Source organism: Kineosporia sp. A_224, assembly GCF_002198655.1.
Classification (GTDB): domain Bacteria; phylum Actinomycetota; class Actinomycetes; order Actinomycetales; family Kineosporiaceae; genus R-H-3.
In genome coordinates this window covers 1-53,106 of sequence record NZ_MWLN01000171.1, presented here as the reverse complement: position 1 = coordinate 53,106, position 53,106 = coordinate 1, and the positions used below count along the sequence as shown (strand labels likewise).

At 76.3% G+C, this 53,106-nt stretch carries 44 protein-coding genes and 2 pseudogenes; 27 read left to right on the top strand and 19 right to left on the bottom strand.

Annotated features, from left to right (window positions below; all coding sequences use genetic code 11):
* The 5 genes from EDJALFJO_RS34395 to EDJALFJO_RS16515 form a co-directional block, all read left to right on the top strand.
* On the top strand, positions 1–928 hold a 928-nt coding region (locus EDJALFJO_RS34395), incomplete at its 5' end, for a hypothetical protein (protein WP_158220465.1).
* Complete coding sequence (locus EDJALFJO_RS16530) at positions 925–1,890, top strand: hypothetical protein (protein ID WP_088287198.1); 966 nt, start codon at positions 925–927, stop codon at positions 1,888–1,890. The genes EDJALFJO_RS34395 and EDJALFJO_RS16530, both read left to right, overlap by 4 nt.
* A gap of 49 nt (positions 1,891–1,939) precedes the next feature.
* A complete protein-coding gene (locus tag EDJALFJO_RS16525) occupies positions 1,940–3,247 on the top strand; it encodes a hypothetical protein (protein WP_088287196.1) in 1,308 nt (435 codons plus the stop codon).
* Entirely contained in the window at positions 3,244–4,260 is a 1,017-nt protein-coding gene (locus EDJALFJO_RS16520) for a hypothetical protein (RefSeq protein ID WP_143448617.1), read from the top strand. Before EDJALFJO_RS16525 ends, EDJALFJO_RS16520 begins: the two co-directional genes overlap by 4 nt.
* A gap of 163 nt (positions 4,261–4,423) precedes the next feature.
* Positions 4,424–6,979: an EAL domain-containing protein gene (locus EDJALFJO_RS16515; RefSeq protein WP_088287192.1), complete on the top strand. Its 2,556-nt coding sequence runs from the start codon at positions 4,424–4,426 to the stop codon at positions 6,977–6,979.
* Here the strand turns inward: EDJALFJO_RS16515 and EDJALFJO_RS16510 are convergent.
* Positions 6,945–7,988 (bottom strand): isopenicillin N synthase family oxygenase, encoded by a 1,044-nt coding sequence (locus tag EDJALFJO_RS16510; protein ID WP_088287190.1) that lies wholly within the window; start codon positions 7,986–7,988, stop codon positions 6,945–6,947. The two genes, EDJALFJO_RS16515 and EDJALFJO_RS16510, sit on opposite strands and share 35 nt — an antisense overlap.
* 45 nt (positions 7,989–8,033) lie before the next feature.
* Here EDJALFJO_RS16510 and EDJALFJO_RS16505 point away from each other — a divergent pair, with 45 nt between their 5' ends.
* Positions 8,034–8,396 carry a VOC family protein gene (locus EDJALFJO_RS16505; RefSeq protein WP_088287188.1) on the top strand — a complete coding sequence of 121 codons (363 nt, stop codon included), beginning with the start codon at positions 8,034–8,036 and terminating at the stop codon, positions 8,394–8,396.
* 9 nt (positions 8,397–8,405) lie between these two features.
* On the opposite strand, the gene EDJALFJO_RS16500 is transcribed toward EDJALFJO_RS16505, so the two are convergent.
* Positions 8,406–9,278, bottom strand: a complete 873-nt coding sequence (locus EDJALFJO_RS16500) for a Fic family protein (RefSeq protein ID WP_088287186.1) — start codon at positions 9,276–9,278, stop codon at positions 8,406–8,408.
* Between the two features lie 157 nt (positions 9,279–9,435).
* Positions 9,436–10,377 carry a phosphotransferase gene (locus EDJALFJO_RS16495; RefSeq protein ID WP_088287184.1) on the bottom strand — a complete coding sequence of 314 codons (942 nt, stop codon included), beginning with the start codon at positions 10,375–10,377 and terminating at the stop codon, positions 9,436–9,438.
* A 132-nt stretch (positions 10,378–10,509) separates the two neighbouring features.
* Between EDJALFJO_RS16495 and EDJALFJO_RS16490 the strand changes: the two genes are divergently transcribed.
* The 7 genes from EDJALFJO_RS16490 (at position 10,510) to EDJALFJO_RS16460 (ending at position 18,051) form a co-directional block, all read left to right on the top strand.
* Positions 10,510–11,706, top strand: a complete 1,197-nt coding sequence (locus tag EDJALFJO_RS16490; protein ID WP_088287182.1) for a sensor histidine kinase — start codon at positions 10,510–10,512, stop codon at positions 11,704–11,706.
* A gap of 14 nt (positions 11,707–11,720) precedes the next feature.
* The gene (locus EDJALFJO_RS16485) at positions 11,721–12,746 is read left to right on the top strand and encodes a hypothetical protein (RefSeq protein ID WP_088287180.1); all 1,026 of its coding nucleotides are present in this window, start codon (positions 11,721–11,723) and stop codon (positions 12,744–12,746) included.
* A gap of 74 nt (positions 12,747–12,820) precedes the next feature.
* Positions 12,821–13,606: a LytTR family DNA-binding domain-containing protein gene (locus EDJALFJO_RS16480; protein WP_088287178.1), complete on the top strand. Its 786-nt coding sequence runs from the start codon at positions 12,821–12,823 to the stop codon at positions 13,604–13,606.
* 71 nt (positions 13,607–13,677) lie between these two features.
* Positions 13,678–14,010 (top strand): hypothetical protein, encoded by a 333-nt coding sequence (locus EDJALFJO_RS16475; RefSeq protein WP_088287176.1) that lies wholly within the window; start codon positions 13,678–13,680, stop codon positions 14,008–14,010.
* Between the two features lie 6 nt (positions 14,011–14,016).
* Entirely contained in the window at positions 14,017–15,810 is a 1,794-nt protein-coding gene (locus EDJALFJO_RS16470) for a cation acetate symporter (protein ID WP_088287174.1), read from the top strand.
* A gap of 241 nt (positions 15,811–16,051) precedes the next feature.
* A complete protein-coding gene (locus EDJALFJO_RS16465; RefSeq protein ID WP_088287172.1) occupies positions 16,052–16,393 on the top strand; it encodes a DUF485 domain-containing protein in 342 nt (113 codons plus the stop codon).
* Positions 16,390–18,051 (top strand): cation acetate symporter, encoded by a 1,662-nt coding sequence (locus tag EDJALFJO_RS16460; RefSeq protein WP_088287170.1) that lies wholly within the window; start codon positions 16,390–16,392, stop codon positions 18,049–18,051. Before EDJALFJO_RS16465 ends, EDJALFJO_RS16460 begins: the two co-directional genes overlap by 4 nt.
* Positions 18,052–18,136: 85 nt before the next feature.
* Here the strand turns inward: EDJALFJO_RS16460 and EDJALFJO_RS16455 are convergent, their stop codons facing one another.
* Positions 18,137–19,666: a hypothetical protein gene (locus tag EDJALFJO_RS16455; protein ID WP_088287168.1), complete on the bottom strand. Its 1,530-nt coding sequence runs from the start codon at positions 19,664–19,666 to the stop codon at positions 18,137–18,139.
* A 119-nt stretch (positions 19,667–19,785) separates the two neighbouring features.
* Between EDJALFJO_RS16455 and EDJALFJO_RS16450 the strand changes: the two genes are divergently transcribed.
* From EDJALFJO_RS16450 to EDJALFJO_RS16440, 3 genes are all read left to right on the top strand, one after another.
* Entirely contained in the window at positions 19,786–21,384 is a 1,599-nt protein-coding gene (locus EDJALFJO_RS16450) for an FG-GAP repeat protein (protein ID WP_088287166.1), read from the top strand.
* Positions 21,385–21,432: 48 nt separating this feature from the next.
* The gene (locus EDJALFJO_RS16445) at positions 21,433–23,016 is read left to right on the top strand and encodes an FG-GAP repeat protein (protein WP_088287164.1); all 1,584 of its coding nucleotides are present in this window, start codon (positions 21,433–21,435) and stop codon (positions 23,014–23,016) included.
* 159 nt (positions 23,017–23,175) lie between these two features.
* Entirely contained in the window at positions 23,176–24,618 is a 1,443-nt protein-coding gene (locus tag EDJALFJO_RS16440) for a nitronate monooxygenase (protein WP_198950370.1), read from the top strand.
* A 27-nt stretch (positions 24,619–24,645) separates the two neighbouring features.
* On the opposite strand, the gene EDJALFJO_RS16435 is transcribed toward EDJALFJO_RS16440, so the two are convergent.
* Both EDJALFJO_RS16435 and EDJALFJO_RS16430 read right to left on the bottom strand, forming a co-directional pair.
* Positions 24,646–26,292, bottom strand: a complete 1,647-nt coding sequence (locus EDJALFJO_RS16435) for a DUF4173 domain-containing protein (RefSeq protein ID WP_088287160.1) — start codon at positions 26,290–26,292, stop codon at positions 24,646–24,648.
* Entirely contained in the window at positions 26,285–27,376 is a 1,092-nt protein-coding gene (locus tag EDJALFJO_RS16430) for a HAMP domain-containing sensor histidine kinase (protein WP_088287158.1), read from the bottom strand. The genes EDJALFJO_RS16435 and EDJALFJO_RS16430 overlap by 8 nt, the downstream gene beginning before the upstream one ends.
* A gap of 283 nt (positions 27,377–27,659) precedes the next feature.
* On the opposite strand from EDJALFJO_RS16430, the gene EDJALFJO_RS16425 reads away from it, so the two are divergent.
* The 6 genes from EDJALFJO_RS16425 to EDJALFJO_RS16400 all read left to right on the top strand — a co-directional run bounded on the left by EDJALFJO_RS16425 (position 27,660) and on the right by EDJALFJO_RS16400 (position 35,496).
* Entirely contained in the window at positions 27,660–28,955 is a 1,296-nt protein-coding gene (locus tag EDJALFJO_RS16425; RefSeq protein WP_088287209.1) for a nucleotide disphospho-sugar-binding domain-containing protein, read from the top strand.
* Positions 28,956–28,957: 2 nt separating this feature from the next.
* Positions 28,958–30,331 carry a hypothetical protein gene (locus EDJALFJO_RS16420; RefSeq protein WP_198950369.1) on the top strand — a complete coding sequence of 458 codons (1,374 nt, stop codon included), beginning with the start codon at positions 28,958–28,960 and terminating at the stop codon, positions 30,329–30,331.
* Entirely contained in the window at positions 30,328–31,287 is a 960-nt protein-coding gene (locus EDJALFJO_RS16415; protein WP_088287156.1) for an SIS domain-containing protein, read from the top strand. Before EDJALFJO_RS16420 ends, EDJALFJO_RS16415 begins: the two co-directional genes overlap by 4 nt.
* Positions 31,288–31,335: 48 nt before the next feature.
* Positions 31,336–34,377, top strand: a complete 3,042-nt coding sequence (locus EDJALFJO_RS16410; RefSeq protein ID WP_088287154.1) for an aminotransferase class III-fold pyridoxal phosphate-dependent enzyme — start codon at positions 31,336–31,338, stop codon at positions 34,375–34,377.
* Positions 34,378–34,408: 31 nt separating this feature from the next.
* The gene (locus EDJALFJO_RS16405; RefSeq protein ID WP_088287152.1) at positions 34,409–34,990 is read left to right on the top strand and encodes an ArsR family transcriptional regulator; all 582 of its coding nucleotides are present in this window, start codon (positions 34,409–34,411) and stop codon (positions 34,988–34,990) included.
* A 65-nt stretch (positions 34,991–35,055) separates the two neighbouring features.
* Positions 35,056–35,496: a hypothetical protein gene (locus EDJALFJO_RS16400; RefSeq protein ID WP_143448615.1), complete on the top strand. Its 441-nt coding sequence runs from the start codon at positions 35,056–35,058 to the stop codon at positions 35,494–35,496.
* 20 nt (positions 35,497–35,516) lie between these two features.
* Here the strand turns inward: EDJALFJO_RS16400 and EDJALFJO_RS16395 are convergent, their stop codons facing one another.
* The 8 genes from EDJALFJO_RS16395 to EDJALFJO_RS16360 all read right to left on the bottom strand — a co-directional run bounded on the left by EDJALFJO_RS16395 (position 35,517) and on the right by EDJALFJO_RS16360 (position 41,132).
* Complete coding sequence (locus EDJALFJO_RS16395; protein WP_088287207.1) at positions 35,517–36,269, bottom strand: response regulator transcription factor; 753 nt, start codon at positions 36,267–36,269, stop codon at positions 35,517–35,519.
* Positions 36,270–36,354: 85 nt separating this feature from the next.
* Positions 36,355–38,040: a hypothetical protein gene (locus EDJALFJO_RS16390; protein WP_088287148.1), complete on the bottom strand. Its 1,686-nt coding sequence runs from the start codon at positions 38,038–38,040 to the stop codon at positions 36,355–36,357.
* Positions 38,037–38,627: a SigE family RNA polymerase sigma factor gene (locus tag EDJALFJO_RS16385; protein ID WP_088287146.1), complete on the bottom strand. Its 591-nt coding sequence runs from the start codon at positions 38,625–38,627 to the stop codon at positions 38,037–38,039. Before EDJALFJO_RS16385 ends, EDJALFJO_RS16390 begins: the two co-directional genes overlap by 4 nt.
* 106 nt (positions 38,628–38,733) lie before the next feature.
* Positions 38,734–39,354, bottom strand: coding sequence for a hypothetical protein (locus tag EDJALFJO_RS16380; protein WP_088287144.1), 621 nt, complete (start codon positions 39,352–39,354; stop codon positions 38,734–38,736).
* The gene (locus tag EDJALFJO_RS16375) at positions 39,351–39,995 is read right to left on the bottom strand and encodes a hypothetical protein (RefSeq protein ID WP_088287142.1); all 645 of its coding nucleotides are present in this window, start codon (positions 39,993–39,995) and stop codon (positions 39,351–39,353) included. Before EDJALFJO_RS16375 ends, EDJALFJO_RS16380 begins: the two co-directional genes overlap by 4 nt.
* Positions 39,992–40,429 (bottom strand): hypothetical protein, encoded by a 438-nt coding sequence (locus EDJALFJO_RS16370; RefSeq protein ID WP_088287140.1) that lies wholly within the window; start codon positions 40,427–40,429, stop codon positions 39,992–39,994. Before EDJALFJO_RS16370 ends, EDJALFJO_RS16375 begins: the two co-directional genes overlap by 4 nt.
* Positions 40,426–40,617 (bottom strand): hypothetical protein, encoded by a 192-nt coding sequence (locus tag EDJALFJO_RS16365; RefSeq protein ID WP_088287204.1) that lies wholly within the window; start codon positions 40,615–40,617, stop codon positions 40,426–40,428. Before EDJALFJO_RS16365 ends, EDJALFJO_RS16370 begins: the two co-directional genes overlap by 4 nt.
* An 8-nt stretch (positions 40,618–40,625) precedes the next feature.
* On the bottom strand, positions 40,626–41,132 hold the full coding sequence (locus tag EDJALFJO_RS16360; protein WP_088287138.1) for an Asp23/Gls24 family envelope stress response protein: 507 nt from the start codon (positions 41,130–41,132) through the stop codon (positions 40,626–40,628).
* A gap of 234 nt (positions 41,133–41,366) precedes the next feature.
* Between EDJALFJO_RS16360 and EDJALFJO_RS16355 the strand changes: the two genes are divergently transcribed.
* The 3 genes from EDJALFJO_RS16355 (at position 41,367) to acs (ending at position 44,610) form a co-directional block, all read left to right on the top strand.
* Positions 41,367–41,918: an RNA polymerase sigma factor gene (locus EDJALFJO_RS16355; RefSeq protein WP_198950368.1), complete on the top strand. Its 552-nt coding sequence runs from the start codon at positions 41,367–41,369 to the stop codon at positions 41,916–41,918.
* Entirely contained in the window at positions 41,915–42,484 is a 570-nt protein-coding gene (locus tag EDJALFJO_RS16350) for a hypothetical protein (protein ID WP_143448614.1), read from the top strand. Before EDJALFJO_RS16355 ends, EDJALFJO_RS16350 begins: the two co-directional genes overlap by 4 nt.
* 161 nt (positions 42,485–42,645) lie before the next feature.
* The gene (gene acs, locus EDJALFJO_RS16345) at positions 42,646–44,610 is read left to right on the top strand and encodes an acetate--CoA ligase (RefSeq protein ID WP_088287134.1); all 1,965 of its coding nucleotides are present in this window, start codon (positions 42,646–42,648) and stop codon (positions 44,608–44,610) included.
* A 115-nt stretch (positions 44,611–44,725) separates the two neighbouring features.
* Here the strand turns inward: acs and EDJALFJO_RS16340 are convergent, their stop codons facing one another.
* Positions 44,726–45,322, bottom strand: coding sequence for a DinB family protein (locus EDJALFJO_RS16340; RefSeq protein ID WP_088287132.1), 597 nt, complete (start codon positions 45,320–45,322; stop codon positions 44,726–44,728).
* Between the two features lie 98 nt (positions 45,323–45,420).
* Here EDJALFJO_RS16340 and EDJALFJO_RS36460 point away from each other — a divergent pair.
* Both EDJALFJO_RS36460 and EDJALFJO_RS35025 read left to right on the top strand, forming a co-directional pair.
* Positions 45,421–45,477 (top strand): annotated as a pseudogene (locus EDJALFJO_RS36460) (hypothetical protein); the annotation flags it as partial.
* 149 nt (positions 45,478–45,626) lie between these two features.
* Entirely contained in the window at positions 45,627–46,232 is a 606-nt protein-coding gene (locus EDJALFJO_RS35025; RefSeq protein WP_233149892.1) for a GyrI-like domain-containing protein, read from the top strand.
* Positions 46,233–46,301: 69 nt separating this feature from the next.
* On the opposite strand, the gene EDJALFJO_RS16330 is transcribed toward EDJALFJO_RS35025, so the two are convergent.
* The 4 genes and pseudogenes from EDJALFJO_RS16330 to EDJALFJO_RS16315 form a co-directional block, all read right to left on the bottom strand.
* Complete coding sequence (locus EDJALFJO_RS16330) at positions 46,302–49,079, bottom strand: hypothetical protein (RefSeq protein ID WP_088287130.1); 2,778 nt, start codon at positions 49,077–49,079, stop codon at positions 46,302–46,304.
* A 134-nt stretch (positions 49,080–49,213) separates the two neighbouring features.
* Positions 49,214–49,705 (bottom strand): annotated as a pseudogene (locus tag EDJALFJO_RS16325) (SigE family RNA polymerase sigma factor); the annotation flags it as partial.
* 91 nt (positions 49,706–49,796) lie between these two features.
* Positions 49,797–52,523, bottom strand: coding sequence for a hypothetical protein (locus EDJALFJO_RS34390; protein ID WP_088287126.1), 2,727 nt, complete (start codon positions 52,521–52,523; stop codon positions 49,797–49,799).
* Positions 52,520–53,083 (bottom strand): SigE family RNA polymerase sigma factor, encoded by a 564-nt coding sequence (locus EDJALFJO_RS16315; protein ID WP_088287124.1) that lies wholly within the window; start codon positions 53,081–53,083, stop codon positions 52,520–52,522. Before EDJALFJO_RS16315 ends, EDJALFJO_RS34390 begins: the two co-directional genes overlap by 4 nt.
* Positions 53,084–53,106 lie beyond the last annotated feature (23 nt).

Sequence of the window (53,106 nt, the reverse complement as noted above, 5' to 3'; positions counted from 1 at the left end):
TACGGGCGGGGCCCCCCGGCCCCGCCCGTACCGCCGCGCCACCGCCGTCCTCCTCGTGGCCGCGCTGGCCGGCGCCGCGCTCGGCTGGAACGGCGCCGGCTCCTGGCGCCGCTCCCAGGAACGCGAGATCGCCCTGGGCTCGGCGACCGCTGCGGCCGCCGTCGTCGCGGTCACCGACACCGCCGGGGCGCCGGCCCCGGTGTCAGCGGACGGCGGCAAGGACTCCGAGAGCGGGCGCGGCGCCGAGTTCGAGAGCCTCACCGCGACGCTCGTCGTCCGCGTGACGAACCTCGGGGACGTCCCCCTCGAGGTCCTCGGCGGCGGTGGCGGGTTCAGCGCGGTGCGCGTCCGCTTCCTCGAACCGTCCGGGGCGACGCTGCGCCCGCGCGGCCGGCTCACCGTGCGGGCGGCCGTCGAGGTCGCGTGCGCGTCCCCGCAGGTGCTCACGGTGCCGCCGCTGCGCGTCGTGCTGCCCGACGGGCGGTCCCGTGAGGTGCCGGTCGACGCGGCGACCCCCGCGGTCGCGGAGCTGTGCGCGAGCGACCTCCGGGGCGCCGTCCCGCTCGTCGTCGGTGCGGCGTCCCCGCCGCGGACCAGCGTCGCCGAGCTCGTCGACAACGGCCGGTTCCGGCTCTCGGTCGTCGCGCCGTCCGGGCGGACGACGCGGATCGTCGGCGTGGCCGTCGACGGCATCGAAGTCGGCGCCGACCCGCTGCCGATGACCGTCGACGGCACCCCGCGGGCGATCTGGCTCGACCAGCCGGGCACCTGCGAGCCCTCGGTGGCCCGCTCCGGCCTGCCCCGCGCCGTGGACCTCGAGGTGGACGCCGGCACCGGCCAGCCCGTGACGGTCCGGCTGCCCATCGGCGACGCGTTCACCCGCTGGCTCCTCGACGGCGTCTGCGGGCGCGCCGGGACCGGGCCGTGACGCCGCCCGCGCCGGCCGGCCGCGCGGATGCGGCGCCCGTGCTCGCCGAGGTCGACCTCGACTCGGCCACCGAGGCGTCGCCAGCGCGCCGCCGTCCGCTCCTCGCGGCCGCGACCGTCGTCGCCGTCCTCACCCTCGTCGTCGCGGCCGCACTGCGCTCCGAGGTGAGCGGACCGCCGGCCCCACCGGCCCCGGCGGTCACGGCATGGGTCGCGCTGCGGTCCGTCGCCCCGGCCGCGGACGGCAGGGCCGCGACGGCCGACCTCGTCGTGACGCTCGCCAACCACGGCACCGGCGACCGCACCGTGAGCGGTCTCGCGGTCGGCGGCCCGCGCTCGGGCGGGGCCGCGACGACCCTCGAACCGCCCCGCACCGACACCCGTGGGGCGACGTCGGGGCCGCTCCCGCTGCTCGTCCCGGCCGCCGGGAGCGGGCTCGTCGCCGTCCGGGAACCGTTGGCCTGCAGCGGGAAGAGCCCCACCGGCGGCAGCGGCGCCGACCTCGACGTCCGGCTCACCCTCGACGGCGGGGACGTCGTGACCGCTGTCCCGGTCGGTGCGCTCGCCGCCACGGACGGCGTCTGCGGCGCGCTCCGCACCGCGACCCCGGACGGCGCCGCGTCGCCGGTCGAGGTCGTCTCGGCCCGGTTCTCCGGCCGGACGGCGCAGCTGCGGGTCTCGGGGCTGCCCGCCGGCGCGACGGTCGTCGGGGTCGGCGCCGACGGCTGGGTCGTCCCGCTGCTCGACGGCGCCACAGCGGCCGGCCCGGCCACGACCCGGACCCTCACGCTCGGCCGCCCGGCCCCCGGCTGCGCCGACACCGGCAGCCGCGGCGTCGTGCCGATCGGGCTCCAGCTGCGGGTGTCGGACGGCGGACCGCCCGTCACGCGGTACGCCGACGTCGGCCCGGACCTGGCCCGGTGGCTCGTCGACGCCCGGGCCGGCGCATGCGACCCCGCCTGACCGGGGCGGCGCTCTGGCGCAGACGGGGCCGCCCGGTCACCATGAGGTCGTGAGCCGGGAAGCACTCGGGGTCACGGCGCCGGACGACTACGACGAGGGGTCCGCCGCCGGGCTCGACGACGCCCCGACGACCCTGCTCGCGACGATCTCGCTCGACCGGCCCGAACGCCCGGCAGGGCCCGGGGCCGCCGGCGTCGCCGCGCCGTCCGCGCCGGCCGCCCGCGCGGAACCGGGCGGACCCCACGACCCCGCCGACCTCGACCTCGACGCGGGCCCGGCGGCGCCCGAGGGCGTCGACCCGCCCGGCCCGCTGCAGCGGCTCCTCGGGGCGCCGGGGGCCGGGCCCAGCAGACTCACCCTCGTCGCGATCGTCGCGGCCGCCCTCGTCGTCGGCGTCCTCGGCGGCTCGACGTCCGCCCGCCAGCAGGCCGACGCCCGGCTCGACGCGGCGACCCGCGTCGTCCTCGCGGTCGAGGCGGACCCGGGCGCCGGCTACCAGGCGACCGACGTCCCGGTCGGCGGTGAGGTGCTCGTCACGGTGAGCGTCGCGCTGTCGGGGCGGGTCGGCACCGGCGGCGAGGTCCGCATCGAGCGGCTGCGCACCCCGATGGGCACGCTCGCGCTCTTCCCCCCGGTCGTGACGAAGGACGGCGCGGACGCCTGGCAGACGCTCCTGCGCGGCACCGTCGACTGCCCCCGGGTCCGGGCACTCGTGCGGGACACGCAGTACGACGGCACGCTCCTCGAGAACTCCGTCGCGGAGGTGCGCCCGGCCGGGACCAAGCACGACGTCGACGTCCCGGTGCTCCTCGCCAACCCGGCCACGGTCATCAGCGCGGTGGCGAACCGGTGCACGGAGGCGATCCCCGAGGACCCGTACGCCGGGCCGAGCTACGACGTCGGCGCGGTGACCGCCCGGGCGGACGGGTCGGTGACCTTCGTCGTCGGGCCCGGGACCGCCCTCGACGACGGCGAGCAGCCCCTCTTCAGCCTCGCCCAGTTCGTCGAGAACAGCAGCGGCCCCAATCCGTTCACGGCCATGCGGCCGGTGCGCGCCAGCACCGACACCGCGACCTTCGAGGTGCCGAGGACGGGCTGGACGATCACCACGACACCGCGGCTGCCGCTCATCGCGACCAAGCCCACGCTCGTCCGGCTCCAGGTCTCCTACCTGTGCCCGCGCGGCACCCGCCGCACCCAGGTCCCGACCCTGCCGGAGTTCCCGACGATCATCACGGGCACGGTCGACCGGATGAGCAACGTCCGGTTCGCCGACGGCTGGGACGACGGCGCGCTGCGGTCCGCGGCGGTCGCGGCCGCCGTCCGGTCGTGCGCCAGGGCGGGTTCCCTGTCGTGAGCACGGCCGGCGCGGGCTCCCCGGTCGAGGAGCTCTCGCTCGACGACGGGGCGCCACCACCGGCCGGGACCGCGCCGGACCGGCGCTCGTCGTTCCCGCGTCGCCGGGCCGCGGTAGCCGTCGCCGCGGTCGCGGCCCTGCTCTTCGCGGCCTGGAGCGGGCACGCCGCCGGCGCGGCCCAGGGCCGGGACGACGGCCGGCGCGCCGCGCTCGAGCAGGCCAGGGTGCTCGTGTGGTCCGTCGGTGACGCCGTCCCGGACGGCGCCGGCCGGGCCCGGCTGCAGCTGTTCGCGGCGTCCGGCTCGGGCCGCCCGCTCACCGTGCGCCGGCTCCACGTCGGCGCCGACACGGTGACCCCGGTGCAGCCGCTGGACGTCCCGGAGGCGACGTCCGCCTCGACCACGGCCGTCGCCGAGGTCGCGTGCGGCTCGGCCCGCGAGCTCGAGCTCATGCGGTCCGCCCCCGGTGCGGACCGGGTCGGCACCCTCACCGCGGACATCGTGGACGGCTCCGGTACCGAGCGCGAGGCACCGCTCGCGCCGCTCCCCGACGAGGCCTCCTTCCGTGCGCTCCTGCGGCTGGCGGCGTGCCCGGCGTCCGACGACGGCACCGGGACCGCCGGCGCGGCGGCCGCGGGCACCTCGGGCCTGTCGATCGTCGCGATGACGGCGCAGTCGAACGGCAGCCTGACGATCATGCTCGAGGCCGGGCCCGACGCGTCGGCGGCCCGGGTCGGCGTCGTCCGGCTCGGCACGGACGGCCCGTTCACGGTCACCGCCGAGCCCGCGACCGGCGTCACCGTCGAACCGGGCGGGCCCCGGGCGCAGCTGCTCGTGCGGCTCGCCGCGACGGGCTGCCCGGGCCTGCTCGGCGGGCAGCCGTCGGTCGAGGGTCTGCTCGCCCTCGAGGTCCGGACGCCGGGAATCATCTCCCGGGTCCGGCTGCCGGGCTGGGACCAGGGAGCCGTCGGCCAGGCCGCCGCGACCGCCCTCCGGAACGGCTGCGACGGGTGAACCCGCGGCCTTCCGGGGCCGCCAGGGAGTGTGAGGCTCCGCACGCCGCGCTGGCGCTGCGTGCCGCCATGCAGGGCGATTCATCACAACTGTGACCGACTGTCACGTATCGGCTTGACCAATACTCGGTGACGATCAGTGCATCTCCCCTAACCTTGCGCCTATGTCGGTGATCCACTCTGCTGGTTGGAACGGTCCTGCGCTGCGGCGTCAGACCGTTCTCGCCCTCGGCTTCGCCGCACTGTCGACGCTCGGTTACGTGCTGGTGCTCAGCCCCTACACGACCCAGAGCCTGTGGTTCCCGCCGGCCGGGATCACGTTCGGCTACCTCGTCGCGGTGGGCTGGAAGGGCGCACCCGTCGCGCTCCTCGCCCGGGTCGCGGGCGGGCTGCTCGCCGCCTCCGGGGACTACACGTCCGCCCCGGCCGTCGTCCTGCTCGCGGACGTCGCGACGACGCTCATCTACACCGCCGCCGCGGAGGTGCTGCGCCGCCGGGTCGGCTCCCGCGTCGACGCGTCCTTCACGGCCCTGGCGACGTTCCTCGTGAGCGGGGTCGTCGTGGCCCCCGCCGGAGCGGCGCTCGTCGGCGCGCTGGCGCGGAACGCGATCGGCGGGGCCGGGTCGGCCCGGTCCTGGGCGACCGCGGTCGTCGGGGACGCCACGGCGGTCGTCACGCTGGCGCCCGCCTTCGTGCTGCTCGCCGCGACCGTCGCCACCGGGCGCTCGCTGTCGCTGCGGGTGCCCCGGCGGCGCCGGCTGGAGATGGTCGCGCAGTCGTGCGTCATCGTCCTCACCCCGGCGCTCATCGTCTGGGCGGACGGCGTCCAGGCCGTCGAGCTCGTGCTCCTGCCGCTGGCCCTCGTGCCCCTCGGCGCGCTCGTCGTCCAGCGCGACCTCACCCGTGCCGCGCTCGCCCTCGCCGGCTGCGCGGTGCTGCTCGGGGCCGCGGCGCAGCTGAGCTTCGGGTCCTCCGAGCCGCTCTTCCGCCTGCAGGTGCTCATGTTCGCCGGCGGTGTCGCGACCTGCTTCACGGGCGTCGCGCTGTTCCGCGAGGACCGCGACCGGCGCAGCGCCGAGATCGACTCGACCCGGTGGCGGGCGCTCGCGGAGGTGGCACCCGCAGTCGTGGCCCGGGTCGACGCCGACGGGCACTGGACCTTCGACGGCGCGAGCGCCCTGCTCGACACCGGCGCCATCGACGTCATCCACCACGCCGAGGCGGTGCCGGCGCTCGTGCAGGCCGTCGCCGCGGGGGTGCCCGCCACCGTCCAGTGGACGGCCGGCGACGAGGGCGGACGACGCTTCCTCACCCACGTGACCCCGCTGCCCGGCGGCGAGCAGCTCGCGGTGACGACCGAGACGACGGCCCTGCACAGCGCGGAGCTGACGATCGCCTGGGAGCGCAGCCACGACCGGGAGACCGACCTGCCGAACCGCGAGCTGCTCGTCGCGACCGCCGACCAGGTCGCCGCGACCGGCGCGGCGAGCATCGTCGTCGTCGACCTCGACCGCGCCGTCCGGCGGGCCGTCCTGCTCGACGCCGAGCCGGCCCGCGTTGTCCTCGCCCTGGCCGACCGGGTCCGCCGGGTGCTCGACACCGACGACCTCTCCGACGGCCGGGCCATGGTCGCCCGCGTCGGCGACGACCAGTTCGGCGTGCTCGTGCCGGAGGGCGTCACCGCGGCCCGGATGCTCGGCGAGCGCGTCGTCGAGGCGCTGCGGCAGCCGGTGCCGGTGCCCGGCGGGCGGATCGCGCTCGCCGCGTGGGGCGGGGTGGCGTCCGTCGACACCTTGCGCGGCGCCCGGGACTGCCTGGACCGCGCCGCCGCGGCGCTCGAGGTCGAGAGCGACCACGGGCACGGCCACGTGAGCGTCCTCGACGCGCTCACCGTGTCGACCTCGACGGAGCGCGCCCGGCTCATCGGGGACGTCGTCGACGCCGTCGGCAAGGGCGAGCTCGAGGTCGTGTTCCAGCCGGACGTCGAGCTCGCCGACGGCCGGCTCACCGGCGTCGAGGCGCTCGTCCGCTGGCGCCGCCGGGAGGGCTTCACCGCCGCGACCGACCTGTTCGTCCGGCTCGCGGAGGAGGCGGGCGCCGTCCAGGCGGTGGACTCCTGGGTCATGGAGCAGTCCCTCGCGGCGATGGGCCGCTGGCGGGCCGCGTACCCCGACGGCCGCGCGGACTCCCTCGAGCTCGGCCTCAACGTCAGCGCGATGTCGCTCACGGAGGACCTGCCCGAGCGGCTCGTCGACGCCTGCCTGCGGCACGGCGTCCCGCCGGAGAACGTCCGGCTCGAGGTCACCGAGACCGCGCTCGTCGACGACTCGAACGCCCCGGCGGTGCTGCGCCGGATCCGGCAGCGCGGGGTGCGGATCGCCCTCGACGACTTCGGCACCGGGTACGCGACGCTGTCCCGGCTGCACCGGCTGCCCGTCGACGTCCTCAAGCTCGACCGGTCGTTCCTCACCCCGATCACCGAGGAGGTCGCGAGCCAGGCCCTGGTGTCGCTCGTCCTCGGGCTGGCCGGGCCGCTGCGGGTCGAGGTGCTCGTCGAGGGCGTCGAGAACCGCGCCCAGCGGGACCTGCTCGTGGAGCTCGGCTGCAAGCGGGCGCAGGGCTACCTGTTCGCCCGGCCGGCGCCGGCGTCGACGATCGACGCGCTGCTCGCCTCGGGCGGGATGCTCATCCCGGACGCCGGGGCGACGGTCCTGGCGTGACGCCCGCGAAGAGGTCGGGGAAGACCTTCGCGACCTTGGCCGAGAGGTAGTCGCCGTACCGCCCGCTCCAGGCGTGCACGCTGGCGCCGTCCCAGCGGCGGCCGGCGTCGTCCGTGGGCGGTGAGCCGGCGAGCGGCAGCGGGGTCACCTCGGCGTCCCACGAGGGGTCGAAGAAGTACGGGAACGACAGCCGGCCGCGCCCGCTGACGTTGCGCACCCGGTGCGGCGTCGACCGGTACCGGCCCTCGGTGAGCCGGTCGAGCATGTCGCCGATGTTGCACACGAGGACGCCGGGCTCCGCCGGCACCTCGATCCAGGTGCCCGCGGGGGTGCGGACCTGGAGCCCGCCGAGGTCGTCCTGGGCGAGCAGCGTGAGGATCCCGTAGTCGGTGTGCTCGCCGACGCCCCACTCGGCGGCGTCGGCGTTGTCCGCGAGGGCGGGGTAGTGGAAGACCCGGAAGAGCACGGTCGGGTCGCCGGTGAGGTGCTCGGCGAACCAGCCGGGCGGCAGCCCGAGCCCGACGGCGACCGCCCGCAGGACCGCGTCCGCGACCGGCCGCAGCGCGTCGAGCCAGTCGAGGACCGCCGGGCCCAGCCCGCCGGGCGGGAACAGGTTGGCGCCGTGCAGCGGTGCCCCGGCGAGGACCCGGGGGTGGTCGGCGGGGTGCTCGAGCCCGACGTAGAGCCCCTCCTTGCGGTCCGGGACGCCCGACGTCAGCTCGCCGCGTACCGGGAACCAGCCGCGCCACGCCGGGCCCGCGTGGCTCATCGCGTACGGCTGCTTGGCCGCGTCGGGCTGGTCGAAGAACTCCCGCGAGAGCCGGTCGAGGTTCTCCAGCAGGCCGGGGTCGATGCCGTGCCCGGTCACCCGGAAGAACCCGAGCGAGCGGCAGGCGGCGTCGATCTGCCGGGCGACGGCGGCGACGTCCGAGCCGTCGAGCAGGGGGCTGATGTCGACGAGCGCCAGCGAGTCTGCGGCGGCGGGTGCGGGGCGGGGGCCGGTCGTCACCTGTGCAGCGTAGGTACGGGCCGACCGTCCCGGTAGCGTTCACGTATGCGCATCGCCGCCGCCCGCGTCTTCGTCAGCGACCTCGGCCGCAGTGCCCCCTGGTACGAGCGCGTCCTCGGCGCGCAGCCGTCCGCCAGCAGCCCGGACGACGGCTACGCCGTCTTCGACGCCGGGTGCGACCTCGTCGTCGAGGAGGTCGGTGACGACTCCGACATCCCGGCGGCGCAGCTCGTCGGCCGCTTCACCGGGATCTCGTTCGCCGTCGACGACGTCGCCGCCACCTGCCGCACGCTCCGCGACGCGGGCGTGGACGTCGTCGGCGAGCCCGAGACGCAGAGCTGGGGCGGCGTCCTCGCGACCGTCGCGGACCCGGACGGGAACGCGGTCCAGCTCGTCCAGTACCCCTGACGCGGGCGGTCAGCCGGCAGGTGTGAGCCGGCCCGCCTGGACCGCGTCGCAGACGGCCCCGCCCTCGGCGGCACCGTCGACGACGGCCTGCGCGAAGAGCACGAGCCAGTCCCGGACGCCGTCGGCGGTGCCGGCCGCGTACCGCGCGAGCGTCAGCGGGTAGGACGGCCCGGCCACGAGGAGGGGGACCTCCCAGACGGCGACCCCGGTCGGGTCCAGGCCCCGGCCGCGGACGACGGCCCGGCACAGCGCCCGGGCGACGACCCCGTTGCCGACGACGAACGGCCGGGCCGTCATGACCTCGGCGTGGACGAGCGCGGCGACGACGAGGGCCGGTGCCTCGGCGGGCGCCCGGAGCAGGTCGGCGAGCCCGTCGAGCCGCACCGTCAGCGGGTCGCCGCCGTCGGGCGCGGGGACGACGTCGCCCGGCGCGGCGCCGGTGAGCAGGTCGGCGCCGTCGCCGGGAGCCTCGCCCGCCCGGCGCGGGCGGCCCAGGGCCTCGTCCGGCACCAGGCCGGCCGCCGCCGCGGTGTGCAACCGGGCGAGCGCCTGCATCGGGGCCGTCGACCAGACGCCGTCGAGCCGGGTCGCCTCGGCGGCGGCCCGCAGCGCACCGGACGCCGTCCGGCCCGCGGGGTCGTCCGGCAGCGTCGCCGCACCGCGGGCGGCGTCGCGGAGCATCGCGACCGGGAAGCGGGCGCCGGCGAGCGCCGCGGACGCCCGGGCGGCGCGCACGCCCGACTCGGCGCGCGCCTCCTCGGTGCGCCGGCGCAGCGCGTTGTGCCAGCGCAGCTGCGTGCAGGCCTCGCGGGCCGCGTCGACCGCCTCGGGGACGCCCGGCAGGGCGGCCAGGGCGGTGAGGGCGTCGGCGGTGTCGGTCACCCGTCCGACCCTAGTCGCCGGGCTGCGACAGGCCCGGCCGGCCGCGTTGACGTGCGCCACACCGGCGGGTGCGGGCCTGCGCCGCGATGAATGCGTGGATGGTTGTGTCCTCGTGCACGTGATCGCGTGCAGCAGGACCCAACCATGGACTCGTCGATCATGGTTCGAGGTCGCCCAGCGCGTCCGCGACCTCCTCGAGCAGGTCCTCGTATCCGGACGGCGGACCGGCACAGCGGGCAAGCATCCACTGCATCCGGCTGACGCCCGTCAGGAGCGCCGTGACGCGGTACCCGAGCAGCACGTGCTCGCGCGACAGGCGCGGGTCGGTGCCGTCGAGGTAGGCGGCCAGGACATCCTCGGCCCCCGCGGGCCGGTCCAGCGAGAGCACGAGGAGCGCGAGGTCGGACCCCACCGGGGCGGTACCCGTTGTCGCCCAGTCGATCGCGACGACGCCCCGGTCGGCCCGAACGAGGTTGCCCAGGCCGAGGTCGCCGTGCGTGAGGACCCGCGGGACGTCGTCCAGCCGGGCCAGGAGCGCCCCACGCTCCGTCCACGCCTTCTGCAGCAGCACGCTGAACCGGGCATCGGGTGCGGCGGACAGGTCGAGGTCCGTCACCGCGAGCCGCTGCGCGAGCGGGTGGTCCGCCAGCCACGGCAGCGCCGGCGGCGCGACGTGGGTCGGCGTCTGCCAGCGGGCCAGGGCCGCCGCCGCCTCGACCGGCGACGGTGCCGGGCCGGTGACGTCCTCGAGATGGACGACGTCCTCGCCCGTACCGAAGCAGCGCGGGCTGAACAGGTGCGGCCCGTCGGGCAGCAGGCCCGACGCGTACGCGAGCGGCTCCCGGTGCCAGTGCGCCCAGTGGTCCGGCCGGACGGCGGCCGCGGCGTGCCGCCCCGCGGTGACGGGCCGCACCGTCTTGCGCACGAGGCTGAACGGCACGACCTCGCCGCCCCGCAGCACACGCCCGCGGAAGCGGACCACGGACGCGGTCGCGGCCCCCATCCCGCCGCCGAGCGGCTCCGCGACCACGTCGAGCAGGTCGCCGTCGCCGGCGGCGGCGCGAACGACCTCCGGCGGCAGGACGTCGGCAGCGGGCACGCAGCGACGCTACCCGCGTCCCCGGACACCACACCCGCGTCCCGCCCCGTTNTCGGCGCCCCGCCCGACCGCCCGCCGTCCGGCCCGCGCACGTCGTTCCGGCACCTGCGTCCGGCGGCTACGGTGCACCGCATGGGCGCAGCCGGGATCGGGCCGTGGGTGGTGCTCGTTGCCGCCACGGTCGTCGTGGCACTCGTGGCGCTCGTCATCGGGTGGGCGATCCTGCGCGGGCGCGACCTCGGCGGGCCCGCGGACCGGGCGACGTTCGCGACGCTGCACACGGCGGGGCTGGCGGCGCCGCACCTGCGCGAGGGGCTCACCCCGACCGGGGCGAGCCGGGCCGCCAAGCACCTGCGGACGCTGCTCGGCACCTCGGCGGTCGCCCTCACCGACGCCGGGTCGACGCTCGCCTGGGACGGCGCGGGCAACCACCACGCCCCGCAGGCCGCCGCGCACGCGGCCGAGGTGCTGCGGACCGGGCGCAGCGTCGTCCTGGAGGGCCCCGAGGTCTTCTGCGGGTCGGTCGACTGCCCGATCCGGACGGCGGTCGTCTCGCCGGTGACGAGCGAGGACCGGGTCGTCGGGGCGCTCATCGCCTACGGGCCGGAGACGAACGCCGGGCTGGTCCGGGCGACCGACGAGGTGGCCCGGTGGGTGTCGGCGCAGGTCGAGCTCGCGGACCTCGACCAGTCCCGGTCGCGCGCCGCGGAGGCCGAGCTGCGGGCGCTGCGGGCACAGATCAGCCCGCACTTCGTCTACAACTCGCTCGCCGCGATCGCGAGCTTCGTCCGCACCGATCCGGAGCGGGCCCGCGAGCTGCTCCTGGAGTTCGCGGACTTCACCCGGTACGCCTTCCGCCGCGGGGGCGAGTTCACGACGTTCGCCGACGAGCTGCGCAACATCGAGCGTTACCTCGTGCTCGAGCAGGCCCGGTTCGGCGACCGGCTCCAGGTGCAGCTCGTCGTCGCGCCCGAGGTGCTGCCGGTCGCCGTCCCCTTCCTCGCCGTCCAGCCCCTCGTCGAGAACGCCGTCCGGCACGGCCTCGAGGGCAAGACCGGCATCGGGCACGTGACGCTCGGCGCCCAGGACGCCGGCTCCGAGGCCCTCATCTGGGTCGAGGACGACGGCGTCGGCACCGACCCGGAGCTCGTGCGGCGGATCCTTGCCGGGGAGTCCGAGGCGGACTCCGTCGGCCTGGGCAACGTCGACGCCCGGCTGCGCCAGGTCTTCGGGGACGACTACGGCCTCGTCGTCGAGACCGCCCCGGGCGCCGGCACGAAGGTGAGCTTCCGGGTGCCCAAGTTCCACCCGGGCGTCAGGGCCGGCTAGGCCACAATCACCAGATGAGCAAGGAGGTCACCGGGAGCGCGGCGCCGCAGCCCCCGCTGGACGGCGGCAGCACCGTCGACCTCGACGACCCGGCGGCCACCGAGGAGCCGCAGCCGCCCCGCGGCCGGCTCCACCGGTACGGCCCGACGACCGCCTCCGTGCTGGCCGTCCTCGCGCTCGTCGGCGTCGGGCTCGCCCAGAACGGCGCTCCGGACGACCGCCCCGTCCCCCGGCCCTCGACGGCGGCCCCGACGGCCTCCGCGGACGACGCCTCCGACGTCACCGCCGACCCCCCGGTCGACGCCCGGCTGTTCGCCCGCGTCCGCCCCGCGGGCCGCGAGGGCGGCGACCTCGACCACGTCCGGGCGACCGTCGAGCTGACGAACCGGGGCGGCGTCGAGCGCCGGGTCGTCGCCGTCGACCTCGTCGGGCTCGGGACGGCCACGGTCGACACCCCGCCCGCCGCGCCCCTCGCACCGCAGGCATCCGTGACCCTCGCGGCGACGGTGAGCGCGGACTGCGAGACCTCCGGCGTGCTCCCGGCGCGGGTCCGGGTCATCGAGCTCGACCGGCAGGGACGGCGGTTCCCGGCGCTCGCGACCATCCTCGACCGCGACACGCTCCTCGACGTCCTCGACCCGCTGTGCCCGCCCTCGCGCACCGGGCTGCACGTCGCCGTCGTCGTCGCCTCGGACGGCGGGGGCGGCGTCGCCACGGTCCGCGTCGTCAACCACGGCAACCTGTCGACGCTCGTGACCCCGCGGGCCGCACCGGACGCCGGCGGCCTCCGGCTGGTCTCGCAGCCGCCGCTGCCGTACGACCTCGGCCCCGGGCAGGCGATCGTCGCGACGCTCGAGCTCGACGCCGCCGACGGCACCGACGGCTGCCCGGCCGGGTCCGTGCGGGAGGCCGCCGCGGCGCTCTACCTCGAGGCCGAGACGCCGTACGTGTTCAGCGAGGTGACCGGCTTCCCGCAGGCGGCCCTGGAGGCTGCCGTCGAGCGCTGGATCGCGGACCGGGGCTGCCCCGCCGCCGGCTGAGCCACAGGTCGAGCCACAGGTCCACCACCCCTGCCCCTTCAGAACCACGGGTGGTCCCCGTTAACCTCAGGCGCATGTCCGGTGCGACGACGCCTGCGGCACGCGCGGAGAGCTCTCCGCTGCGTGCCCTCGTCGTGGACGACGAGGCACCGGCGCGCGAGGAGCTCGCCTGGCTGCTCTCGCGGGACCCGCGGGTCGGCCCGATCCGGACGGCGACGAGCGGCGCCGAGGCGCTGCGGGCCCTGGACGCCGAGCCGGTCGACGTCATCTTCTGCGACATCAAGATGCCCGGCCTCGACGGCCTCGACCTGGCCCGCGTGCTCGCCCGGTTCTCCCAGCGGCCCCAGGTCGTCTTCGTCACCGCCTACGACCAGCACGCCATCGACGCCTTCGACCTGCGCGCGACCGACTACGTCATGAAGCCGGTGCGGCCCGAGCGGCTCGCCGAGGCGGTCAAGCGGGTCGTCGAGGCGATCGGCCCGGCCCCCGTCGAGGCGGACGCCGGCCCGGAGGACGAGACGATCGCCGTCGAGCTCGGCGGCGTGACCCGGTTCGTGCAGCGCTCCCAGGTGCGGTTCGTCGAGGCCCACGGCGACTACGCGCGGCTGCACACCGCGTCGAGCAGCCACCTCGTCCGGATCCCGCTGACGACGCTCGAGGAACGCTGGGCGGGCGCAGGCTTCGTCCGCATCCACCGCAGCACCCTCGTGGCCCTCCCCCACGTCGACGAGATCCGCATCGACGGCGGGCGGTGCGCCGTCCGGCTCGGCGACCGGGTGCTGCAGGTGAGCCGCCGGCACACCAAGGAGCTGCGCGACCGGCTCGTCCGGGCCGCGAGCCTGACCCGGGAAACCCGCTGACGGAGCCCCGGCCGGCAGGGCGCGGCGACCGGAAGGACCGGACGGCACGCGTCCGGGTGACCAACCCGCGGATGGCCGCCGCCACCCGCCCACCGAACCGGCCGCCGACCCGCGAGATCGACGAGCAGACCGACATCGGCGAGGTCTACATGCGCTCGCTGCTGCGGGCCCAGCTGCGGCGCGGGCTCACGGTGCTCGCGGTCGTCGCGGTGTTCCTCGCGGCGCTGCCGGTGCTCTTCACCGTCGAGCCGCGGCTGGCGAGCGTCCGGATCCTCACGGTCCCGCTGCCGTGGCTGCTGCTCGGGGGGAGCGTCTACCCGCTCCTGCTCGCGGCGTCCTGGTGGCTCGTGCGGGCCGCCGAGCGCACCGAGCGGGACTTCGCCGAGCTCGTCGAGCGGGACTGACCGCCCGTGGTCTCCACCGACACCGCGGCCTGGCCCGCCGTCCTGTCCGTCATCCTCGTCGCGGTCGCGACCCTCGGGGTCGGTGCGGTGGGCCTGCGGCTGTCCCGGACGACGTCCGACTTCTACGTCGCGAGCCGGATGATCGGCCCGCGCTGGAACGCCTCGGCGATCTGCGGGGAGTACCTCTCCGCGGCGTCGTTCCTCGGGGTCGCCGGGCTCGTCCTCACCTTCGGCGTCGACATCCTCTGGTACCCGGTCGGCTACACCGCCGGCTACCTCGTGCTGCTCGCGCTCGTCGCCGCGCCGCTGCGCCGCTCGGGCGCCTACACGCTGCCCGACTTCGCGGAGATCCGGCTCGCCTCGCGGACCGTGCGCCGGCTCGCGTCGATGCTCGTCGTCGGCATCGGCTGGCTCTACCTGCTGCCCCAGTTCCAGGGAGCCGGGCTGGCCCTGCGCACGGTCACGGGCGCGCCGCGCTGGGTCGGGGCGCTCGTCGTCGGCGTCGTCGTCATGCTCAACGTCGTCGCGGGCGGCATGCGCTCGGTGACGTTCGTCCAGGCGTTCCAGTTCTGGCTCAAGCTCACCGCGATCGCCGTCCGGGTGCTCATCCTCGCGGTCGCGTGGCAGTCGGACGGCGCCCCGGACCCGTCCCGGCCGCAGCTGCCGACGGTCCGGGAGGCGACGACGGTCAGGGTGCCCGACACCGTCCGGCTGCGGGTCGACGAGGCCGTCCCGGTGACGATGCGCGGCACGCTGGACGGCGTCCGCGTCGACGGGCCGGTCGTCCTGGAGACCGGGCGGCGCGTCGTCGAGGGCGGCAGCGAGGTGACCCTGCCCGCCGGCTCGGTCGTGCCGCACGTCGAGAGCGTGCGGGCGGCGGACGGCGCGACCTGGTCCCAGCCGCTCGCCGGGGCCGGTGGCCGCGACCACCCGACGTACCGGCTCTACTCGCTCCTGCTCGCCCTCTTCTTCGGCACGATGGGCCTGCCGCACGTCCTCGTGCGCTTCTACACCAACCCCGACGGCCGCGCCGCACGCCGGACGACGCTCGTCGTCATCGGGCTGCTCGGGGCGTTCTACGTCTTCACGCCGTTCTACGGGGCGATGGGCCGGATCTACGCCCCCGACCTGCTGCTCACCGGCCGCACGGACGCCGTCGTGCTCCTGCTGCCGAGCCGGATGCTCCCCGAGCCGTGGGCGACCGGGGTCTCGATGCTCCTCGTCGCGGGGGCGTTCGCCGCGTTCCTCTCGACGTCGAGCGGGCTCACCGTGTCGGTCGCCGGGGTGCTCTCCCAGGACCTGCTGCGCGGCCGGCTGCGCTCGACGGTCCGCGGCTTCCGGCTGGGCGCCGTCCTCGCCGTCGCCGTCCCGATCGTGCTCTCCTTCGCGACGCTGCGCACGAGCCTGGCCGACACCGTCGGGCTCGCGTTCGCGGTGGCCGCCTCGACGTTCTGCCCGCTGCTCGTCCTGGGGATCTGGTGGCGCGGGCTGACCAAGGCCGGCGCGGTCGCGGGCCTCGTCGTCGGCGGCTCGCTCGCGTCCGGCGCGGTGCTGTGGACGATCGTCTTCGGCGCGAGGTTCACCGACGCCGCGACGTCCGTCGGCTCCTCCCCCGGCCTGCTCGGGGCCCTGCTCGCGCAGCCCGCGGCCTGGACCGTGCCGACCGCGTTCGCCGTCATGGTCGGGGTGTCCCTGCTGACCCGGCGGACCGTGCCGAAGTCCGTCGGGCGCACCATGGTCCGGCTGCACACCCCGGAGCGGCTCGTCCTCGACCGGGGCCCCTCCCGCCGCGAGCCCTGAGACGGCCGCCCGAGCACCGTTCGTGGTCGTTCGTGCGCACAGGCGAACCGTTGTGACGCGCGCCATTCGGCGCGGTTGAGGTACCGCTCGTCGCAGAGGGGTTCCCCGATCGCCGCGACGCCGGGACCGCCGGTCGCACGTCCGTGACGACCCCCTTCAGTCCCCGTTCCCGCCCGCACACAGTGAGCGTCATCACAAGCCGGTGTGCATCGGAGCACCCGGGTGACGAGAGGGAGGTCTCGTGTCCCAGACACCAGTAGGCCGCAGCAGCGGCACGTCGTACGAGGAGGTGCAGGCCAGTGAGGAGTTCGCGAACCTCCGCAAGAGCTTCCGCCGGTTCGTCTTCCCCGTGTCGGCGTTCTTCCTGACCTGGTACTTCGCCTACGTGCTCCTGGCCGCGTACGCCAAGGACTTCATGTCCATCAAGCTCGTCGGCAACATCAACGTCGGGCTCGTGCTCGGCCTGCTCCAGTTCGTCTCGACGTTCGCGATCACGATGATCTACGCCCGCTGGGCCGACCGTCAGTTCGACCCGACCGCGGAGAGCCTCCGCGAGCACATCGAGAGCGGTGAGATCAAGTGAGCGCGGTGCGCCTGGCCGCGGACGCGGCGACGTCGGTCGGCAGCCCGACCGTCAACATCTCGATCTTCGTCCTGTTCGTCGCGGTGACGCTCGTCATCGTCATCCGCGCCTCCCGCAACAACAAGTCGGCGGCGGACTACTACGCCGGCGGTCGCGCCTTCACCGGCCGGCAGAACGGCATCGCCATCGCGGGCGACTACCTCTCGGCCGCGTCGTTCCTCGGGATCGCGGGGGCCATCGCGGTCTCCGGCTACGACGGGTTCATGTACTCGATCGGCTTCCTCGTGGCCTGGCTGGTCGCCCTGCTCCTCGTCGCCGAGCTCCTGCGCAACACCGGAAAGTTCACGATGGCCGACGTGCTGTCGTTCCGGCTGCGCCAGGGTCCGGTCCGGACCGCTGCCGCCGTCTCGACCCTCGCGGTCTCGCTGTTCTACCTGCTCGCCCAGATGGCCGGCGCCGGTGGCCTGGTCAACCTGCTCCTCGGCGTCACGGGCACCGCTGGCCAGAACATCACCATCATGGTGGTCGGCGTCCTCATGATCGTCTACGTGCTCGTCGGCGGCATGAAGGGCACGACGTGGGTCCAGATCATCAAGGCGGTGCTGCTCATCACGGGCGCCGCGGTCATGACCTTCTGGGTCCTCAGCAAGTCCGGCTTCAACCTCTCCGGCCTCCTCGGTGACGCGGCCGCCGCGAACCCGAAGAAGGAGCCGCTCCCCGCGGACGCCGTCCTCAACCCGGGTCTGAAGTACGGGCTGACGAACCTCACGAAGATCGACTTCATCTCGCTGTCGATGGCGCTCGTCTTCGGCACCGCAGGCCTGCCGCACGTCCTCATGCGGTTCTACACGGTGCCCTCGGCCAAGGAGGCCCGTCGCTCGGTCGTCTGGGCGATCTGGCTAATCGGCGGCTTCTACCTGTTCACGCTCGTCCTCGGCTACGGCGCGATGTGGCTCGTCGGCCCGAAGGCGATCCTCGCCGCTCCCGGCAAGGCGAACTCGGCCGCGCCGCTCCTGGCGTACGAGCTCGGCGGCACGCTCCTGCTCGGCATCATCGCGGCGGTCGCCTTCGCGACGATCCTCGCGGTCGTCGCCGGCCTGACCATCACCGCGAGCGCCTCCTTCGCCCACGACGTGTACTCCAGCGTCATCAAGAAGGGCAAGGTCAGCGCGGACGACGAGGTCAAGGTCGCCCGGCGGACGGCGGTCGTCATCGGCCTCGTCGCGATCGTCGGCGGCATCTACGCCAAGGACCAGAACATCGCCTTCCTCGTGGCCCTGGCCTTCGCGGTGGCGGCGTCGGCGAACCTGCCGACGATCCTGTACTCCCTGTTCTGGAAGGGTTTCACGACCCGCGGCGCGGTGTGGAGCATCTACGGCGGGCTCATCTCCTCCGTCGGCCTCATCGTCTTCTCGCCGGTCATGTCCGGCAAGGTCGACCCGGTGACGGGCCTGGGCCTGTCGATGATCACGAACACGAGCATCGACTTCAGCTACTTCCCGCTGGAGAACCCGGGCATCGTCTCGATCCCGCTCTCGTTCTTCCTCGGCTGGCTCGGCAGCGTGACGAGCCGCGAGGAGACGAACCTCGAGAAGTACGCCGAGATGGAGGTCCGGTCCCTCACGGGTGCCGGTGCCGAGAAGGCCGTCTCGCACTGACGCAACGCCCCGCACGACCCGGTGGCCGGGTCGACCCCCTCCCGGGTCGGCCCGGCCACCGCCGTTTCCGCACCCCGGACGGCGGTCAGGCGCTGCGCTGGACCATGCCGAGGACGACGGCGATGCCGAGCACGGAGCGAGGCTTCCAGGGGGTGCGCCACAGCCCGCCGTGGTTCGCGCCCTGCCAGACGATCTCGAGCGGGTGCGCGAGGTCGACGGCGGGGTTGGCCACGGCCGAGGGGTTGCGCAGGTCGTGGACGAGCAGGGCGGCCATGAGGGTGTTCGACGTCGACGGGTCGAAGACCTCGACGCCGAACCGGTGGGCGCCGGCGTACGCCGCCGCGAGCACCCGGTTGCGCATGACCGAGCGGGTCCGCGTCGCGGGCGCGACGTTGAGCGACACGAGCCGGCCCGAGGCCCGCGCCTGCACCGCCCGCCAGCGCTGGATCCGCTTGGCGAGCGCGTAGTTCGGGCCCTGCTGCGGCACGAGCGAGTCGTTGAGGCCGACCGGGGTGCCGTCGGGCAGGTCGACGACGCCGTCGTAGTTCGGCGTGAAGAGCCGGCCCGCGGAGCCGACCCGGCCCAGGCGACCGAGGAGCGTTCGTTCGGCGTAGCGCCGGCGGGAGTCCTCGACGGCGTCGGCCGGCACGAGGAAGGCGTCCGTCGGCGTCGCGAGGAACGCGAGCGAGACGTCGTCCCGGGCGGCGAGCAGGCCGGCGGTCACCGCGTCGACGGCGACGGACGCCCGGGTGTGCAGCGCGCCGTCCGCGTAGACGTAGTGCCCGAGCGTGAAGGGGCCCTCGATCCGGGCGAGCCAGCCGAGGACGGCGGGCGCCTGGGTGAGCAGGTCGACCCCGGCGGCGTCCGCGACCTCGTCGTCGGAGGCTCCGGCGGGCAGCCAGCGCGAGACCGGTACGGAGAGCCGGCCGGGGGACGTCCGGGCCACCTCGAGGAGCCGGCGCCAGATCGCGGGCCGGGGCAGGTCGACGGCGACGACGTGCGCGCCCCAGCGCAGCAGGGAGACGAGCGGACCCATCTCGGCGCCGGCGCCGAGGACGACGACCGTGAGGTCGCGGGCGTCGAGCCAGCCGGGGTGGGCGGCGACGGACCGGACGGCGTCCGCGAACGACGGTTCGACGGTGCCGGCGGCGAGCCAGACGTCGAGCCGGTGCCCGAGGGCGTCGCCGGCGAGCCGGCCGCCCGCGTACGGCACCGACAGCCCGGCGGCCCCCGCGCCGTCCGCCGCCGCTGCGCCGCGCCCCTCGACGACGACCGTGTGGATCGAGGGCATCCGCTCCTCGTCGGCGACGCCGCCGGCGAGCGCGACGTCGAGCGGCAGGTCCTTGCCGCCGACGTCGACGACGAACCGGGCGTGCACCGAGTCCAGCCCCGCGCTGGCGATCTCGACCGGGCCGGCGCCCTCGAGCAGGGTGAGGTGCCGGAACGGGTCGAGGTACCCCGTCCGCCAGTCCGGCAGGCCCTCGACCCGGGCCGCGAGGTCGGGGTCGTACGTGCGGACGGCGTCCGCGAGCACCGCCTGCCCGGTCCGCGACGTCGAGCGGCGGCCGCCGTGGGCGGGGAAGACGACGCCCTCGGGGGCGGGCTGCTCGGTCACGGGCACATCCTGCCGTGACCTGCGGCGCGGCGGGTATCCGCCGGCCCCTCGGGCAGGGGTTCCCCGGCAGCGGTTGTTGATCTTAGGATGCGCCGCACGTCGCAGCCGAAGGAGTGGCCATGTCCCGCTCGTCCCGGTCCGGTGCCCTGACCCTCCGGCTGCTCGCGGCCGCCGCCCTCGCCGCACCCGCCCTGCTGTCGGCCGTCGCGGTCGCCCCGGCGGCCCGTGCTGTGCTCGGCACGTGCACCGCCCCGGAGGCGCACCAGCCGTTCGACCTCACCGGCGACGGCCTCCACGACTGGGCCCTCGGCGAACCGGGCCGGGGCGCCGACGAGGGCGCCGTCCACGTCGTCTCCCTCCTCGGGACCGGGTTCCGCGACCTTCGGCTCGTGCAGGGCGCGCCGGTGCTGCCGGGCGGGGTTGCCGTCCCGGGCACCTCCGAGGCCGGGGACCGGTTCGGTGCCGCGACGGCGATCGGCGACTTCGACGGCGACGGCTGCGGCGACCTGGCGGTCGGCGCACCGGGCGAGAACGGCGGCCGGGGCGCGGTGACGATCCTCTTCGGCAACGCGGCGGTGCCGGACCGGGTCTTCGGCGAGGGCTCCTTCGGTGGCGCGACCGCCCGCCCGGGCGAGCAGTTCGGAGCGGTCCTGCTCACCGCCGAGCTCGACGGCGACGCCCGGACCGACCTCGTCATCGGCGCCTTCGGCGAGCGGGTCACGTCGACCGGCAGCGAGCAGGGCGGCTTCGCCGTCGTCACCGGCGCCCAGCTCGCGGCGGGCACGACGACCTTCCCGCAGGGGGTCGTCACCGCCGCCTCGGCGGGCGTGCCCGGTACCCCGGAGAACGGCGACCGGTTCGGCCGCGCCCTGGCCACCGGCGACGTCGACGGCGACGGTGACGACGACCTGGCCGTCGGTGTCCCCGGCGAGAACGCCGGCCGGGGTGCCGCCGTCGTGCTCACCAACCCGGGCAGCGGGATCCGCGCCCCGTTCACGGCGAAGGGGTTCGACCAGAACAGCCCCGGCGTCCCCGGTACCGCCGAGCCGGGCGACCTGTTCGGCGCCGCGCTCGCGGCGGGCGACGTCGGCTTCCCCGGCGGGTTCGCCGAGGACCTGGCCGTCGGCGCCCCGGGCGAGAACGCGTCCGCCGGGTCGGTGACCTTCGTGCCCGGGTCGGCCGCCGGCCCGACCGGCACCGGGAGCACCGTGGTGACCCAGGACACCCGCGGGCTCGCCGGCGCCGCCAGGGCCGGGGACCGGTTCGGTGCGGCCCTGCTCGTCGCGGCCTTCGACGAGAAGAGCTCCACGAACAGCGTCGTCATCGGCGCCCCCGGGGACGTCGTCTCCGGGCACGCCGGCGCCGGGTCCGTGACGTTTCTCGAGGAGTCCGCGACCGGCCCGACCCCGCTGGCGGACTTCACGACCGTCGGCACGTTCACCCAGGACTCCTCACGGGTGCCCGGCACGGCCGAGGCGGGTGACGGCTTCGGCTCGACGCTCTCCGGTCACGGCGGCGCGACGGACTGGTCGCTGCTGATCGGCGTCCCGGGCGAGGACCTCGGGGACGTGGCCGACGCCGGCGCGGTCAACTGGTTCGACGGCGCGGCCGGCGCCGGTGCCTCACCGGCCGGCACCACCCTTGTCGAGGCCGACACCCCCGGCATCGTCGGCGGTCGCGACCGCGGCGGCCGCTTCGGGGCGGGCCTCGACGGCTGACCGGCCCGCCCACTCCCTGCGCTCGCGTCGTCCACCCGAGGAGCCCCCATGGCCCGCCCGCCCCGCCCCCGCCGCACGGTGCGGCTGCTCACCGTAACGTCGCTCGTCGCCCCCGCCGTGACGATGGCCTCGGTGGTCGCCGTCGCCCCCGCCGCCGAGGGCCTCATCGGCACGTGCAGGGCCAACACCTCGGTGCAGACGCTGGACCTCACCGGCGACGGCCTGCCCGACTGGGCCGTCGGCGAGCCCGGGAAGGGCGCCGACGCGGGGGCCGTGCACGTCGTCTCCCACGTCGCCGGTGGCTACCGGGACGTGCGGCTCGCCCAGGGCGCACCGGTCGTGCCGGGCGGGCCCGCCGTGCCGGGCACCGCCGAGCCCGGCGACCGGTTCGGCGCCGCGGCGGTCATCGGGGACTTCGACACCGACGGCTGCGGCGACCTGGCGGTCGGCGCGCCCGGCGAGAACGACGGCCGCGGGACGGTGACGATCATCTACGGCGGGTCGGACGCGGCCGTCCCGTTCCGGGTCGTCACCGAGGGCATGTTCGCGGGCGCGACCGCCCGGCCTGGGGAGCACTTCGGCGCCGTCCTGGAGGTCGCCGACATGGACGGCACCGGCGGGGACGACCTCGTCATCGGCATCCCCGACGAACGGGTCACCGCCACGGGCACCTCCCAGGGCGGTTTCGGCATCGTCAGCGGCTTCCAGCTCACCGACCGGGCCTTCCCGCAGCGCCTCGTCACGGCGAGCTCGCTCGGGGTCCCCGGGACCGCGGAGAACGGCGACCGGTTCGCCGCGTCGCTGGCGGTCGCCGACTTCGACCTCGACGAGGACCTCGACCTCGCGGTCGGCGTCCCCGGCGAGAACCGCGACGCGGGCGCCGTCGTCGTGTTCAGCCTCATCAGCAGCTTCTCCGCCGCGTCCCTCGCACGGGCGATCGACCAGGACACCCCCGGCGTTCCCGGCACCGCCGAGCCCGGCGACCGGTTCGGCTGGTCGCTCGCGGCCGGTGACGTCGGCTTCCGGGCCGAGGGGATCGACCTCGCGGTCGGCGCCCCCGGCGAGAACGCGGGGGCCGGGGCCGTGACCTTCGTCCCCGGCTCGGTCAACGGGATCACCGGGGCCGGTGCCGTCGTCCGCTCGCAGGACACCGCCGGGGTCGCGGGCGTGGCGCAGGCGGGCGACCGTTTCGGCACCTCGGTCGTCGTCACCCGGCTCGACGAGCAGTCCTTCGTCAACAGCATCGTCGTCGGTGCACCCGGGGACGTCGTCTCCGGCCACGCGGGGGCCGGGTCCGTCACCGTGCTCGCCCAGACGGCGACCGGGCCGAACCCGGACGACGCCGACGTGCGCGTCGGCCTGCTCTCCCAGGACACGTCCGGCATGCCGGGCGCCGCCGAGGCCGGGGACGGCTTCGGCACGACGCTCGCCGCGGTGCAGGGCCGGTCGCTGCTCATCGGCGTCCCCGGGGAGGACCTGGGCGGTGTCGCGAACGCCGGCGGCGTGAACTGGCTCGACGGGACCGACGGCCTCGAGGCCTTCCCGAACCCGACGTTCGTCGAGGCCGACACCCCCGGCATCGTCGGCGTCCGCGACACCGGCGGCCGGTTCGGATCCGCGCTCGACGGCTGACCGGCGACGCACGTCGCCCGACGGGAACAGGACCTTGGACCCCCGGGGATCTTGAACGCTCCTGCGACGCTGGCAGTCACCCGTCCGACCGAGTCCACCCGAGGTACGACGATGTCCCCAGCTCCTCTTGTACGCCTGCCTGTCGTCATCCAGGGCGGCATGGGCGTCGGCGTGTCCTCCTGGCAGCTCGCGAACGCCGTCGCCCGGACCGGCCAGCTCGGTGTCGTCTCCGGCACCGCGCTCGACGTCGTCGTCGCCCGCCGGCTGCAGGACGGCGACCCCGGCGGCCATGTCCAGCGGGCCCTCGCCGACTTCCCGCTGCCCGACGTCGCCCGCCGGGTCGTGGACGCCTACCTGCGCCCCGAGGGCCGTGGCGGCGAGCCGTACCGGCCGGTCCCGCGGCTCGGGCTGCGCCCCGACCAGCACCGCGACGAGCTGAGCGTCGTCGGCAACTTCGTCGAGGTCTGGCTCGCCAAGGAGGGCCACAGCGGCCTCGTCGGGATCAACTTCCTGGAGAAGATCCAGATGGCGACCCCGGCCGCGGCCTACGGCGCGATGCTCGCCGGGATCGACGTCGTCCTCATGGGCGCCGGGATCCCGCGCGAGATCCCGCACCTGCTCGACGAGCTCGCCGAGCACCGGCCCGGCACCGTCACCGTCGACGTCGCGGGCGGGGAGTCGGGGCACGTCACGCTCGACCCGACGACGCTCGCGCCGCGCGACGCGCTCCCGCCGCTGCGCCGTCCGACCTTCCTCGCGATCGTGTCCTCGCACGTCCTGGCCCAGTACCTCAACCGCGAGGACTCCACCCGGCCCGACGGCTTCGTCGTCGAAGGCCCCGTCGCGGGCGGCCACAACGCCCCGCCGCGCGGCAAGCTCGTCCTCGACGAGACAGGTCAGCCGGTCTACGGCCCGCGGGACGACGCGAACCTCGAGGCGCTGGCGTCGATCGGGCTGCCGTTCTGGCTCGCGGGCGGCTACGGCGAGCCGGAGATGGTGAAGAAGGCCCTGGAGTCGGGTGCGGCCGGCGTCCAGGTCGGCACGCTCTTCGCGCTGTCCCGGGAGTCCGGGCTGCTCGACCCGCTCCGCGAGGAGCTCCTGCTCGCCCTGCGGGCCGGCACGCTCGAGGTGCGGACCGAGGCCTCGGCGTCCCCGACCGGCTTCCCGTTCAAGGTCGCCCAGCTCTCCGGGACGCTCTCGGACGACGCCGAGTACGAGCGCCGGCCGCGGCTGTGCGACCTCGGCTACCTGCGCCAGCCGTACGCCCGGGCGAACGGGCAGGTCGGCTACCGCTGCCCGGCCGAACCCGTCGACGTGTTCATCCGCAAGGGCGGCGACCCCGAGGGCACCGCGGGCGCGAAGTGCCTGTGCAACGCCCTGACCTCCGACGTCGGCCTCGGCCAGCACCGCAAGGACGGCTACGTCGAGGAGCCGATGGTCACCCTCGGGGCGGACCTCGCCGGCGCCCGGCGGCTCGACAACGAGCACTGGCTGCACGGCGGCAACACCGAGGGCTGGACGGCGACCGAGGCCGTCGCCTGGCTGCTCCGCGAGGTGGCCGTCGCCCCGACCGACCCGAACCCGGTGGCCAGCGGGGTCTGAGCCCGTCCGGATCGGGGTCCGGCCGCCTCACGACTGGTCCGGGATCTCGAACCGCCCGAGCTCGGCCGGCGGGGCCGTGTCCGGCAGGATCCCGGCGGCCCGCAGCCGGGACAGGTTCACGGCGTACCAGGGGTCGTGCTTGGCGACGCGCCCCTCCAGAACCAGGACCTTGTCCGCGAAGGGCAGCCGGGTCAGCGCCGGCACGGCGTCGTCGGACAGCCGGGCCAGGTAGGCGAGGTCGACCTTGCCCGTCGCCGCGTACCGGTCCACGTTCGCCGAGGCGGCGACCGCGTCGGGGCTCATGAGGTTCAGCCCGAGGAGCGCCCCGGCGGCGGCCAGGACGACGCCGCGCGCGACGAGGTCGACCCGCCGCACCGTCAACGCGAGCCCGCAGAGCACGAGAACCACCGCGAGCCACACCTCGAACGCCGCGACGTGCAGGCGCAGCACGGTCCAGCCGAAGTACTGCTCGTAGAGGGCCATCCGGCGCAGCGCCGACGCGACGACGACGAGCACGAGGACGACGAGGCCGCCGCCGAGCAGGCCGAGCAGCCGCCGTCCGCTCGACCGGTCGGTGCCGGCCCGGCGGCCGGCCCACGCGAGCAGGACGACGGCGATGAGCGTGACGGCGACGAGCTGGCCGAAGCCCTGGCGGGCGCGCTCGGCGGCCGTCGTCCCGGTGCCGAGGAGCGCGTCGGGGCGGGCGGCGAACATCACGGTCGCCTGGACGGCGACGAAGGCCGCCAGGACGACGTCGACGAGCACGAGCGGCACCGCCCACTCGACGGCGGACCCGCCGCGGTGCGGCACCCGCACGGCCTCCCACCGCGGCGGCGAGGCGGCGAGCGTCGCGAGGGCGAGCGCGAACACCGCGCCGATGACGAGCAGGACGGCGCGGCCGGGCAGCGACTGCAGCTCCAGGCTCGGGGTGACGGCGTCGACGACGGCGGCGAACGCCGAGTCGGCGGAGGCGAGCAGGGCGCCGACGACCCAGACGACCACCAGGCCGAGCGCACCGCCGCGCAGCCACGGGCCGACCCCCGCGGGCCGCTTCAGCGAGGCGAACCGGGAGCCGGCCCACAGCGCGCCGCGGACGCTCGCGACGGCCGTGGCCGGCCCGGTGAGGAGCACCGAGGGCCAGGTCCGGCCGTCCGCGGCGGCGAGCAGCGCGAGCCCGAGCGCACCGACGACGCTCAGCGCGACGGTCGGGGCGGCGTCCCGGACCGCCGGCACCCAGGCGAGCGCCACGGCGAGACCGGCGGCCGTCGTCCGGTAGGCGGAGCGCGGGCGGTCGTCGCTGCGGGCCGCGAGGACCGCGACCACGGTGAGCGCGGCGGCGACGAGCCCGGACTGCAGCCCGAGCCGCGGGGCGTAGAACGTCGACGCGACGAGCAGGCCGACACCGAGGCAGGCGGCGAGCAGCGCCGCGGACGGCGGCGCCGCCGGCTTCGGCCAGTACCGCTCGACGAGCGTGGGGCGGCGCGGGCCGATGAACCCGGGAAGCATGGGGTGGGGCGCGGTGTAGCCGGGGTGCCCCGCCCAGGCGGCCTGCACGGCCTGGGCCTGGCCGGGCGGCGGGGGCGCGTACGCCGTGGCGGCGGGCGCGCCGGGGCTCGCGGTCGAGGCCTGCGCGGCGGCGGGCTTCGGGTCGGTGGTCGGGGTCTCGTCAGGCACGGGAGGTCTCCTGCCTCGTCGGGGTGTTCGGGGCGGTGCCGTTCGACGGCGCTGCCGGGCCGGCCGGCAGCTCGGCGCGGATCCGGCAGCCGCGGGGTGAGGGGACGACGGCGATCCGGCCGCCGTGCAGGGCCACCGCCCAGCGGGCGATGGCGAGGCCCAGCCCGGTCCCGCCGCCGCCGGACCGGCCCGCGGGGGCACCGGCCGGCTCCGGCGTGGTGCCGTGCTCGAAGCGCTCGAAGACGGCGTCCCACTGGTCGCGCGGGATGCCGGGACCGTCGTCGGTGACCTCGACGACGAGCCCGCCGGCGCCGTCGGACCGGCAGCGGACGTCGACCCGGCCGCCCTCGGTGGCGTGCCGGGCGGCGTTGTCGACGAGGTTGACGAGCACCTGGCGCAGCCGGGCCGGGTCGGCGTCCGCGGTGAGGTCCTCGGGGACGTCCACGAGCACGTCGCGGCCGGGCCGGGCGATCCCGACCTCGTGCGCGACGTCGTCCGCGACCGACCGGACGGCGACGGCGCTGCGCCGCAGCGGGGCGACGCCCGCGTCCGCCCGGGCGAGGTCGAGGAGGTCCTCGACGAGCGCGGCGAGCCGCTCGGTCTGGTCGAGGGCCTCGGAGAGGGCCGGTCCGTCGGGCTCGCGGACGCCGTCCACGAGGTTCTCGAGCTGGGCCCGCAGAGCGGCGACCGGCGTCTTCAGCTCGTGGGCGACGTTGGCGAGCAGGTCGCGGCGCTGCCGGTCGACCTTCGCGAGGTCGCGGGACATCGCGGTGAACGCGCGGGCGAGCTCGCCGACCTCGTCGCGGCTCGTCGTCCGGACCGGGGTCGCCGGCCGCCCTGCGGCCATCTCCCGCGCCGCGGACGTCATCTGCCGCAACGGGGACGTCATGCCGTGCGCGAGCACCTGCGTCACGACGAGCCCCACCGCGACGGCGAACGCCATGCTCCACCGGCCCCGCCAGCCGAGGTAGTCGAACCCGATCCACGTCGTGAGCACGCCCGCGACGATGCTCGACGCGACGAGCAGCCCGAGCTTCGCCTTGATGGAGCGCACCGGGTCGAGCGGGCGCAGGTCCAACCTCATGCCGACGACGGTAGCCACGATGTGCGGCGCTCCCGCGTGCTTCGTGTGGAGGAGCCGTGAAGGCCGCGGCGGTGGTCCGGGGGCCGCGACGCCGCCCGCGGCCGGTGCCCCGCCGGCCGTGGGCGAGCACTGGTGCGGCGGCCCGGGCGCTGGTTAGAGTCGGCCCGCCGCCGACAGCAGGAGGACGACGCCCTGGTGAGGCAGGGCCGCGCGGGGCGCGGCCACCCACCGACCCGAGCCAGGAGGCACCGCCGTGACCGAGCGCCCGTTGACCGTCCTGTTCATGCCCGAGTCCGCCTTCGGCCCGACGAACCAGTGCATCGGGATCGCGGACGTGCTGCGCCGTCGCGGGCACCGGATCGTCTTCGCCGCCGAGGCCTCGTGGAAGGGCCGGCTCGCCGCGCTCGGCTTCGAGGAGGACCTCGTCGACCTCGCGCCGCCGCCCGAGCCCGTCCTGGACGCCGACGGCACCGAGGTCGAGCAGGACGCCGGGCAGTTCTGGAAGGACTTCATCCGCGACACGGCACCGGAGTTCCGCCGTCCCACGGTCGAGCAGCTCGAGTCGTTCATCAGGCCGACGTTCGCCGCGCTCGTCGACGGCGCGCGGTACTGCGAGCCGCAGCTGCGCGAGATCGTCGCCCGCAGCGGCGCGGACGTCGTCGTCGAGGACAACGTCGTGGCGTTCCCGGCGCTGAACACCGCCGGGGTCCCCTTCGTGCGCATCGTCTCCTGCAACCCGCTGGAGGTGCCCGGATCCGGGGTGCCACCGGCGTTCTCCGGCCTGCCGGCCGCCGACGACACGCAGTGGGCGTCGTTCCGCGCCGAGTACGACAGGGTCATGCGCCCGCTGTGGGCGGACTTCGACGCCTGGGTCGTCGAGCAGGGCGCCCCGCCGCTGCCGGACCTGGAGTTCGTCCACACCAGCGACGTCGCGAACCTCTACGTCTACCCGGCGGAGGCCGACTACACCGACGCCCGCCCGCTCGGCCCCGCCTGGCACCGGATGGACTCGAGCGTCCGGGAGACCGACGAGGCGTACGAGCTGCCGGCCGTCGTCGCCGACCGCCCGGAGGGCAGCGCGCTGCTCTACGTCTCGCTCGGCTCTCTCGGCGGCGCCGACCTCGACCTCATGCGGCGGCTCGTGGAGAGCCTGGGCCGCACCCCGCACCGGTACGTCGTGAGCATGGGGCCGCGGGCCGCCGAGCTCGAGCTGGCCCCGAACATGGTCGGCGCCGAGTTCCTGCCGCAGACCCGGGTCATCCCGTCGGTCGACGCCGTCGTCACGCACGGCGGCAACAACACGACGACGGAGGCCCTGCACTTCGGCAGGCCGATGGTGCTGCTCCCGCTGTTCTGGGACCAGTACGACAACGCGCAGCGGATGGACGAGCTCGGGTTCGGCGTCCGGCTCGACACGTACCGGTTCACCGACGAGGAGCTGGCCGCCGCGATCACGACCGCCCTCGAGCCCGCGCGCCGGGAGCGGCTCGCCGGCGTCGGGGCCGCCGTCCGCGCCCGGGACGGTCTGCGCCGGGGCGCGGACGTCATCGAGGCGGCCGGCCGCGGGCAGCGCGCCTGACGGTGGCCGACGGCGGATCCCTTCTCGCGCAGCAGGTCGCGCAGGCCGGCCGGGAGCTCGTCCAGCGCGCCCGCGAGGGCTTCACGGCCGAGCCGGTGGACCCGCCGCTGACCCTGGTGACCGCTCTCGACCTCGGTGCGGGCCGGCACGTCGCCGTCGTGGCGGACGGGGCCGGACGGCGCTGGACGGTGCCGGTCGTCGTCACCGCGGCCCGTGCGCGGCGGGCGACGGCCGGGGACGGCGTCGCCCAGGCGCTCGTGGAGCTGCTCGCCCGGCCGCAGGGGCCCGCCCCGGACGGCTTCCGGCTGGTGCGCTGGTACGGCGCTGCGGCATCCGGTGAGCGCGCTGTGACCGCCGACCAGACGAACGAGTCGGTCGTCGTCGGCGAGCGCGCCGTGGTCAAGTGGGCGCTGCGCCAGCCGGCGGCCGGGGACGACGTCCGGCACCCGGCACCCGAACGGCTCGGCGCCCTGGTCGCCGGCGGCTTCACCGGCACCGCACGCCCCTGGGGGGTGCTCACGGCCGACGTGCCCGGCGGCACCGAGCCGTTGCTGCTGGCGACGGTCACCGAGTACCTGCCGGGGGCCCGGGACGGCTGGGACTGGGCCGTCGCCGACCTGCGCGCCCACGCCCGGGGCGACCTCGACGAGGCCGCCGCGCTGATCCCGGTCGCCGTCCTCGGCGACCTCGTCGCCGGCCTCCACGCGGCGCTCGCGACCGCCGGCCGCGGCGCCCTCACCGGCCCCGAGGCGCAGCAGTGGCACGCCCGGGCCCGCGCCGACCTCGCCGAGGCCGTCGCACGCGTCGACGGGCCGGAGGGCGAGCGGCTCACGGCGCGGGCCCCGCGGATCGCCGCGGGGCTCGCCCCGCTCGCGCACGCGGCCGGCAGCCCGACGATCGACGTCCACGGCGACCTGCACGTCGGCCAGGTGCTGCGACGCCCCGGTGCGGACGGTCCGGCCTACGCCGTCGTGGACTTCGACGGCAACCCCGTCGTGGCCGCCGCCGAGCGCGCCCGGCGCCTACCGGCGGCGGTCGACGTCGCCGGCATGCTCGCGTCGCTGGACCACGTCGGCCGGGTGGTGCTGCGCCGCACCGAGGGGGTCGACGCCGCCGTCGTGACCCGCTGGACCGCCCGCGCCGAACGGGTCTTCCTCGACCGCTACCGCGCGGGCCTGGCCCGGCACGGGCTGTCCGACCTCCTCGACGAGCGGCTCCTGCGGCCCGTGCGCCTGCAGCAGGAGTGCCGCGAGTTCCACTACGCCGTCCAGCACCTGCCGCACTGGCGCTACGTGCCGGACGGCGCGCTCGGCGCCCTGCTCGACGCCCCCGACGGACCCGACGCCCCCGACGAACCCGGAGCGCACCGCTCGTGATCCCTGCCGCCTTCCTCGCCGACCTCGAGGCCAAGCCCGCCGTGCTCCGCGACCTCGCCGACCGGCTGCGGGACGAGGACCCCTGGGCGCGCCTCGCCCCGGCGCGCAGCCGCCGGGTGCTGCTGCTCGGCATGGGCTCGTCGGCCTACGCGGCCGGCGTCGTCGCCGCCCGGCTGCGGGCCGCGGGGGTCGACGCCGTGGCCGAGCTCGCGAGCACCGACCTGCTCCCGGCGGCGGGCGACGACACGCTCGTCCTGGCCGTCTCCGCCGGCGGGGGCTCCCGCGAGACGACCGCGGCCGTCGAGCACTACCGCGCCCGCGGGCCGGTGGCGCTGCTCACGAACCGGCCCGGGTCGGACCTCGCGGCGACCTGCGACACCGTCGTCGCGATGCACGCCGGCGAGGAGGCGGGCGGTGTGGCGTGCCGCTCCTTCCAGCACACCCTGCTGCTCCTGCTGGCCCTGGCGAACCGGGTCGGCGGGCCGCCGGTGGACGTCGCGCGGCTGGCGGCGCGGGCCGCCGACGCGAGCGAGGACCTGCTCGCCCGGCGCGACACTTGGCTGCCGGGGCTGTCGCAGGCCCTGCTCGGCCCGGACGGCACCCACCTCGTGGCCCCCGCCCGCCGGCTGTCGAGCGCGCAGCAGGGCGCGCTCATGCTCCGCGAGGGTCCGCGCCGGCCGGCCGTCGGCTGCGAGACCGGCGACTGGAGCCACGTCGACGTCTACCTGACGAAGACCACGGACTACCGGATGCTGCTGCTCGCCGGCTCCCGCTGGGAGGACGAGCTGCTGCGCTGGACGCGGGAGCGGGGGTCGACGGTCGTCGCGGTCGGCGGCGACGTGCCGGGGGCCACGACGTCCCTGCGGTACGCGGGCGACGAGGACGACGACGTGCGGCTCGTCAGCGAGGTCCTCGTGCCCGAGCTGCTCGCCGCCGACGCCTGGCTGCGGGGCTGACCCCCGCCGGGCCGGCCGCGGCGGTCCCCTAGGCTCCGCGGCGTGGAGATGGAACGGGTCATCCAACAGGTGGCGGCGCGGTTCGGGATCGACGGCGCGGTGCGCCGGCTGCCCGGCGAGCGCACCTGGAACGCCGTCGTCGAGGACGTCGTGAACGGGCGCCGCGCCGTGGTCAAGGTGCACGCACCCGAGGACGCCGACGACGTCGACCTCGAGAACGCCGCGCTGGAGCACCTGGCGGGCGGGCCGGCTGCGGGCCTCGTGCCGCACGTCCTGCGGACCCCGGACGACGTCACCCGTGTCGACGTCGACATCCCGGCCGCCGGGGGCGGGACGGCGACGAGGGTCGGCCGGGCGCTGTCCTGGTCCGACGGCACGACCTGGGCCGACGGGGCACCGACCGACCGGGCGGCCCGTTCGGCCGCCCTGCGCAGCCTCGGCCGGACCGTCGCCGTCGTCGACGCCGCGCTGGCCCCGTTCGAGCACCCGCACCTGGACCGGGCCCACCGCTGGAACCTGCTCACCGCCGCCGACCGGCTCGCCGACGCCGCCGCGGTGACCGACCCCGACCTGCGCGCCCTGGTCACCGACGTCCTCACCGGGTTCGCCGCGGACACCCTGCCCCGGCTCGGAGCCCTTCCGCAGCAGGCGATCCACAACGACGCGAACGAGGGCAACGTCGTCCTCGGGCCGGACGGCGCCGTCACCGCGCTCGTCGACTTCGGCGACCTGTGCCGGGCGCCGCGGGTCTGCGGGCTCGGGGTGGCGCTCACCTACGCGATGGCCGACACGTTCTCCGACAACGCCTCCGGCGACCCGTGGCGGGCCGTCCTGCCGGTCGTCGAGGGCTACCACGCGCAGGCACCGCTGTCGGCCGCCGAGGTGGCGCTGCTCCAGGGGCTCGTCCGGGCCCGGCTCGCGACGAGCGTCGTCATGGCCGCCGTCCAGCACGCGGCCGACCCGGGCAACGAGTACCTGCTCGTGAGCCAGGCCGCCGTCCGGTCACTGCTCGAGCGACTGTGCCGCACCGGGTCCGGCGACGACCTTCTGACGACGTACCGGCTGCGTGAGGCGTGCGGTCTCGAGCCGGTGCCGCACGCGCGCGCCGTCCGGGCCCACCTCGCCCAGCTGCCGGCCGACGCCCTCGCGCCCGTCCTCGCCGCCCCGCTCGCGGACCTGCCGCGCGGGCCGTACGACTGGTCGGCCGACGCGGTCGACCCCGCCCGGGTCGGCATCGGCCCGTACCTCGAGGACCGGCACGTCTACACGAGCGACCTCTTCGACACCGGCGAGACCGCGTCGGACGGCCTGCCGGAGAAGCGGTCCGTGCACCTCGGCGTCGACCTGTTCGTGCCGGCCGGCACACCGGTGCACGCCCCGCTGGACGGCGTCGTCGTCGCCCTCGCCGACAACGCCGCGCCGCTCGACTACGGGCCGGTCGTCGTCCTCGAGCACCGCGCGCCGGCGACCCCCGAGCACCCGGACGGCGCCCCGTTCTTCACGCTGTACGGTCACCTGTCGCGCCCGTCCCTGCCGAGACTCGTTCTGGGGCAACACATTCCGGCAGGCGGCGTCGTCGCCGAGGTCGGCGACCGGCACGAGAACGGCGGCTGGGCGCCGCACGTCCACCTCCAGCTCCTCACCGACCTGCTCGGCCTGGGTGTCGACGTGTCCGGCGTCGCGGCCCGCGCGGAGCTCGCGGTCTGGGAGAGCCTGTCCCCCGACCCGAACCTCGTGCTCGCCGACCCGCGCGGTCTGCGCGGCGCCGCGCCCCGCAGCGCGCCCGAGATCGCCCGGGAGCGCGGGCACCACCTCTCGCCCGCGCTGAGCCTGAGCTATGCCGAGCCGCTGCACATCGTCCGCGGCGAGGGCGCCTACCTCTACGACGCCGACGGCCGCGGCTGGCTCGACCTCGTGAACAACGTCGCGCACGTCGGGCACTGCCACCCGCGGGTCGTCGCCGCCGCGGCGGAGCAGCAGGCGCTGCTCAACACGAACACCCGCTACCTGCACGACGCGGTGACGACGTACGCGCGCCGGCTCGCCGCGACGATGCCCGACCCGCTGAGCGTGGTGTTCCTCGTCAACTCCGGCTCCGAGGCCAACGACCTCGCCCTGCGGCTGGCCTACGCGCACACCGGCGCGCGCGACGTCGTCGTGCTCGACCACGCCTACCACGGGCACCTGACGAGCATCATCGACATCAGCCCGTACAAGTTCGACGCCCCGGGCGGGCTCGGCAAGCCCGACCGGACCCACGTCGTCCCGATGCCGGACGCCTACCGCGGCGTCCACCGCGACGGGGACGACGCCGGCGTCCCGGCCTACCTGAGGGACCTCGACGGGCTGCTCGACGGCATCGCCGCGGCGGGCCGGCGGCCGGCCGCGTTCTTCGCCGAGGCGATCCCCGGGACGGCCGGCCAGGTCGTGCTCGCCGAGGGCTTCCTCGCGGGGGCCTACGAGCGGGTCCGGGCCGCGGGCGGGATCTGCGTCGCCGACGAGGTGCAGACCGGGTTCGGCCGGGTCGGCACCGCCTGGTGGGCGTTCGAGGAGCACGGCGTCGTCCCGGACGTCGTGACCCTCGGCAAGCCGATCGGCAACGGGCACCCGATCGGGGCCGTCGTCACGACGCCCGAGGTGGCCCGGTCCTTCCTCACGGGGATGGAGTACTTCAACACCTTCGGCGGCAACCCGGTCTCGGCACGCGTCGGGCAGGCCGTGCTCGACGTCGTCGTCGACGAGCGGCTGCGCGCGCACGCCGCCCGGCTCGGCGGCCGGCTGCTCGCCGACCTGCGCGCCGTCGGCGAGCGGCACCCGCTCGTCGGCGACGTCCGCGGCCGCGGCCTGTTCCTCGGCGTCGAGCTCGTCACCGACCGGCAGGCCCGCACCCCGGCCGGTGCCGCGGCGTCCGCGGTCGTCGAGGCGGTCAAGCGCCGCGGCGTCCTGCTGTCGAGCGACGGCCCGGACCACAACGTCCTGAAGATCAAGCCGCCGATGGTGCTCTCGGACGCGGACGGCGACCTGCTCGTCCGGGCCGTCGACGAGGCGCTCACCGAGGCCGAGGCCCAGTATTGCTTCATTGACGATTGATATTGCTCAGTAAAGAAGCAATACTGGCTCGGTGCGAACCGCGCCGCCTCCGCTCCTCCCGGTGTTCCGCTCGCGGCTCCAGGGGGACGTCCTCGCGCTCGTGTGCGCCGACCCGGCCCGCGAGTGGACGATCGAGGAGCTGGCGGACCGCACCCGGCAGCCGTACCAGACCGTCGCCGGCGAGGTCCGCCGGCTCTCCGTCGCGGCACTCCTCACGACGCGGTCGATCGGCCGGACGAAGCTCGTCCGGGCGGACGAGACGAACCCGTACTTCGAGCCGCTCGCCCGACTGGTGTCGATGTCGTTCGGCCCGCAGGTCGTCGTCGCCGAGGAGTTCGCGGACCTGGCCGGCGTGGACGAGGTCGTCGTCGTCGGCTCCTGGGCCGCCCGCTACCTGGGCGAGCCCGGGCCGCCGCCGAACGACGTCGACGTCCTGCTCGTCGGCTCGCCCGACCGCGACGACGCCTACGCCGCGGCGAGCCGGGCGCAGGACAGGCTCGGCCGGGACGTCAACGTCATCCTGCGCACGGCCGACCAGTGGGCCCGTGCCGACGACGCGTTCACCCGCCAGCTCCGTGGCGCGGCCCTGCTCCGTGTCCTACCCCGCGCGTAGGGTCCGGACCGCGGTGGGCTGACGAAGGGGGAACGGTGCCACGCTGGTCACAAGGAGCCGACGTCGTGGAGAGGCTCCTGACGGAACGACGTCTGCAACGGGTGGAGACGAGCGAGGAGTCGGTCGCGGCGCTGCTCGCAGCGGCGGGACGGCACGTGGACCTGGCCCGCTCCGGTGGGGCGGTCGACCCGGAAGGCGCTTTCGCTCTCGCGTACGACGCTGCACGCAAGGCGGCGACAGCCGTTCTCGCCAGGCAGGGCCTGCGACCGACGAGCCGCGGGGGCCACCTCGTCGTCGTCGACGCGATGCGCGCTCAGTTCCCCGACGTCGCGGGTCTGTCGTCGCTCGACCGGCTCCGCAGGCGGCGGAACCAGGTGGAGTACCCCGACCCTCGGTCGTACGACCCGGTCGCCGAGCCCGAGGTCGACGACGCACTGCTGGTGGCGGCCACCTGTCTGGCCTCGGCCACCCGCCTCGTCGTCACTGCGGAGCTCGGGATCTTCTAGCGAACCCGTCGCCGCGAGCATCAGGGCAGGGCTTCGACCGCGTACCCGACGCCGTGCACCGTCCGGATCCGCTGCGCCCCGATCTTGCGACGCAGCGCCTTGATGTGGCTGTCGACCGCGCGGGCCGCGGTGCCGTGCGCGCTGCGGGCCGACGCGAGGTCCGGCCAGTCCCAGACCTCGGTGAGCAGGTGGTCCCGGTCGACGACCTGACCGGGACGGCGCGCCATCGCGAGGAGCAGGTCGAACTCGGTCCGGGTCAGGTGCACCTCGTCGCCGCCGACGACGACCCGGCGGGCCCCGACGTCGATGGACAGCCCGCCCGCGTCGACCTGGCCCTCCTCGCGCTCGGCGGAGACGGCGGACGCCGCGAGCGCGGCCGCCCGGTCGACCCGGCGCAGCAGCGCCGCGACCCGGGCGACGAGCTCGCGGGGGCTGAACGGCTTGGTGAGGTAGTCGTCGGCGCCGACCCCGAGGCCGACGATCCGGTCCGGCTCCTCGTCGCGGGCGGTGAGCATGAGCACCGGGACGGGGTCCCGGGCCTGGATCCGGCGGCACACCTCGAGCCCGTCGAGACCGGGGAGCATGACGTCGAGGACGACCGCCGCGTACCGGGTGCGCTCGGCGGCGGCCACGGCGGCCGGTCCGTCGTGGACGGCGTCCACCGCGTAGCCCTCGCTGCGCAGCCGGCGGACGACGGCGTCCGCGATCGCGTGGTCGTCCTCGACGACGAGCAGCCGACGGGGCACTGCCGCCTGCTCCGCTGGGTTCGTCACGGGAGCGACGGTAGTGCGGGTCCGCACGACGCGTGCAGCGACCCCCGCCGCGTCCACGGGTTCTCCACAACCCCTCACGACCGGGTCACGGCCGGGACGGGTACGGCAGGTCGAGCACGAGCCGGTCGAGCCGGTCGAACCAGTCGGAGGGTTCGGCGCCGACCGGCCCCACCACCTGCGCCGCGACGGCGGTGCCGTCAGGGCGGACGGTGAAGGCGTAGGCCTGCGCCGGCGAGCGGTCCTTCGTGTCCGGGCGGGTCGACGGGACGGCCAGGTGGACGACCGTCGTGCCGTCGCGCTCGACGAGGGTGCAGCGGCGCGGCCAGCCGGACGCCTCGAACCAGACCGACCGTTCCCCCGCGGACATCCCGAGGTCCAGGCTCCCGAGATGCGGACCTCCCAGGGCCGTCCACCCGGCGGGCCAGGTGCCGCAGAGGTCGAAGGCCGCCGGCCGGGTGGTGACCCCGCCACGGGTCGCCCGCACCGTCCACTCCGTCGGACCCCCACCAGGCACCTGCACCGTCGCGAGGTAGGCCGTCGGCCGGCCGTCGACCCGCCCGACCAGCGCGGCCGAGGGCGCCGCGCCGTCGGCTGCGCCCACGGCCGCACCCGGCAGGGCCAGGGCGAGCGCGGCCGCGAGGTCCCGCGCGCCCGCGGTGGCGGGACCGGCGGTCTCCCCCGGGGGCAGGGCGGGGTCCTCGACGAGCCACGGGCCCCCCGAGGCAGGGGCCGGCCACTGCACGGTGCGGTCCTGCCCGTCGACCCGGTAGACCACCTCGGTCACGCCCGGTGGCGTCCCGCCGGGGATCGGCCAGCCGACCTCGCGCGCCAGGCGGTCGAGAGCGTCGAGACCGGGCAGCCGGGTCGTCGCGACCGGCGCCGAGAACGACACCCTCACCATGAGGCCGTCGGGCCTGACCGTGAACACCGACTGCCTCGGTCCGTCAGTGGACGTGCCGGGCGTCTCGACGCGCACGACGTGCAGGTCACGGCCGCGTGCGTCGACGTCGCTGAGCAGTGAGCATCGCTCCAGGTGGTCGGGTCGTGCGGCGCCCAGCCCCGGGACGCCGTCCGGCCAGGCCCCGCACGGGTGGAACGTGGCGCCGTCGTCGGGGATCGCGCCCCGGGACACGAGGACCGACGCGGTGGCGACCCCGGCGCCGGCGCCGTTGTCGACCGGCACGTCGTAGAGCAGGCTGTACGTCGTCGGGATGCCTGCGACGCCCCAGACCGTCACCCGCGGGTCCGGCGCCGGCGCGGCCGGGTCGGCGCCGACGGCCGGGGCGACCGCCCGCCAGAAGCCGGTCGCGGCGTCGTCGCTCTCCAGCGTCTCCGCGTTCGTGACCCGCCAGGGCCGTCCGCTCGCCGGGGCGGGCCAGGTCACCGTGAGGGTGCCGCTCGCGTACGGGTAGCGCACCTCGATCGGCCCCACGGCCGCGGCGCCGGTGCCCGAGGGTGACGGTGCGGGCCGCGACGGTGCGGGGAGGGGCGCGGACGCCGTCCCGTCCGGGGTCCTCGACGCCGGCGGTCGCGGTGCCGTCGTCACCGAGCCGCCCCCGACGACGATGACGCCGACCGTCGCGGCGGCGACCAGCCCGGCGGTCGCCGACCCGACGGCGACGGCGCGACGGCGGGTGCGCGAGCGCCGGCCCCGGGCGACGGCGCTCGCGACGGCGTCCCGCGAGCGGACAGGTGCCGCGTCGTCCGCCGGGTCGAGCCTGCCGAGGTCGATGTCGAGCCAGGCGTCGACGCGCTGCCGGAGGTCACTCATCGCACGGCTCCCTTCGTGGTGGGCAGTCCGCTGTCGTCGGGCGCGTCGTCGAGCGGGCCGAGCAGGTCGCGCAGCCGGGCCAGGCCACGCGCGGAGCGGGACCGCACCGTCGCCTCGGGGCAGCCGAGCAGCGCCGCGGTCTCCCGGACGTCGTGCCCGAGCCAGTACCGCAGGACGACCGCGGCCCGCTGGTCCGGTGGCAGCGCGGCGAGCGCGTCGCGGACGGCGAGGACGTCGTCCGGCGCCGGCAGCGAGTCGTCAGGCCGGTCGGGGACGCCGTCGAGGACGCCGGGACCCGTTGCGGCGGAAGGGATCCTCCGGCGCTCGCGGCGCCACCACGGCCGCCGGGTCTCGTCGACGAACACCCGGACGAGCACCCGGTGGACGTAGCGGTCCGGGTGCTCGCCGCTGGCCTCGTCGGAGCGCACGCGCCCCCAGGCGACGTACGTCTTGGCGAGCGCGGTCTGCACGAGGTCCTCGGCGAGGTGGTGGTCGCCGGCGGTCAGCGCGGTCGCGGTCCGGAGCAGTCGCGGCCACGCCGTCACGGCCCACGCCGTGAACGCGTGCTCCGCGTCGTCCGAGGTCACCGCGACCTCCCTCCCTGCTCCGCCAGCGTCCCACCCCCTCTACGGACGCACGAAGCCCCGCGTTCCGCCCGGGGCAGGGACGGAACGCGGGGCGCTCGGGGCCGGGTCAGCCGACCCGGCGGCGGCTCCGCACCCGGCGGACGGCGGAGGCCCGCAGCCGCACCGTCGGCTCGACCGGGGTGCCGAGGACCCGCTCCGCCCGGCCGACGGCGGCCCGGACGCCGGTCGCGACGGCGAGCGGGTCGGCGCCCCGGCGCGGGGCGACGACGACGTCGTAGCGCGGGTCGGTCCGGCGACCGCGTACGGCGGTGACCGAGGCGCCGACCGTGTCCGGTCCGGCCCGCACGAGGCGGTGGACGAGGCCCTCGGCGGCGGCCGCCGTGACGACGACCTGCCCGGGCACCGTGCTGCCGTCGGCGCCCTCGCGGACGACGGCCGTGCGGGCCCGGCCGCGGCGCTGGACGGCGACCCACCAGAGCGCGAGGAGCGCGACGGCGAGCGCCGCGGCGGCCCCGAGCCAGAGCGCCGTCGTGCGGGACGTCGCGTCGACGACAGCACCGGTCCCCCGTCGGACGCCGTCCGCGGCCCCGGCCCACAGCCCGGCACCGGGCCGCGCCCCGGCAGCCCCGGCCGTCGTCGCGAGCGCCAGCACGGCGCCGGCGGCGACGAGCAGCACCCCGAGCAGGCCGAGGAGCACGCGGTTCACCGCGTGGACGCCGCGGGTCATGACGCCACCGTCCCGCGGGCCGCGGCGACGACCCGGGCGGGCAGCGGCCGGCCGCCGGCCCGGCGTCCGGCGCGCAGCCCCCAGCGGTCGACGGCGGGCGCGAGCGCGGCACCGACCTCGGCGACGGGGACGGGGACCCCGTTGAGCGGGCGGACCTCGACGTCGGCGCGGCGGCGCCGCAGCCGGACCGAGACCTGCTCGGCCGGGAGCCCGGCCGCCCGGTGCGCGACCTCGCCGAGCGCGTCGGCGAGGACGCCGGTGTCGGCGACGACGGGGGCGACGCCCTCGGGGGCGAGGACCCGGCGGCGCCGGCCGCCGGGCAGCACCGCGAGCGCGAGGAGCACGAGACCGGCGACGACGAGCACGGCGGCGGTGACCTGGGCGACGAGGCCGTCCCCGGGCAGCGCGGCGAGGGTGCGGCCGGCCCGGACGGGGTCGACGGGGGTGAGGCCGCCGAGCGCGGTGAGGGGGCGGGTGCCGACGGTGGCGACGGCGACGAGGTCGGCCGCGACGGCGAGCGCGCCCAGGCCGGTGACGAGGCCGGCGAGGGTCGCCGCGCCGCGCCGTCCGGACCGGCGGACCCGGGCGGCGTCCCGGCGGGCGCGGGCCGGGCCCGGCCCGGCGGTGTCGTTCGTGCTCACAGGACTGCTCCTTCCGTCCGGCCGACCCGGCCGCGGGTGACGAGCTCGACGGCGGTCACGACGAGCCGGCAGGAGCCGACCCCGGCCCCGGCGAGCGCGGTGAGGTCGCGGGCGACCCGCTGCCGGGCCGCCTCGGCGAGGGCGAGGACCGTCCCGGTCCCGCCGTCCGCGGCGACGAGGCTCTCGTCGACGGTGACCGGGGCACGGACGACGACGGCGAGCCGGTCGCCGTCGTCCGAGAGGTCGACGTGCACCTCGCGGTGCCCGACCCCGAGCTCGGCGGCCGCCGCGGCCGCGGCGACCGACCGCAGCGCCCGGCCGGAGACGGTCGTCCGGCCGCGGTCGGCGGCGGGCGCCGTCCGCAGCGCGGGCACGGCGTCGGCGGCGTTGACGGCGGTGCCCGGGGCGGCAGGCTCCACGAGGCCGGCGGTCACGTCAGGGACCGCCGGCCGCTCACGGCGTCGCGGAGCGCCGCCAGGTCCAGCCGGCCCTCGGCGGCCCGGCCCGCGAGCAGGCCGAGGCCGCCGAGGACGGCGACGAGGACGAACGCGCCGAACCCGCCGAAGGCCGCGGCGAAACCGAGCGCGATCCCTGCGAGCAGACCGAGCGCGGTCGGGGTGATCGTCGGGATCACTGGACCCGCCGCGGCTGGTCGGTGTCGGTGTCGCCGTCCGCGTCACCGGCGACGAAGACGTCGGAGACGAGGACGTTGACCTCGGTGACCTGCAGGCCCGTCATCTCCTCGACGGCGGTGACGATGCTGCGGCGCACGTCGGCGGCGACGTCCTGGATCGGGACCCCGTACTCGACGACGAGGACGACGTCCGCCGCGGCCTGCTTCTCGCCGACCTCGACGCCGATGCCCTGCGTGACGTCGGCCCGGCCGACCCGCTCGCGGAGCGCCCCGATCGCGCGGGCGGCGCCGCCGCCGAGCGCGTGGACGCCGCGGACCTCGCGGGCCGCGATGCCGGCGATCTTCGCGACGACGTTCTCCTGGATCGTCGTCGTCCCGCCGCCGGTGCCCTCGGCGCCGGTGACGTCGATGCCGCGGCCGACGGTGCCCTGCCGGGCGGTCGTGCCGGCGGTGGTGATGCCGGTGCCGACAGGCGCGTTCTTCGTGGTGACGGTCTCGGTCATGACTGGTGGACTCCTTCCGGCGCCGCCCCTGCGGCGGCGTCACGGGAAGGACGGACCCCGCAGCGGGATCGTCATGCGCCCACCCCGGTGACCCCCGTCACACCGCCCCTTCCGGCCCCTCAGAGGTAGATCACCGTGCATATCGAGGGCGATCTACCTCTGAGGGGCCGGACGGGAGCGGAGAGCGGGCCAACTGCGGGTGCCCCGGTGCACACGCGACCGCACCATCGCCTGGTGGTCGAACGGCTGGCGGGGGCGGACGACGCGACGCTCGTGGAGCGCGCGCAGGACGGTGACGTCGTCGCCTTCGAGGTCCTCGTGCGCCGGTACGCCCCGACCGCGCGGGCGATGGCCCGCCGGGTGCTCGGCGGCGACGCGGACGCCGACGACGTCGTCCAGGAGTCCTTCATCGCCGCCTGGCGGTCGCTGCGCACGCTCTCCGACCCGGCCGCCTTCAAGGGCTGGCTGCTGCGAACGGCGTCCCGCCGGTGCGTCGACGTGCTGCGCCGCCGCCGGGACAGCGTCTCCCTCGACGGCGTCGACGTCGCGGCGCCGGTCTCGACGTCCCCGGAGGCGCAGGCCACGATGAGCGCTGCGGTCGCCGACCTCGACGCCGCGCTCGCCCGGCTGCCGGACGCCGTCCGCCGGGCCTGGCTGTTCCGCGAGCAGGCCGGGCTGTCGTACGACGAGATCGCCCGGCTGGAGCAGGTCGGCGTCGACACCGTGCGGGGCCGGATCGCCCGGGCCCGCAGCGGCCTGGCGCGGGAGATGGGAGCGTGGCGATGAGCGAGCCCGGCGGCGGGCGGGCGCGCCCGCCCGACGAGGCCGACGAGCGGCTGCCCTGCGGGCGGCGGCTCGACGAGGCCTGGGAGGCGGTCACCGCACCGGTCCCCGACGAGCACGCCCGCACCTGCCCGTGGTGCGCCGACCTCGCACGTCACGTGACCGGTCTCAACCTGCTCCTCGACGTCCCCGAGGGCGAGGCGGACGAGCCGGGCCTCGTCGTCCGGATCCTCTCCGAGGTGCTCACGGACCTGCGCAGCGGACGGCGCGTCCCGCTCGCCGAACCGGGGGTGCACGTCGGTGAGCACGTCGTCGCGGCCGCCGTCCGGGAGCGGGTGGACGTCGTCCCCGGAGCACTCGCCCGGCGGGTCCGGGTTCGACCCGTGGAGGGCTCGCCCGGGGTCGTCGACCTCGTCGTGCGGGTCGTCGTCGACCACGGCGCGAACGTGCCGGACGTCGCGGAGCGGGTCCGGGCGGCCGCCGCCCTCGGGCTGGCGGACGTCGGGCTGACGCCCAGGTCAACGGACGTCGACGTCGTGGACGTCACAGCGCCGCCGCCCGGACGGTGACCCCGGCACCGCCCGTCGCAGCCGCCGGGCCGCTCGGCGGAGCGGCGTGCCCTGCCCTGTCCTGCGCCGGTCGCGGTGACTAGCCTCACCTCAGACGTCCGGTGCACCCCGCACGGGTGCATCGGCATTCCCGACACCGACGTCGACCGCGGAGGGCCTGCATGTCGAACCCCAGCCTGGAGAACCTGCTCCACGAGGAGCGAAGGTTCCCGCCGGACCCCGAGTTCGCGAAGAACGCCGTCGCGGGCGCCGACCTCTACGCCGCCGCGGCCGCCGACCGGCTCGCGTTCTGGGACGACCAGGCGCGGGCGCTGACGTGGGCGACCCCCTGGGGCCAGACCCTCGACTGGAGCGACGCCCCGTTCGCCAAGTGGTTCGTCGGCGGCACGCTCAACGTCGCCTACAACTGCGTCGACCGGCACGTCGAGGCCGGCAACGGCGACCGGGTCGCCATCCACTTCGAGGGCGAGCCCGGCGACACCCGCAGCATCACTTACGCCCAACTCAAGGACGAGGTCTCCAAGGCCGCCAACGCGCTGCTCGCGCTCGGCGTGACCAAGGGCGACCGGGTCGCGATCTACCTGCCGATGATCCCCGAGGCCGCGGTCGCGATGCTGGCCTGCGCCCGGATCGGTGCCCCGCACTCGGTCGTCTTCGGCGGCTTCTCCTCGGAGGCGCTGCGCAGCCGCATCGAGGACGCCGAGGCGAAGGTCGTCATCACGTCCGACGGCGGCTACCGGCGCGGTGCGCCGTCCGCCCTCAAGCCGGCCGTCGACGAGGCGGTCGCCGCCTCGCCGTCCGTGCAGCACGTGCTCGTCGTCAAGCGGACCGGGCAGGACGTCGCCTGGACCGACAAGGACGTCTGGTGGCACGACGCGCTCGAGGGGGCCTCGGCCGACCACACGCCGGAGCCGATGGATGCCGAGCACCCGCTCTTCATCCTCTACACGTCGGGCACGACGGGTAAGCCGAAGGGCATCCTCCACACGAGCGGCGGGTACCTCACGCAGGCCGCGTACACGCACAAGAACGTCTTCGACCTCAAGCCCGAGACCGACGTCTACTGGTGCACCGCCGACGTCGGCTGGGTCACCGGGCACTCGTACATCGTCTACGGCCCGCTCGCGAACGGTGCGACGCAGGTCATCTACGAGGGCACGCCGGACTCCCCGCACAAGGGCCGCTGGTGGGAGATCGTCGCCAAGTACGGCGTGACGATCCTCTACACCGCGCCGACAGCGATCCGGACCTTCATGAAGTGGGGCGAGGACATCCCCGCGAAGTTCGACCTGTCGACGATCCGCGTCATGGGCTCGGTCGGTGAGTCGATCAACCCCGAGGCGTGGATGTGGTACCGCCGCGTCATCGGCGGCGACAAAGCCCCGATCGTCGACACGTGGTGGCAGACCGAGACGGGCGCGATGATGATCAGCCCGCTCCCGGGCGTCACGACGCTCAAGCCCGGCTCGGCGCAGATCCCGCTGCCCGGCATCTCGGCCGAGGTGCTGGACGACGAGGCGCGCCCGGTGGCGAACGGCGGCGGCGGCTACCTCGTGCTCACCGAGCCGTGGCCGTCGATGCTCCGCGGCATCTGGGGCGACCCGGAGCGCTACAAGGAGACGTACTGGTCCCGCTTCGAGCACATGTACTTCGCCGGTGACGGCGCGAAGAAGGACGAGGACGGCGACATCTGGCTCCTCGGCCGCGTCGACGACGTCATGAACGTGTCGGGCCACCGGCTCTCCACGACGGAGATCGAGTCGGCGCTCGTGTCGCACCCGAAGGTCGCCGAGGCGGCCGTCGTCGGGGCGACCGACGAGACGACGGGCCAGGCGGTCGTCGCGTTCGTCATCCTCCGCGGCACGGTCTCGGAGGAGGAGGGCGCGGGCAAGGAGATCATCACCGAGCTGCGCAACCACGTGGCGAAGGAGATCGGCCCGATCGCCAAGCCGCGCCAGATCATGGTCGTCCCGGAGCTGCCGAAGACCCGGTCCGGCAAGATCATGCGCCGCCTGCTCCGTGACGTCGCGGAGAACCGCGAGGTCGGCGACGCGACGACGCTCGCCGACGCCGGTGTCATGTCGCTCATCAGCAAGGGCCTGCACTCGGGCAAGGGCGACGACTGACCGGTCGCGCTGCAGCACGTCGCACCTGCACCACGTCCCACGCAGTACTCGCGGCCCGTCCGGGGAGACCCGGGCGGGCCGCCGGCGTTGACCCGCAGACAGCTCGAGCCGAGCGTCAGCGGAACGTCTGCGCGACCTGCTCGAGCCGCTCGCGGTGGGCGGGCCAGCCGCCCTCGGGGAGCCAGAGGTTGTCGTTGCCGGTGCCCAGCCCCGCGGCGCCGTCGACGAGCTCACGGACGACGTCCGCGTGGCCCGCGTGCCGGTGCGTCTCGGTCGTGATGTGCACGAGGATCCGGTGCAGCGTCACGTGCCGGCCCTCCGGCGACCACCACGGCACCTCGCCGGTCGCGTCGAGCGGCAGCGCCTCGACGGTGGCGTCCGAGTGCGCCCACACCCGGCGGTAGAGGTCGAGGATCTCCTCGCGGGTCTCGTCCTGGGTCGCCCAGAGGTCGGCGTTCGGCTCGGCGTCGTCCGCGAACCACGGGAAGCGCTCGGGTGAGGGGCGGCCGAAGACGTCCCCGAGGTAGCCGGCCTCGACGCTCGCGACGTGCTTGACCAGGCCCAGCAGGTTCGTGCCGGTCGCGACGAGCGGGCGGCGGACGTCGTACTCGGACAGGCCCTCGAGCTTCCAGACGAGGGCCTCGCGGGCTCCCTGGAGGTACCGGTGCAGGTCGGCCTTGCAAGCGTCGAGGAACGCGTCGGGTGCAGTCATGCGCCCAGCCTCGCACCGCCGTCCGCCGGCCCCCAGGAGATACCACGCCGTGGCAGGCTTGACCCTCACACCGTGTCAGGCCGTGAGGTGAAGGGGTCATGCTGACCATCGGAGACTTCGCCCGCCTCGGCGGTGTGTCGGTCCGGATGCTGCGGCACTACGACGCGACCGGCCTGCCCGCGTCGACGCGGCGTCCGGCTACCGCTACTACGCCGTCGGCCAGCTCACCCGGCTCGACCGGCTGCTCGCGCTCAAGGACCTCGGCTTCACCCTCGACCGGGTCCGGACGATCCTCGACGACGAGGTGTCGTCCGAGGAGCTGCGCGGCATGCTCCGGCTGCGCCGGGCCGAGCTCGCCGAGCAGATCGATGCCGACAGGCAACGGTTGGCCCGGGTCGAGGCGAGGCTGCGATCCATCGAGAGCGAGAGTGCGATGAACACCCTGTCCGACAACGACTTCGAGATCACCTCCGTCACCGGCCACCGACTGCTGAGCCTGGCCGCCACCACCGACGGGCAGCCCCCCTTCGGCGAGATCGTCAGCTCGCTCTTCGGCCGCCTGGCCGACACCGTCGTCGCCGCCGGCGGGGCGCCGTCCGGCCCGACGGTCGCCACCTACGACTTCGCCGACGACGGCACCATCCGGGTCACGGCCGGCTTCCCGTGGGAGGCAGCCGGCCCGGACGGCGACGCCGAGGTCGTCGACCTGCCTCCGATCGGGCAGTGCGCCCGCTCCGTCCACCGCGGGTCGATGGCGGGCATCGGCGACGCCTGGCAGCAGCTCGTCCGCCGGGTCGACGCCGAGGGCTGGGCGCTCGACGGCGTGTGTCGCGAGGTCTACCTGAGCACCCCGTTCGACGACCCCGACGCCTGGGTCACCGAGCTGCAGCAGCCGGTCCGCCGCGCCTGACCCGGGCCGCAGCAGCGCTGCGTGACCGATCCCGCGGCGGGGTGCCGCGGGATCGGTCACGATCACAGGTCACCGGACCGCCCAGGACCACCAGCGGGTCGGGGCGGGCGGGTCGACGACCCGGGCGCGGGCGACGACCTCGGCGGCGACCGTCACGACGGACGGTGCGGCGTCGAGCCGGTCGGTGACCGACGGCACGACGGCGGGGTCGATCGTCGTCAGCTCGGCGACCTGCATCGCGTCGCCGCTCGACGGGATCGTGACCCGGCTGACGACGAGGTCGGCGCCCGAACCGGCCCCGAGCACGACCGCGGTGCGGGCATCGTCGTTGCCGTCCGCACGGGCGGCGCCGTCCCTCTCGAGCCCGGCGAGCCAGATCGCGTCGACAGCGCCCGGCGTCACGACCCGCTGGGCCGTCGCCGGTTCTGCACCGTCGACCCCCGAGTCCAGCGGCACCTGGAGCAGCCCCGCCGCACCGCCCCGGACGACCGACCGCCCGAGGACCGCGACGAGCGCGTTCTGGTCGCTGCTCAGCGGCGTGACGACGGGCTTGTCCGGGGTCGCCCCCGAGCCGGGCGAGCCGATGTCGACGAGCACGACCCAGGGGTCGGTCTCCTTCCGGTCCTCGCCCATGAGCCGGACGCCGAACCGCCGGTCGCCGGCGGGCTCGACGGCGACCGCGTCCTCGACACCGGCGACGACGCGGCCCTGCTTCCCGTCGCCCACCTGCTCGTCGAGCCACAGCCGGTGGTCGTTCGACCCGGCGGCGACGAGTGTCCCGTCGTCGAGGACGGCGACCCGGTTGCGGTTCTGCGTGGGGCGCCCGAACCCGGACGCGCCGTCCGCCAGCCGGACCCACAGGGCCCGGGCCAGGTCGACGAAGACAGCACCGTCGGTGAGGTAGCGGCCGTTCGGGCTGACGACGACCCCCGTCACGGCCCCGCCGCTGAGGACCAGTTCCGTGTCGAGGCCCGGTAGGTCGTCGAGCCGGACGACCTGCCCTGTCACGGCGTCCGTCGCGTAGAGCCCGGGGCGGCCCGCGACCGTGCCGCTGAAGACGATGCCGACCGCGGTCGTCCGCGGGGTCCCGGTCACGTCGAAGGCGCGCGGCGGGACGAGCCGCTGGTCGGTGATCGTCCGCGGCAGCACAGGCCCGGCGCTGCCCGGCGGCACCGCGGCCCGAGGAGCGTCGTCGGGCAGCAGCGGCGGGACGAGGACGACGAGCAGGACGACCAGACCGCCCACGCCCCAGCCGACGACCGGCCCGCGGGTGGCTCCGCGCCGGACCGCCCCCAGGTCGACCGTCGTGAGCCGCCACCCGACGAGCCCGAGCAGGACCACGAGCCACACCTGCCACGACGGCCGCGGCACGGCGCCCGCCGCGGACCGCGCGACCGCCGACCACCACGCGCTGTCGAGCACCCGGGGGCCCGGGCGTTCCCCGGCCACCGAACGACCGGACGCCACGACGTCCTGGGCGACCGCCGCGACCCGGGCCTGCACGTCGGTCGCGGTCAGCCGCTCGACGGTCCCGTCCGGGCGGACGAGCAGCACCTCTGCGGCGCCGTACATCCCGACCGAGAAGCCCTTCCCCGTGGTCCACCGGCTGACGACGACGCCCCGAGGGACGACCCCGATGACCTTCGCGCCGGCCACGGTGCCGAGCGCCGCGACCGTTCGGGTGGCACCGTCGGGGCCGGTCGCGACGAGGTCGCGCGGCACGTCGTCGGCGCCGATGCCCGGCGACGGCGCGGTCACCGAGTAGCGGGTGCCGGTGGCGTCCACGACGGCCGACGGCCCGTGCGACCCGGCCGGGCTGCCCATGCCGCTCGGCTGGTCGGCGCCCTGCGGGCCGGGCGGCAGCGCCCCGGAGACGCGGACGACAGCGCCCGCGACGTCGACCCCCAGGACGGCAGCACCGTCCGGCTCCACCTGGCAGCCCGGGGTGAGCAGCGTCGCCCCCTCCGCCGTCGGCGGTGCCCAGGCCGCGACGACCTTCGTGAACTCGTCGTCGTCGAACCGGCAGGTCGGGCCCGTCGTCCCGGACGCGCCCCGGGTCAGCGGCACCTGGGTGCCTGCCCGGACGTCGAGGACGGCAACCCGCACCGGGCGCCCGCCCGCCACCGGGTCGGTCCCCCAAAGGGCGAGCCGACCGCCGTCCGGCGAGAACGCGAGGCCGACGACGTCGAACCCGCGCCGCCCGCTGCCCGGCAGGTCGAACGTGCTCCCGGCCCCCGTGCTCACCTCGACGACGTCGACCCGGGCCGACGACCCGTACCGGCCGCCCGACGTCCAGGCGACCCGGCGACCGTCCGGCGAGAGGGCGACCGCTCCCACGTCGTCGACGGACCGGGCGATGGGCAGTGCCCGGACCTCCCCGCCGTCCGCACCGACGACCCACGCGCCGCGCGGCGGGGTGACGAACCCGTCGTAGGCGGTGCCGTCGTTCACCGGTCCCAGCGCGCTGACGACGTACACCGCCCGCGAGATCGGCCGCTCCGTGACGGTCGGGATCCACTCCGGCGGGGTCACGAGGCTGCGCGGGATGCCGCCGGGTCCGCTCGGGACGTCGGCAGGCTGCGGCAGCGCGCGCTGGACCACGGGCAGCAGCGCGAGCAGGAGCGTCGCCACCGCGACGAGGCTCGCAGCGACGAGGAGCCCGCGGGCGAGCGGCTGCCGGGGCAGCCCGCGAGGCGCCCGCCACCGGGGTGCACCCAGGCCGACGAGCGGTCGCAGGCCGGGCCGGTACTCGGGCCGTGCCGCCCGCGCGAGGATCGCGGCCGGGTCGAGGCTGCGCCCGGCGACCGCCTCGTCGGCGGCGTCGTCGAGGACGTCGGACAGGCTCATCGGGTCACCTCCTGGGCTGGGCTGACGGCTGGGCTGACGGCTGGGCCCGTGGTTGGTCGCAGACGCCGCGGGCCGCGGCCCGGCGGCCCGGCGGAGAGGTCGTCGGGCGGCTCGGCGGCGGCCCCGTCGAGCTCGTCGGCGAGCCAGGGCGCGAGCCGGCGCAGGTTCGCGAGCGCCTCGCGGGTCTGGGACTTCACCGTGGAGGCGCTGCAGCCCAACGCTTTCGCCGTCGCGACCTCGGTGAGGTCCTCGTAGAAGCGCAGCACGAGGACGGCACGCTGCCGAGGTGCGAGCCGGGCGAGCGCGGTGACGACGGCCTGCCGGGAGGGCACGGCGTCGATCGCCGGGTCGCTCGCGCCGGCGTCTGGGACGGCGTCCGTCGGGCTCACCGACCAGCCGTGCCGGCGGCGCCAGGAGTCGATCCAGATCGAGCGCATCGACGTCCGGACGTAGGCCTCCGGGTTGCCGTCGCGGCTCACCCGGTCCCAGTGCCGGACGAGCCGGGCGAGCGCCTCCTGGGCGAGGTCCTCGGCGGCGTCGGCGTCCCCGGTGAGCAGCCAGCCCAGGCGCAGGAGCGCAGGGCCGCGCGCCGTGACGAAGGCCGTGAAGCCCGCCGCGTCGTCCATGCCGTCGTCCCCCTGAGCCCGAGGTGATCAGTGTCGTGCACAGGGTCAGACGCAGGGTGCTGCCGTTCGGGTGGGTCGTTCGGCGACGAGGTCAGCGGCGCAGGTAGCCGCGCCGGGTGCGGTAGCGGCGGTCGGCGGCGACGAGCAGCGCGGCGACGCCAGCGAGGGCGAGCGCGAGGACGGCGGTGACGCGGCGGTCCGCGAGCCTGGTCCAGAGCGGCTGCGTCGTCGGGACGTCACTGTTGGAGGCCTCGGTCAGGGTGTCCGGGGCGAAGCTCCAGCCGGTGCTGCCGACCGCGGCGTCGACCTGCATCCAGGGCCGGGCCGTCCCTTCCTCGGGCGTCACGCGCACGAGCCCGAAGGCGCGCCGGCCGCCGTCCCCCGGCGCGTCGTCCGCGAGGACCAGCCGCCCGCCGTCGAGCTGGGACCAGCCGACGACCCGGGCGGTCGCGGGTACCAGCGACCGGTTCTGCGGGTCGGCCCAGGGGACCGAGCCGCTCGTCGGGCCGTCGGCACCGGCGAGCGGCTCGCTGCCGGGGACCACGCTGGCGGTGGCCCAGACGAGCGTGCGGTCCCGGAAGGTCCAGACGCTCGGGGTGATCCCCCAGGGGGCGCCACCGAGCGAGCTCACGCCGTTCGACGGCGTGAAGGCGTAGCCGGGCTCGGCGTCCGTGACCCCGGCGAGGTCGGCGGCCTTCCCGCCGACGAGGTCGACGAGCCAGGTCCGCGCACCGTCCGCGCGCCGGACGACGGCCGTCCCGCCGCCCGCGGCGGTCACCGTGGCGGCGGGCCGGCCCGCATTCCCGGCCGTCGGCGCCGTCCATCCGGGCAGCGCGATCCGGGTGTCCGTGCCCGGGCCGCCGTCCCAGCGCCGCAGGACGAGACCGCCGTCGGCCGACACCTCGGCGGCCGTGCCGTCGTCGAGCGGGAGCAGCGCCCCGCTGAGGTCCGTGAGACGCGCGCCCGGCCTGAGGTCGCTGTGCACGAGCCCGGTCCGCAGGTCGGACCAGACCAGCTCGACACCGCGGTCGCGCTCGTCGAGGACGACCGCCGTCCGCCCGCCCGGGCTGACCACCGCGGTGACCCGCCCGGTCGAGCCGCCCAGGCGGTCCCGGCTCGCCCGCTCGACCGGAGGGTTCGGGCCGAGCGCACCCGACGCGACGTCGGACGCCGTCGACGGCAGCCGGACGAGCGCCCCGGACTCGGCGTCGAGCCCGTAGACCCCGGGCCGCCCGGCGAGGGTGCCTGTGAAGGCGGCGGTGAGCCGGTGGGTCCGCACCCGGCCGGTGCCGTCCAGCCCGAGCGCGGGCTCGACGGCGGGGGCGACGACGCGGGCCGGGAGCAACGGGGTGACGCTCACGGACGCGGCGGGCGAGGCGTCCCGCACCGGCGGACCGGCCGCGGGCAGCAGCAACGGCGTCAGCCAGGTCGCCAGGACGACGAAGCCCGCCGTGGCGAGCAGCCCGCGCCGGGTCGGTCGCGGCAGCCGGCGGCGCGTCGACGGTGCGGCCGGCGCCCCGGGGACGGCGCGGGCACGCCGCCGGCGGCGGACGGGCGGCGGACCGGCGAGCACGAGCGCGGTCAGCACGGCGCAGGTCCCGATGATCCAGCGGTCGGGGTCGTCGGTGAGGTTCTCGTGCACCGAGGACACCCGCCACCGGTAGCCGAGGTAGGCCCTGCTGCGCCGCGAGTCGCCGGGCTCGACGCCGCGGACGACGATGCCGCTCGCGGCGAGGTCGCGGGCGGCGGCGATCACCGTCGCCCCGCCACTGCCGCGCGAGACCTGTTGTGCACCAGCGGATCCCGGCGGGAACAACCACAACCCCGAGGCCGCCTCGCCCGGCCGGCCGTCGACGAGCAGCACCCCGCGCGAGGTCCAGGTGACGGGCCGGAACCCGGGGACGGACGCCGCCCTGCGCCCGTCGGGGGAGATGACGACGGCCCGCGACGCGAGGCTGCCGAGCATGTCCGCCGCGGCGGTGCCGACCCCGAGCGGGACGGCGCCGGGGGCGTCCCCGATCTCACCCACCGTTCGCAACGTTCCCGTGGGGTCGGCGACGAGCAGCCCGTCGGCCCCGCAGCGGCACGCCTGCGACGGCGGGCCGGCGCCCGCGTCGAGGTCGACGAGCAGGCCCACGCTCTCCGTGGACCCGCCCGACGAGACGAGCACCGTGACCGCCACGGCACGCTCCCCCGGCAACCACGACAGCGACCGCGGCGTCGCATCGTGGACCGGGGTGCGGGTGCTGCGTGCCGTCGCGAGGTCCAGGACGACCAGCTCGACGACGGGGACCCGGGCACCGGGCTCCGGCTCGAACCAGGCCACCCGACGCCCGGACGGCGACAGCGCCACCGTGGACGCCTGCGGGCCGAGCGGGATCCTGCGGTAGTCCCGGCCGTCCGCGGAGACCGCGACGACACCCGGCTGCACCCAGGCACCGCCGGCGTCGGGCTCGTCGGCGGCGACCGGCGTCTCCAGGAGCAGGCTCGCCGCCTCGATCGGGGCCTGCGTCACGGACGGCGTCCACACCGGTGGTGTCCACCACCGGTCAGGCAGGCCGCGCGGGGTGCCGGGCGCGGCCGGCGGCGCGGGCCTCGGCGTCGGGTCGACGCCGAGCCACTGACCGGCGAGGACCGCGAGAACCGTTGCCGCGGCACCGATGGCGGCGGCGAGGGCGGTGCGCCGACGGACGACGGTGCGGTGCCGCACGGCCGCCCGGGCGAGGGCGAGCGCCGGGTCGACCGGTGGGACGGCGTCCCGCACCAGCGCCCGTGCGGCTGCCTCGTCGAGGAGGTCGCGGACGGGGGTCGTGGTCATCGCGTCACCTCCACGGCAGGGCCGGTCCGGACGGCGGGCGCCCGGCCGAACGCCTCGGCGAGCTCGGGGGCGAGCACCCGCAGGCGGGCCAGGGCGTGGCTGGTCTGGGACTTCACGGTGCCGGTCGAGCAGCCGAGCGCCTGCGCGGTCGCGGCCTCGCCGAGGTCCTCGTAGAACCGCAGCACGAGGACGGCGCGCTGCCGCGGGGTGAGCCGGGCGAGCGCGTCCTCGAGCGTGAGCCGGGTCGCGGTGTCGTCCGCGGTGTCACCGGGGCCGGCGCGCAGCCCGCCCGGCGGGTCGTCCGGCAGGTCGGGGACGACGTCCAGCCAGGCCCCGCGCCGGCGCCGCCAGCCGTCGACCCAGACCGAGCGGATCGTCGTCCGCAGGTAGGCCTCGTGCGCGCCGTCCGCGATCCGGTCCCAGCGGCCGACCGCCCGGGCGAGCGCCTCCTGCACGAGGTCCTGGGCGGCGTCCGAGTCGGCGGTCAGCAGCCAGGCGAGCCGCAGGAGGGCAGGGCCGCGTGCGACGACGAACGCGGTGAACGCTGCCTCGTCGCGCACGGACCCTCCCCTCCTGCGTACCC

Bases quoted from the DNA above. Each gene is read 5' to 3' on its own strand.
- EDJALFJO_RS16515 (WP_088287192.1), top strand. From the start codon at position 4,424: ATGTCGGTGATCCACTCTGCTGGTTGGAACGGTCCTGCGCTGCGGCGT.
- EDJALFJO_RS16505 (WP_088287188.1), top strand. From the start codon at position 8,034: ATGCGCATCGCCGCCGCCCGCGTCTTCGTCAGCGACCTCGGCCGCAGT.
- EDJALFJO_RS16490 (WP_088287182.1), top strand. From the start codon at position 10,510: ATGGGCGCAGCCGGGATCGGGCCGTGGGTGGTGCTCGTTGCCGCCACG.
- EDJALFJO_RS16485 (WP_088287180.1), top strand. From the start codon at position 11,721: ATGAGCAAGGAGGTCACCGGGAGCGCGGCGCCGCAGCCCCCGCTGGAC.
- EDJALFJO_RS16480 (WP_088287178.1), top strand. From the start codon at position 12,821: ATGTCCGGTGCGACGACGCCTGCGGCACGCGCGGAGAGCTCTCCGCTG.
- EDJALFJO_RS16475 (WP_088287176.1), top strand. From the start codon at position 13,678: ATGGCCGCCGCCACCCGCCCACCGAACCGGCCGCCGACCCGCGAGATC.
- EDJALFJO_RS16450 (WP_088287166.1), top strand. From the start codon at position 19,786: ATGTCCCGCTCGTCCCGGTCCGGTGCCCTGACCCTCCGGCTGCTCGCG.
- EDJALFJO_RS16445 (WP_088287164.1), top strand. From the start codon at position 21,433: ATGGCCCGCCCGCCCCGCCCCCGCCGCACGGTGCGGCTGCTCACCGTA.
- EDJALFJO_RS16440 (WP_198950370.1), top strand. From the start codon at position 23,176: ATGGGCGTCGGCGTGTCCTCCTGGCAGCTCGCGAACGCCGTCGCCCGG.
- EDJALFJO_RS16430 (WP_088287158.1), bottom strand. From the start codon at position 27,376: ATGAGGTTGGACCTGCGCCCGCTCGACCCGGTGCGCTCCATCAAGGCG.
- EDJALFJO_RS16425 (WP_088287209.1), top strand. From the start codon at position 27,660: ATGCCCGAGTCCGCCTTCGGCCCGACGAACCAGTGCATCGGGATCGCG.
- EDJALFJO_RS16410 (WP_088287154.1), top strand. From the start codon at position 31,336: ATGGAACGGGTCATCCAACAGGTGGCGGCGCGGTTCGGGATCGACGGC.
- EDJALFJO_RS16390 (WP_088287148.1), bottom strand. From the start codon at position 38,040: ATGAGTGACCTCCGGCAGCGCGTCGACGCCTGGCTCGACATCGACCTC.
- EDJALFJO_RS16380 (WP_088287144.1), bottom strand. From the start codon at position 39,354: ATGACCCGCGGCGTCCACGCGGTGAACCGCGTGCTCCTCGGCCTGCTC.
- EDJALFJO_RS16360 (WP_088287138.1), bottom strand. From the start codon at position 41,132: ATGACCGAGACCGTCACCACGAAGAACGCGCCTGTCGGCACCGGCATC.
- EDJALFJO_RS16350 (WP_143448614.1), top strand. From the start codon at position 41,915: ATGAGCGAGCCCGGCGGCGGGCGGGCGCGCCCGCCCGACGAGGCCGAC.
- acs (WP_088287134.1), top strand. From the start codon at position 42,646: ATGTCGAACCCCAGCCTGGAGAACCTGCTCCACGAGGAGCGAAGGTTC.
- EDJALFJO_RS16340 (WP_088287132.1), bottom strand. From the start codon at position 45,322: ATGACTGCACCCGACGCGTTCCTCGACGCTTGCAAGGCCGACCTGCAC.
- EDJALFJO_RS16330 (WP_088287130.1), bottom strand. From the start codon at position 49,079: ATGAGCCTGTCCGACGTCCTCGACGACGCCGCCGACGAGGCGGTCGCC.
- EDJALFJO_RS34390 (WP_088287126.1), bottom strand. From the start codon at position 52,523: ATGACCACGACCCCCGTCCGCGACCTCCTCGACGAGGCAGCCGCACGG.